Origin of the sequence: Cupriavidus gilardii, from assembly GCF_013314895.1 — a bacterium.
In the GTDB taxonomy this organism is placed as follows: Bacteria; Pseudomonadota; Gammaproteobacteria; order Burkholderiales; family Burkholderiaceae; genus Cupriavidus; species Cupriavidus gilardii_C.
This window is the reverse complement of the sequence record NZ_JABTYE010000002.1, coordinates 169,119-226,789: the sequence shown is the minus strand read 5'-3', so window position 1 is coordinate 226,789 and position 57,671 is coordinate 169,119. Positions and strand designations below refer to the sequence as shown.

The following is a 57,671-nucleotide window of genomic DNA, read 5'->3' as shown; positions in this document are numbered from 1 at the left end:
AGCACCGGATGGAACAGGTCCACCGTGGCGACGTTGTTGCGCGAATAGTTGACCAGATCCTTGTTCTGCTGGCCGACCTCGACGCCGTACAGCAGCTCGTGTTTCATGCCGAACAGCGTGGCCTTCTGCGTCAGGTCGGTCTGGTTGAACCAGCCATGCTCCTCGCGATAGACGTTGGAGCGGTTCAGCGACACCGTCCGCTGCGCTGCGTTGACGGTGCCCGGCAGCGTGTTGTTGCGGTCCAGCGAGTAGTGGTAGTAGCGCGTGGCGTTGCGGATCGACCATTGGTCGTTGAAGCGATGGGTCAGCGTGGCGGTGCCCGAGTAGACGCGCGACTGGCTGTAGTCGACGTCCCGCGCATTCGCGGCGCCGTAGTACGTCGACGCCGGCACCTCGACCGGGCGGCCGTTGAAGGCGGGAATGCCGAAGTCGGTCACGCGGCGGTCTTCCAGGTAGTCGGCCTGCAGCAGCAGCCTGGTGTCGGGCGCCAGCTTCAGATCGAGGGACGGCGCGATCGCGGTACGGTCCAGAAACTGCTGCGAGCGGTAGCTGTCGGCGCGCTGCACCGCGCCGGTGATGCGAAACGCCGCGGCGCCGTCGCCCAATACCCGGCCGACATCGACCTCGCCGCGCCGGTCGGCCCACGAGCCGTAGCTCAGGCTCAAATCCGTGACATCGAGGCCCGGCTTTTTCGTGACCCGATTGATCAGGCCGCCCGAGGAGCCGCGGCCATACAGCACGGCGGCCGGTCCCTTGATCACCTCGATCCGCTCGACGTTCGACAGGTCGCGGAAATACAGCGCGTCGTCCCGGATGCCGTCGACGAACTGATCGGCGATCGCGGTGAAGCCGCGGATCGTGACCTGATCGCGTTGCCCGTCCCCATGCGAGAAGCCCACCCCCGGCACATTCTTCAGCGTGTCCTGGATCGAGGTCGCGTGCTGGTCGCGCATGACCTCGGCGGTCACCACGTTCACGGTTTGCGGCACGTCGCGCAGCGGCACATCCATCTTGGTGGCACTGACGGTATCCGGCGGGTTGTAGCCCTCGCCCAGCTCGCGGCTGGCGCTCGCCTTGACCTTGACCTCGGGCAGGGTTTCGGCGCTTTGCGCCCGGACCGCGGCGGGGGAAAGAACGGACGCCGCCAGCAGGGCGGCAGTGATTGGGTGACGCTTGGCTCGCATTTTGTAATGAACTGTAATAATTTTTGGGAATGCGAATTATTATCATTACAGGATATGCGGTCAACTGCCTAATCACCCGTTCGTGGGGTGCGGCCAACACCGCGCTGAGGCTGTGTGACGTTCCAGCAGCATGAGGGGAGACGGGGCCTTGACGGGGCTCGCCGGGAGGCCGTTGAAGAATTCGAGGCAAGAACCGTCCGCCGCCGCGCGTCGGAGGTATCCTTGCACGGTAGTCAGCCGTCCCCCTTCCGATGCCGCCGCTCCGCTCTCGCCGTCAGTCTTCCGATTCCGACACCCCGCGCAGTTCCTCGCCGTTCCGCCACTTCCGCCGGTTTCTGCCCGATCCCGAACGGTTGCAGCAGCACCGGTGGCTGCGCTGGATGGGACCGATCCTGCAACACCCCCGTCTGTGGCATGTCAGCCGGCGCGGCATGGCCTTGGGCGTGGCGCTCGGCATGTTTTTCGGCCTGCTGCTGCCGATCGCGCAGATTCCGATGAGCGCCGCCGTGGCGGTGGCCTTGCGCGCCAATGTGCCGGCTGCGGTGGCCACTACCTTCGTCAGCAATCCGCTGACCTTCGGCCCGATCTATTACGCCGCGTGGCGGCTCGGCAGCGCCGTATTGGGAGAAGGCGGCCCGCCGCCGGCGCCGGAAGCGCTGGCGGCTGTCGCGCAACCGGGGGCGACCGTGAATCTCGTGCCGGGTGGCGCCGGCCCGGCCGCGCTGCCCGCCGAAGTGGAAGAGGAAAGCTGGTGGACCGAAACCCGTCGCCGCGTGCTGGGCGTGGGCAAGCCGCTGGTGCTCGGCCTGGCGCTGATGGCCAGCGTGACCAGCCTGCTGTTCTATTTCGGGGTGTCGTGGGTGTGGGCGCTGCGCACCCGGTTGATTCGGCGCCGCCGTGTCAGGGCGGCGCGAGCGGAAGACGGGCTCAGCGCCCGTGGGCCTCGCGCCAAGCCTTGAACTGCGCGCGCGTGGCTTCGTCGGTGGGCGGGTAGAGGCCCAGGATCGAACGGCCCTCCATCACCTTCTCCTGCACGAAATCCTCGAACACCGTCATCTCGGCGGCTTCGGCGGCGATCTCGTCGGCAAGGTGCGCAGGGATGACGACCACGCCCTCGGCATCCCCCACCACCACGTCGCCCGGAAACACCGGCACATCGCCGCAGCCGATCGGGCCATTGATCTCGATGGCTTCGTGCAATGTCAGGTTGGTAGGAGCGCTGGGACGGCTGTGATAGGCCGGCATCCGGTATTTGGCGATCTCCGGGCTGTCGCGAAAGCCGCCGTCCGTGACCACGCCCGCCACGCCCCGCTGCATCAGCCGCGCGACCAGGATGCCGCCAGCCGACGCGGCGCGCGCGTCCTTGCGGCTGTCGATCACCATCACCGCGCCCGGCGGGCACTCCTCGACCGCCTTGCGCTGCGGATGTTCGCGGTTCTGGAAGACTTCGATGCCGTTGCGATCCTCGCGTGCGGGAATGTAGCGCAGCGTATAGGCCTCGCCCACCATGTTCGGCAGGCCGGGGTTCAGTGGGCGGACGTCCTGGATGAACTGGTTGCGCAGTCCACGCTTGAACAGCGCGGTGCAAAGCGTGGCGGTGCTGACCTGGGCCAGACGTTGGCGGGTTTCGGCTTTCATTGGTTACTCGATCGGTGTACTGGGTCAGAAGATGTCCGGCTCGGGCACGGGCTTGCCAAAGCTGGTTTCCAGAAAGTCGAAGTCGCAGCCGTCGTTGGCCTGCAGGATGTGCCGGCCGAACATCCAGCCGTAGCCGCGCTCATAACGCACGGGCGGCGGCGTCCAGGCAGCGCGTCGGGCGGCCAGTTCCTCGTCGGTGACTTCCAGGTGGATGGTGCGAGCGGGCACGTCGATGGTGATCCGGTCGCCGGTGCGCACCAGCGCGAGCGGGCCGCCGATGGCCGCTTCCGGCGTGCAGTGGAGCAGGCAGCCGCCATAGCTGGTACCGCTCATCCGCGCGTCCGATAGCCGCAGCATGTCGGTGACGCCTTGCTTGAGCAGCTTGGTCGGGATCGGCAGCATGCCCCATTCGGGCATGCCCGCGCCGCGCGGGCCGGCGTTGCGCAGCACAAGCATGTCTTCGGCGGTCACATCGAGATCCGGATCGTCGACCGCCTGTTTCAACGACGGGTAGTCGTCGAACACCAGCGCGCGCGCCGTATGCCGCAGCAAGTGCGGCGCGCAGGCGCTCGGCTTGATCACCACGCCGTCGGGCGCGATATTGCCGCGCAGGACGGCGAGCGCGCCTTCCGCGTAGATCGGGTTGTCGAGCGGCCGGATCACGTCGTCGTGGTAGACCTGCGCGCCGGCGATGTTTTCGCCCAGCGTCCTGCCGTTCACCGTCAGCGCCTCGGTGTGCAGATACGCGCGGATGCGCTCGAGCATCGCCGGCAGGCCGCCGGCGTAGTAAAAGTCCTCCATCAGATAGGTGGTGCCGCTGGGACGGATGTTGGCGATCACCGGCACGTGGCGGCTGACCTTGTCGAAATCGTCCAGGCTGACGGGATGCCCCGCGCGGCGCGACATCGCGATCAGGTGAATGATGGCGTTGGTCGAACAGCCCATCGCCATCGCGCAGGCAATGCCGTTCTCGAAGTTCGCGCGCGTCAGCAGCCTGGCGGGCGTCAGGTCTTCCCACACCATCTCGACGATGCGGCGGCCACACTCGGCGCTCATGCGGATGTGATTGGCGTCCGCCGCCGGGATGCTGCTGGCACCCGGCAACGCCAGGCCAACGGCCTCTGCAATGCCCATCATCGTGGCGGCCGTGCCCATCGTCATGCAGGTGCCGTGACTGCGCGCGATACCGGCCTCCATCTCGCGCCAGGACTGGTCGGACAGACGGCCGGCGCGGCGCTCGTCCCAATACTTGAAGGCATCGGAGCCGGAACCGAGCACCTTGCCTTTCCAGTTGCCGCGCAGCATCGGGCCGGCGGGCAGATAAATGAATGGCAAGCCCATGCTCAACGCGCCCATGGTCAGGCCCGGCGTGGTCTTGTCGCAGCCGCCCATCAGCACCGCGCCGTCCACCGGGTGGCTGCGCAACAGCTCCTCGGTCTCCATCGCCAGGAAATTGCGGTACAGCATGGTGGTCGGCTTGACCATGCTCTCCGACAGCGAAATGGCCGGCAGCTCCAGCGGAAATCCGCCCGCCTGCAGAATGCCGCGTTTGACGTCGTCCACGCGCTGCTTGAAGTGGGCGTGGCACTGGTTCGCGTCGCTCCACGTATTGATGATGGCGATGACGGGCTTGCCCATCCAGTCGTCGTAGCCATAGCCCATCTGCAGCACGCGCGAGCGGTGGCCGAAGGAGCGGAAGTCGTCAGGCGCAAACCAGCGTGCGCTGCGCAGGGTCTCGTAAGTGCGTCGGGTCATCGGGACAGTCTTGTGTGAGCAGGGCCGTTGCCCCGCAATCTCAATAGCTGCTGGTCGTCGGCGACGTCGCGGTCGTCGGCGTTGGCGTACGAAAGCGGGCGGCGGTCGCATCGAGGCCGTCGCGCAGCAGCACCGTGTCGAGCGCGACGGCGACGAACAGGGCGCCCAGATCGAGGCATTGGCGCGCGCGCGGCTCGTCGACCATCAAGATGCCCGGCGCCTTGCCGCAGGCGCGAATCCGGCCGATGGCATCGTCGATCGCCTGGTTGACGGCGGGGTGGCGTGCCTGGCCGGGGTAGCCGAGGCTCGCAGACAGATCCGCCGGGCCGATAAAGATGCCGTCGATACCGTCGATCGCCGCAATCGCCTCGATCTGCTCGAGTGCCTCGGCGGTTTCCACCTGCACCAGCAGGCACAGCTCCTCCGCCGCGCGGGCCACATAGTCGGTCGTGCGGCCAAAGTTGGTGGCGCGCGTGGAGCCGCCCATGCCGCGAATGCCCTCGGGCGCATAGCGGATCGCGCGCACCGCGGCCTGCGCCTCCTTCGCGTTCTGGACGAAGGGCAGCAGCAGCGTCTGCGCACCGATGTCGAGGTAGCGCTTGATCAGTACCGGGTCGTTCCATGCAGGCCGTACGACCGCGTGCGTCGGCAGCGAGCCTGGCGCCGGCTGCGCCGCAGCGACCGCCTGCAACTGGTTGAGCATCAGCGGCACGTCGGTGGGCGTGTGCTCGGTGTCCAGCAGCACCCAGTCGTAGCCGGCGCCGCCGATCAGCTCGGAAACGAAGGGGGAGGGGATGGTGGACCAGAGGCCGATCTGGGCTTGGCCGGCGCGCAGGGCCTTCTTGAAGTGGTTGACGGGCAGCATGCTGTCTCCGGGAGGTGATGGTGCAATCATTTCACGCATGGGGCGGCAATCCCATTCGTGACTTCACTACAGTTCCGATGCCTTGGCGCGACGCCCTCGGGAGGGTGCAATGCTCGCTGGCTTGCCGGGGACCAGCGCACTCGCGGCCGCCCTCGGCGTGCCCTACGGTGCATTTAATAGAGTCGACTCGTCATCCTGTAGCGGCAGTGTCACTCACAAGGTTGCGAAATTTGCTTTAGATGTTGCTTTCCGGCATACGCATTTCTACCTAATGTTGCAATGCGGCAATCCTTTGCCTACAATTCGGGAAAACCCCATAAGGGTTATCCCTGTAAGGAAGGACGCCATGAACACCCAATCCGATATCAAGCTCACCGACCAACTCGAACGCGACCTGATCGAGCACGAACTCGACGCTCCGCGCCTGGGTTTTGCCTACGACATCAAGCGCGCGATCGCCGCCGTGCAAGGCGTGCTGGCTCGCCTGCAGTCGGACGCCCGCAAGGCCAAGATCGTCTTCGCGAACGGCTAAGCAGCCAAGCTCGACCCCTGCATCGCGGCGGTCCCCCGCCGTCGCGCGGCGGTGTCAGTCCGCGGTTGGCCCGCCGACGCTGGCCCCCAGCTGGCCCCAGTTAGCCCGCGGTTGGCCAGCAGGTAAGGTCAGCCAAGAGAAAACCGGCCCGGTATCGGCCTCGCAGCAACGTGCTGCGGGACCGATACCGGGCCGGTTTTTTGTTTGCGATGACTCCAGCTCGGCACTTCACTGGACTACGCCATGGCTCGATATAGTAGCTTATCAATCACTTTTCGACTTCAACATATGCCGGTGCTTTCCGAAACCTGACCCGGTTTGCGAACGGCTGTCGATGACTCGACCCCGAAGTTCGGGCGGGAGGCAGCCGCTCGAACTTGCAGCAGATGGATCCATGCTTAGGCGCGGTATGCGCTGGAAGGCCTGCCGTGCAGGTGATGGGAGCGAATTACCGGATGGTGCTGCCGGATGCCGAGGTGCTGCAAAAGGAACTGGAGAACATACGGCGCCTACTCGAATTTCGCGGGCAACACTTCCGAAAAGCGCAAGAGACAACCGAGGTTGCCAGTACGAGGCTGTTGAGTCGGCTAACGGAGCCTGCTTTACCTAGTCAAGGTAGCTCGATCGCAAGTGCGGGGAGATCATTGTTTGGCCCTCCACCGCGTACTCCCCTACCCAGTAGGGGCGATTGGCCATTCCAGCAGTTCCCAACACTGGCCTTGCATATCGGCTCGATGGATCAGCTCGCGGTTTCTGGCGGCCAATCTTCGGGAACTAGCGCGGGCGGCTTCGTCCACGGCTCTTCGACCAGCGCATCCTGGAACCACTGCTCGCGCAGGTTCGCATGCTCAGTGACGATCAGTTGGAAGCCAGGGACATCCTCTTGGGTGAACTTCAGCAACAACTCGAATAAGCGGCGCACCGCATCGAGGTCGGCGTCGGCTTCCGTTTTCTGAACCGAGCCATCGGCATCCCTGTAGACCTGCTCGGATGGGAAGTAGACCTGGGTTGGTTGATCGATCAGCAAGAAGCGCGGAATCGGACGGTTGTTCTGCGCCGCGAATAGATGTAGGGCGAGCAGTGCGGACAGATGGTAGGCCAGATGGTTCTCGCCGCCTCCCGTCCGGCCCATCGGCACAGGACGCTCGGGTCGATCGAAAATGATCGTCAACTGCGGCAGGTTGAGCCGTGCAGGGTAAGGACCGAATTCGGCGTTGAACTTCTGGATGTATCGCGACACCTGTGCGGAGATGTTGCTGAGGATCGAGGTCAGGCGTTCATTGCTGTCGTCGGCGCCGACCTGCTCCTCAAGCTGCTTGACTTTGTTGCTGAGACGGCGATTCTCTGCTTCCAGTTTGGCAAGATCCTCATTCGGGAGGAGCGTTTCCAGGAACAGGCTAATACGGCCGACCACACGTGCGGCTGCGTTGTTGCGGGTTCCCATCTGGGCGATGACTTCGTTGGCTGAAATCGCCGCGGACAACTCCGCTTCCTTCTGCCTGATATCGCCCGCGATCCCGTCCACCTTGCCCGTCAGTTCGGCCAGGTAGGCTTCGAGCTTGGGGCGCTGGCCGGTGGCGATGCGCAATTCTTTGTCGAGCGATTTCAATTCGTTGAGCAGGACGACGGCGACCGGGGACTCCAGCGCTAGGTTTCGTTCGCTGAACGGCCATTGCCATTCGCCGCTGTCGGGGTTCTTCGGCAGTGCCTTGATCGAGGCCAGCCGGTCTATCTGTTCGGCCGCCTCGTTTTCGTAGCCGCCCGCCCGCTTGGCGAACTGTCGTGCCGCGTCAATCCGCGTCTGAGTATCACGCCGATGCTGACGCAGCTGGGCCAGTTCATCCTCCAGAAGCGAAACCCGGCTGCCGTCGTCGTCTGGCACTGTTTCTGGCTTCCACGACAGCGCCGACCTCAATGCGTCGATGATCCTGTCGGCGCTCGGATTCTCGTCGGTGTTGCCGATGACCCCGACCGTCTTTGCTTCCGAATAGAGGCCGATCGCCTGTTCATGCGACGTGTCAACGGCGTCGCGCGCCTGCTCCAGTTTCTTGTTGCTGATCCTTAGATCGCGCTGCGCTAGGCGCAGCTTGGATTCCAGCTCGTAGCGATCGTGGGAGGAAACGCCGAGCAGGATTGGTAACGTGTCGCGGATCGTCTGCGGTTGGAACTGCTCGTTCTGACGATAGAAAAGTTGGTCCTTGTTGGCGACCAGCCCCTGTTTCTGGAACAGGTAGTAGAACGTGTGCTTGACGTTCGCGTCGTAGCTATCTCGGCTGTGCTCAAGGGCGACTTCGGTGCGGTTCTCGGGAATGCCAAGCAGGCGCGACAGCAGTTCGACGACGCTGTCGTCGTCGGTGTTGACCACCAGATCCTTGAACTCGGGCACCTGCAATTGGGCGCCCCTTCGCAGCATTGCCGTGCTGCAACTGGCGCCGCCGCCGGGCGGGGTCGGCTTGGCAATCAGCACCTGTTCTTTCTCGAACTGGTAGATCACGGCGAACCAAGCCACCTTGTCGCGGATGATGCCTTCGGGGACGTTGAACGAGGAGCGTCCCATGCAGTATTCGATGATCTCGGAGAGCGCAGACTTGCCGGTTGAGGAGCGACCGGTGATGACGTTGAGTCCGTCTACTTTGAACCGGAGGTCACGGCGCTGGCCGTCATGGCTGTAGATGTGGATGGATCTGATCTTCATGGGCGAATCCCGAAAGTCGTGTAAACGGTCGCCCGGTCGGCGATGCGTGCAAATTCCCTGCCGACAATGCGTGCCACTTTCTGGCAAGCGACGGTTTCAGCGGTTCCATCGACGGTCTTGCGTACCTTTTGGGCTACGGTCTGGATGCGACCGTCGTCCGCAACGGCGATGCAGCCCCTTTCCATCAGCAGACCGAACCCCTCGAAGGCATACGGCAGCATCTGCGTGACCCGGTCGGTAAAGCCCACCATGATTTGCTGGTTCTTCTCCGCAGTCTTGAGTAGGTAGCTGCGTGGACTGTTGGCGATAACGTCGCGTGAATCCTTATGCAGACACAGCGGCAGCACAAGCAGTGACAGCGAGAATGGCATGCCGCGAGCGTCTTCTTCCTCGTAGCCATGCAGGGCGCGGAACAGGACCAAGCCGCAGAATGCAGGGTTGAACAGGTTCCGAATTTCAAAGGGGCGCTGATCCCATCGTTTCACGAGGCCACCTCCAGCACCTCGCCAAGGCGGTCGAGGAATCTGGGATGCCAGTAGACCTTGGGCTCGGGCGTGGCATCCGCTAGGATGTGGAAGCTGCCGCGAAGGACATAGGGCTCCGTCACCCGTGCCCGAATGCGTAGGGATTCGATCTTCCCAGTCTCAAACTCCGCCCAGTTATAGAGAGCCGCGCCGGCTTCGCGCAGTGCTTCTTCCGCGCTGTCGTCCTTCAGCTTCTCGAAAGCGACATCCTTGTAGCGACGCCACTCATCGGTGAGGCGATCTTCGTACTCCTCTACCTCTCCCAACACAAGCAGGTTCTCGCGCGCCCAGGCCGATCGTTGCTCGAACGCTCGGTAATAATCCAGAATAGCGCTCCTGATCCGATTGGAGGAAATGCCGATCTCGCGCAGTTGCGCCACGAACAGGCGCGGGTCGGCATCAGTATCGATCTCGTCGGTGGGCGCTTTTCCACGGAAGGTGATAGGCAGGTTGTCCGCCTTGTATTCCTCCGCGAAGTTCGAGAGCTTGTCCGAGACTTCGTAGCCGAAGATCCCTTCCGACTTGGCTCCAGTCAACTGCTTGATCACCGCATCGGTCCACCAACCCTCCAGCCGCTCGAAGACAAACTCCCGGTGCTCGCGCCGGATGCTTCGCATGTGTTTGTCCTTTATGAGCGCCGGGATGTCGCCGATGCGCGGACTGCCATCGAGGATCAGGATGCGTTCGAGAAAATCCTGCTTCTCGGGATCACTCAGTTCGTTGAACGCCGTAGAGATCGGTGCGATGAGTTTTGATGTCGATTCGCTAAGCGCGGCATCGGCCAATTCGCTTAGCGTTGTCGCATCGCCGGAGGAGACGCGCTGATCTGGAAGAAGACGGGCAAGGAACGAGCTTGTCGATACCTTGCCGGTGGTGAACAGAAAGAACCTAAGGTTCGATGCAGCACGGCCATCCCGCTTGTAACGCGCCAGCCAGATGTTGACGGACTTCCAGAAATCCGTCGACAGGTCCGTCAACCTATCGCCGACAGCCTTGTGTTTGAGTGAGGCCAAGGACTTGCCACCGTCGCCGTCGATAAAGTCGAGGTCGTCGTCCTTTTCTAGGAAGAGAACAGTATCTTCCGGCAATTGAAGCAGTTGTAGCAGCGCGAGGCGTGCCTGGTAGATATATCCCAGACCCTGCTCGCCGGCTGAAAACTTATCGGTGGGCGCCTCGGCCATGTCAAAGTCCTTGTGCTTATTCTTGAGGGCGGGCACGACGATAAGGCGCGGGCGCATCGCACAGCTACCGATGCGCCATGTCTTAGGCTCCCAACCCCCCTGACTATGGCGCAACCTATCCATGCCAGTCGATTTTTGGCAATAGTAACAAATCGTCTTAGGTAGGGATCAATTGTGCATTTCGCCACTATGGCATCGCATGGGCACTTCCACGACTTTGAGCCTGACGCGATTCTGGAGATTGTTGTGCTCCTCGAAGTAGCGCGCGGTCGAATGCTTTTTGACGGCACCATTGAGCCGCAACTTCACCGACGAGAAACACCGCTCTAAATCAGGGACAACCAGATGGAAATGCAGTTGGCGACCTTGGTACTGTTTCGCAAGGTACGCGTCGGCCTTGTGCAGAATCCAGCGGACTTCATTGGCGCTGATGGGCTTTCCGAGCGTGTATTTGCACTGGACGTAGATGGTCTCGTCGTCGCGTTCGAGAACGAGGTCTACGCCGTTGTCCACGAAGCCAAATTGGAGTCCTCGATAGGTCACCGTATAGCCCTCGGCTTCAAACTGTAGGCCGACATGACGCTCATACACATAACCCCATTGCGAAGGTGAAAGCGAAGCGTAGGAAATGGTGTGAAGTGCTTTTCCATCGTGAACCACGTGCAGCACCTTCTCATCACTGTCAAAAACCAGGTGCCCGGATCTCAATGCACGTCCGAGTCGCAGTCGCTCTTTCGTTGCGGCTTCTTCCTTCGTGGTTTCAGTCATCATGATCCCTGCTGTTCGATGTCGATCCTTCTCTCCTCTGACAAACGATAGCCCAATTGGACGCCTCCCGCCCTTGCCGGGCCGCGCTCTCGTGCTACGCATCGAGCCTGCCGGCCTTCCATCGTTCCCTCGCTCCGCTCGGCTGACGCCTCCGTCCGGCTCCCTCATCCGCCGGGACGACCTCTAACGAATCGCCAAGACTCTCAGCAACAGGGATGACTACTTGATGGAGTCATAAATGAGTGCGCTGATGACGGGCTTCGTCGAGTGGACATTGCCCATATCGGAACGCAGCTTTTGCACCACGAACGCTGCTTGATTCAATGAGCCTTCGATGTTCGCGGCCAGTGGTTTGTAGGCAGATTCAGACCATCCGATCTCGGCCAGTTCCCGCATCAGGCTGTGCCGCGCTGGCAGGGCTGCCGGATTTCGGCGGGCGCATTGTCATCGATGCCAACAATCCATCGAAGCGCCGCTGTTCAAGCCCGTCGAACTGCACGGCCGCGCGTCGAGCGAGGTGTTCGCCGGGTTGGTGCCGGGTGCACGCGTGGTCAAGGCCTTCAACTACCTCAAGCCGGAGTGGCTGGCCGCAGATCCGGCCGAACACGGCGGGCGGCGGGTGCTGTTCTATGCGGGCGACGATGCGCGGGCCAAGGCCCAGTTGGGCGGCCTGATCGGTCGACTGGGCTTCGCCGGTATCGACCGGGGCACGCTCGTCTCGCGCGCTTCGCCTGAACCGCGACCGAAGCGAACCAGTCGATCAGCTCGAGGGGCTTCCCGATTTCTCCGCATCGTCAACGTCGGCACGAGCCGGACCGACGGCCGTGCGACCCGCCGAGGCAACCTGCCGCGGCTGCCAGGACACGCTGATGTCGCCGTTGACGAAGGTCTGGCAGGCCAGCCGGTGGCCGCTCGCCAGTTCCGCCTCGGTCAGCAGCTTCTTCTCCTTGGCCTTGACCTCGTCGGTGTGTTCCAGGCCGCTGTCGATGTGGCACTTGCACGTGCCGCAAAGGCCGCCGCCGCATTTGAAGGGAATGCCGCCCTGTTCGCGCAGCGAGACGCGCAGCAGGTTGCTGTTGGGCGGGGCGGTGGCGGTCTTGCCGTTGTTGCTGACAAAAGTGATCTGGATCATGGCAATGCGCTGCTATCAGGCGTGTTCAGGGTTCGAATGGCGACCGGCGATTCAAATGGCCACCAGCGTCAGTTCCATGCTGCCGAACGAGGCGAGCCGGCGCAGTTCCTCGCGCGCCGCGTCGACGGTGGCGTACTTGTCCAGGAACTTGGTCGGGACATGGTTGACGATGCCGGGCGGGGTTTCCTCGACCACGCGGACCTTGGTCTCGTGGTCGAGCTGGGCGATGACGAAGCGCACGGTGGGTTTGCCGTAGAAGCGGTACTCGTAGCGCTCCACCGGGGTGATGCCGTCGACCGGTTCCGTGCGGAACTGGCCGGGGCGGCTGGTCAGGATGATGTACATGGTGCCTGCCTTACGATGTGCGTTACGACGTGCGTTACGACGTGCGTTACGACGTGCGTTACGACGTGCCTCAGGACGAGCAGGCCTTGACGCCGGCCGGCGGCACCCGGCCCGCCGCGCCGGCGGCTTCCTCGGCCGGCGACAGTTCATCCTGCGCCAGTTCGATGTCGTGTTCGATCCAGAGCTGGCAGATCAGCCGGTATCCCTGATCGAGCCGCTCGCCCAGCTGCTTTTTCTCTTTCCAGTTGGGCGGCGGCAGGTGTTCCGCGCCGGCGAGCACGCGGCAGGCGCATTTCGAGCACTTGCCCATGCCGCACTCGTAGCGCAGGTTCGGGTAGGGAAACTGCCGGATCCCGGCGCGCACGACCAGATTGGTGCGGGGCGCGACCTCGTCGCTGTGGACCTGGCCGTGCCGGTGAAGAAGAACCTTGGGCATGATGTTGTCCTGCTTGTTGCTGTCTACGTGTCTATCGATGGCGCGGGGAAGGGGCCGATGGTCATGACCACAGCAGCATCGCCGCCACGGTCGAGCACGCCAGCCCGATCACCACCGGAATCAGCAGCGCCCGCACCGCGTCGAGCACCGGTACCCGCGCGAAGCCGGCCACCGCGATCAACGAGGACCACGCGATCAGCGTGCCGCCACCGGTCCAGACCGCGCCCATCTGGCCGACCGCCGCGAGCGTGGCCGGGTCGAAGCCCACTACCGGACCCAGCGCGCCGGCCAGCGTGCCGGTCAGCGGCAGGCCCGCGAAGCCGGAGCCGTCGATGCCGGTGATCATGCCGACCAGCAGCACGCCGAATGCGACCAGCATGTGATTGTCGGGAATCAGGTGCTGATACGACTGGATCAGCTCGAACAGCAGGCTGGGCGCCTTGCCCGGCGGCAGGCCGAGAATCTGCCCGGCGGTCTCGCCGGCGCCGACGAAGAAGAAGCCCGCGATCGGCAGCACCGACCCCATGGCCTTGAAGGCGAACACGAAGCCGTCGGTGATGTGCTCGGGGCAGACGTCCAGCATCTTGCGCGGGCCTTCGGCGGCGAGCGTGGCCAGCATCATCAGCACCGCGGCGACGCCGCCGACCAATGCCGCGGCTTCGCCTCCCTTCAGATCCTGCACACCGGCGCCCAGCTTGGGCAGCACCATCACGGTGACCACGGCGAGGAAGGCGATCGGCGTCACGATGGCGAAGCACTTCGACCATTTGATCCGCTTGCGCTCGACCATCGACAGGCTGGCCTCGATATTCGATTCCGTGGCGAGCGGCTCCTCGTGCGCGGTGCCGCGGGCGATCTCCGCCTTGTCGAAGGTGCCGCCGCCATCGACGCCGAGCGCCGTTCCGCTGGCGCGCTGTTGCCAGCGGTCCAGCAGTGTGCCGCTGGCCGGAACGATGTGCTTGCGCATCGATAGATAGGCCAGGCATAGCGCGATCAAACCGGTAATGATCGACAGCGTCAGCGCACGGTCCGCGACCACGGAGGCGCTGACCGCGGCGCCGGCCGCCTTGGCGCTGATGCCCGGGGCGACGCCGATCACGTAGTCCGAGGACAGCGCCATGCCCTGGCCGGCGATCGCGATCGCCATCGCGCCCGCCAGCGGCGGCAGGCCGGCGGCGATCGCGGCCGGCAGCAGAATGGCCGAGACCAGCGGCACCGCGGGCGTCGGCCAGAAGAACAGCGAGATCACATAGGTCACGCCGGCCAGGATGAAAAACGCGCTGTGCCCGTTCTTCATCACCACGCGAAACGGCTCGACCATCCGGATATCCGAGCGCAGCGTCTTCAGCGCGTTGAGCAGCGCGGTCATGAAGGCGATGACCAGGAAGATGTTGAACAGCTCCTTGGCGGCGACCAGGCTCGCCGAAAACACGCCCGCCAGCGCGGACACCGGGCTGCTGGTCAGCGCGAACACGACGAGCGCCGTGCCCACGATGGAGGGCACGACGACATTGGCGCGCAGGATCATCGTCAGCACGATGACCGCGACCCCCATGAGATAGATCCAGTGCGCGGCACCGATCACGACTTCGTGTTGCATGAAAGCTCCGTGGGGCGAGAGGGTGGTTTCGTGAAGCTCGACCGTCCTTCGGGCGGGGGGTCTAGACGGTATACTATATTCCGTATGGCAATGTCGCCAAGCGAAATCGTATCCGGATATACGCGAATACCGGACCGTGCGCGGAGGCTGGGAAGGCGCACCAGAACGGGGAAGGCGGCGATTGCGAAACCCCGTTCCGGTGCGTGGCGTAGAGGAATCGGTTGCGCTTTGGGAAGTGCCGTATGTAGACTGTATACCAACAAATACGGCCTTCACCATGACGACCACGCTGCCCGCACTGCTGACCAGCCTTTCGCCGACGCTGTCGCCTGCCGCGGCGATGCTGCCCGCCGTGCCGCTATCCGATTACGGACTGATGGGCGCGATGATCTTTGCGGGCGCCTGTCTGCAGGGCGTCGGCGGCATCGGCTTTGCGATGCTGGCGGCGCCGCTGGCCGCGATGTTCTTCCCGCAACTGGTGCCGGGGCCGCTGTTGACGATGGGCGGTTGCGTCTCGCTGCTGGCGGCGCTGCGCGAGCGCCATGCGATCGCATGGCGGTTGACCGGCACCGCATTGATCGGCCGCACCATCGGCGGGCTGATAGGCGTGCTGGCCATTGCCTGGCTGCGGCCGCAGTGGCTGGCGGTGGTGTTCTCGCTGTCGATCCTGCTTGCCGTCGCACTCAGCGCCCTCGGCTGGCGCGTGCGGCCCTCGGCCGGCAATCTCGCTATCGCCGGTACCGCCTCGGGGTTCATGGCCACGCTGACATCGGCCGGCGCGCCGCCGTTTGCCATCGTGATGCAGCACATGTCGCCCGCGGCGATGCGCGCCACGGTCGGCTGCATCCTCGGCGGCGGCGCGGCGTTGTCGCTGGCGATGCTGGCCGGGGCGGGGCGCTTCGGCATCGCCGACCTGACGCTGAGCGCGCTGCTCGCGCCGTTTCTGCTCGCTGGCTTCGCCATTTCGAGCCGGCTCAGGAGCCGTGTTTCCGCCGCGGCAGTGCGCCGGCTGCTGCTCGCCTTGTGCGCCGCGGGCGCCATCGGTGTGCTGGTGCGCATGGCGCTGCCGGCTTGAGCCGGATGACCCGAATCACCCGAATGAGCCGAATCGCCCGAATGACGCGAATGACCGAGGCATTCGATTCCATCCCAACCACCCATGCAGGGGACCAGATGCAGCACATCACCGATGACATGGTCGATCGCCATGTCGGCGCCGAAGACGCGCAACGCATCCTGCTCGAAGCGTTTCACAGCTTCGGCGAGGGCCGTGCCGCCATGCAGCAGCGCATTCGCACCGAAGCCGGCGGCATCAAGCTGTCGACGCTGGGCGCAGTGATACCGGAGCAGGGCGTCGCCGGCGCCAAGGTCTACACGACCATCGACGGGCAGTTCTCCTTCGTGATCCTGTTGTTCTCCACGGAGGACGGACGGCCGCTGGCGTCGTTCGATGCGGGCGCAATCACGCGGCTGCGCACCGCTGCCTGCACCGTGATTGCGGCGCGCCATCTGGCGCGCTCCGATGCCCGCACGCTGGCGCTATTCGGCGCCGGCACGCAAGGCGCGGCGCACGCCAGGCAGTTGAGCGCAGCGCTGCCGCTCGAACGGATTCTGCTGTGCGATCCCTACGCGCCGGCCGACCTGCCGGAGCGCCTCGGCCAGGCGTGCGGCATACCGGTGATCCCCACGCAGGCCGAGGCGGCCGTGAAAGATGCCGATATCGTCGTGACGGCCTCGCGCTCGACCACGCCGCTGTTTTCCGGCGAGGCGATCCAGCCGGGCACGTTTGTCGCGGCGATCGGCTCGAGCCTGCCGCATACGCGCGAGCTGGACGACGTCGCGCTGTCGCGCGCATCCGCCGTGGTCGTCGAATGGAAGCCGCAGTCCACCCGCGAAGCCGGCGACATCGTGATGGCGGGGGCGGGCGTGCTTCCCGACTCGAAGCTGATCGAATTGGCCGACGTCGTGCTGGGCCGGGTCCAGCCGCGGCGCCATGACGGCGACATCGTCATCTACAAGTCGGTAGGCGTCGGTCTGGAGGATGTGGCATTGGCAGGGCTGGCGTGGCAGCGGCTGCAGGCTTCCCGGTGAACTTCCGGCGCGCCCGGCCACACCATTCGACGCCAACACCAAGGTAAACCCCGACGAATAAAACCCCGCCGGCCCTTGTCCGTCGAGCTTATATGTATATAGTATACAAACATCGAGCGAACGATCCGCCCGACCCAACCCATTCCGAACCGTCAGCCAACAAGGAGCCCCACATGGCCGAACTGATGAACCGAGAAGAATTCCGTGCCGCGCTGGAACAAGCGATCAAGGGCAAAAGCGCCAACCAGGCGCCTTTCAGCAAGGCCTGGGCGAGCGGCAAGCTCAGCCGCGCCCATCTGGCTCGCTGGGCCGAGAACCACTATCACTACGTCGGGCCGTTCGCCGACTACCTGGGCTATATCTACGCCCGCATGCCGGATCGGTATACCGAGGCCAAGGATTTCCTGCTGGCCAATATGTACGAAGAGGAGATCGGCGGCGATCGCCACACCGATCTGCTGATCCGCTTCGCCGAGGCCTGCGGCACCACGCGCGAGCGCGTGATCGATCCCGACAACATGTCGCCCACCACGCGCGGGCTGCAGGCCTGGTGTTATTCGGTGGCGATGCGCGAGGACCCGATCGTCGCGGTGGCCGGCCTGGTGGTCGGGCTGGAGTCGCAGGTGCCGTCGATCTACCGCAAGCAGACGCCCACGCTGCGTGAGAAGTACCAGTTCACCGACGAGGAAGTCGAATTCTTCGACCTGCATATCGTCTCGGACGAGATCCACGGCGAGCGCGGCTACCAGATCGTGCTCGAGCATGCCGATACGCCGGAGCTGCAGCAGCGCTGTCTGAAGATCTGCGAGATCGGCGCGCAGATGCGGCTGCTCTATACGACCGCGCTGTACTACGACTATGTCGCGCACGAGCTGCCGCTGCCCGAGCTCGAACTGGCTGCTTGAATCCGGCCGCTTCAATCGCGCCTGCGCGTGGCGCTTCCCTGCGCCGCGCGCCTTCCCCTAACCGCCTGATGAGCGCCGCACAGATGGAAACGTTCTTCAACTACATCGATGGCGAGTGGACCGCGTGCCAGTCCGGTCGGACCTTCGACAACATCAACCCCGCCGACACCAATGACGTGGTGGGCCGCTTCCAGGCCTCGGCCGCCGCGGAAGGCGAGGCCGCGGTGGCCGCTGCCGCCGCCGCATTCGAGGGCTGGAAGAACACGCCCATCGGCCGCCGCGCGGCGATCCTGAACCGCGCCGCGCAGCAGCTCGAAGCCAATGCCGACAGCATCGCGAGCGAGCTGACGCGCGAAGAAGGCAAGGCACTGAGCCTGGCCCGCGACGAGGTCCTGCGCTCGGCGCAGACGCTGCGCTTCTATGCCGTCGAGGGCCAGACCTTCACCGGCGAATCGTTTCCCAACGACGATGGCGACATGCTGGTCTACACACAGCGCGAGCCGCTGGGCGTGGCGACGGTGATCTCGCCATGGAATTTCCCGATCTCGATCCCGGCCCGCAAGATTGCGCCGGCGCTGATCACCGGCAATACCGTGGTGTTCAAGCCGTCGTCCGATGCACCGTTGAGCGGCTATCGGCTGGCCGAGGCGCTGATCGATGCCGGCCTGCCCAAGGGTGTGCTGAACTTCATCACCGGCAGCGCCGCCGACGTGGGCGCCGCCATCACGCAGGCGAGCGCGGTGCGAGCGATCTCGTTCACCGGTTCGACCCGCGCCGGCGAACAGATCCACCGCTCGGTGCCGCTGACCACGCGCACGCAGATGGAACTGGGCGGCAAGAATCCGCTGCTGGTGATGGAAGACGCCGACCTGGACCAGGCGGTCGAACTGACGATCAAGGGCGGCTTCTCGCTGAGCGGCCAGGCTTGCACCGGCACCAGCCGCGTGCTGGTCGCCGAGTCGGTGCGCGAGGCCTACACCGAGAAGCTGCTGGCCCGCGTCAAGACGCTGAAGATCGGCAGCGGCATGACGCCCGGCATGGATCTCGGTCCGCTCGCCACGCGCAACCAGCTCGACAACGTGCTGCGCTATATCGACATCGGCAAGTCCGAGGCCACGCTGCTGTGCGGCGGCGAGCGGCTCAGCGGTCCCGAGTTCGACAACGGCTTCTACGTGTCGCCCGCGGTCTTCACCGATGTCACGCAGGACATGCGCATCGCGAGAGAGGAGATCTTCGGGCCGGTGATCGCGATCATCGCGTTCAGCGACTACGCCGATGCCATCGCCAAGGCCAACGACACCGAATACGGTCTGGCCGCGGCGATCGTCACGCGCAATCCGCGCTACATGCATCGCTTCGCCGCCGATATCGAGGCCGGTACCGTGAAGATCAACCGCACCACGACCGGCAACCTCGTCAACGCGCCGTTCGGTGGACTCAAGCGTTCGAGCACGTCGACCTTCCGCGAATCCGGCCGCACCGGCCTCGAGTTCTATACCCAGATCAAGACCGTCTACCGCGGCCTGTAAGCACTGCAGCAATGCAGCATCGCTACGCCGCATCGACCAGGAGAACATCGCATGAAACAAGCCATCAAGCTCGAACTGCGCGAAGCGCGCCATATGGTGGCCGCGGCCATCGCCAAGTCCGAGGAGATCGGCGTGCTCGAATCCATCTGCGTGGTGGACGAGGGCGGCTATCCGCTGGTGCTGGAGCGGATGGACGGGGCCCGCATCACCGGCCCGCAGATCGCCTGGAACAAGGCGTTTACCGCGGCCGGCCACAAGCGTTCGACCCATCTGTTCACCACGCCGCCGAACGGGCCTGCGCTGCCGGGCAACGAAGCCTTCGGCATCCAGTGGAGCTTCGAAGGCAAGTTCGCTGCGTTCGTCGGCGGCTTTCCGATCGTCGTCAACGAGCAGGTGATCGGCGGCATCGGCCTGAGCGGCGGTAACGGCGAGCAGGACACGCAGGCGGGCCTCGCCGCCTTGCAGGCGCTGCAGGAACTGCTCGCGCCGCAGGACCTGAAGGTGGTGGTGCAGGCCGACATCAAACGCTGACGCTGACGCTGACACTGGCATTGACTCCGGCATTCGCCGCATCCGTCCATCGGCTACTTGGAACGCATCATGTCTCACCGCATCCAGATCCTTGAAACGCAGCAGGCCTTTTTCGTCGAGCGTGGCGAAACGCTGCTGCAGGCGGCACTGAAGGCCGGCATTGCGCTGCCGCACGATTGCCAGCTGGGCGGCTGCGGTACCTGTCGGCTGAAGCTGGTCGAAGGCGAGGTCCGCTACGAGGAGGAGCCGATGGGGCTGGCGCCCGACGAGGCGGCTGCGGGCTACGCACTGGCCTGTCAGGCGCAGCCGGTCGGCGACCTGTTGATCAGCGCCGCACGCGAGGACGAGGTCTGCGTCGAGCCGATGCGGCATCGCGCCCAGATCGAGGCGGTGCGCGCGCTGACTCCGACCGTGCTGCAGGTCCGGCTGCAGGTGCCCGATCTCGATGCGGCGCTCGACTATCGGCCCGGCCAGTATCTGAAACTCTTGACCGAAGACGGCCACGCGCGCAGCTTCTCGATGGCCTCGGTGCCGCAGGGCGGCAGCATTGAACTGCATGTACGCCGCATTCCGGGCGGCGCCGTCACCGACCGCATCCTGCCGGGACTCGCGCCGGGCGATGCGGTCGAGGTGGAGCTGCCGCACGGCACCTTCTTCTATCGCGCCCGCGACTACCGTCCGCTGCTGATGGTGGCCACCGGTACCGGCATCGCGCCGATCAAGGCGATTCTCGAATCGCTGATGGACGATCCCGACTGCCCGCCCGTCTCGCTGTACTGGGGCATGCGGGAGGAGAGCGATCTCTACCTGCACGAGCAGATCGAAGGCTGGGCCGAGCGGCTTTACGACTTCCGCTACGTGCCGGTGCTGTCGCGCGGCGGGGTCGGCTGGCAGGGCCGGCGCGGCCATGTTCACCACGCGGCGGTCGACGATCTCGGCGATCTGTCCGAGCATGCGATCTATCTGTGCGGCTCGCCGGACATGATTCGCGATGCGCGCCAGGCGTTCCTGGATCGCGGCGCCAGCACCGAGCATATCTACGCCGACAGTTTCACGTTCCAGCGGGACTGAGCAGCGGGAACGAGGCAGGGCGGCCGCGTCGCTGCGGCCGGTAGCTGGTATACAATGGCGCCAGCCTTTGGTGCGGGTCGTGCACCGGCCTGTCCACCAAGGTTGCCGCCAGCATCCCGTCAATCCGCGCGCTTTCCAAACCGATCGCCTCGCCATCCGCCATGTCCCTCCGCCCGTCCGTTTCCGCCGCGCCCGATCAGGAAGTCGTGAGCCTGGGCGCCAGCCACTCGCCGTTGTTCGCGCTGGTCACCGACAAGCTGCGCGAGCGCATCCTGAAGGGTGCCTACGCCCCCGGTGAGCGGCTGGTCGAGAACAAGCTGTCCGCGGAATTGGGTGTGTCCCGCATCCCGGTGCGCGAGGCACTGCGGGCGCTGGCCAGCGAAGGGCTGGTGCTGATCGAACCCCGGCGCGGCGCCTCGGTGGCCAAACTGTCGCCCGACATCGTGCGCGAGATGGTCGAAGTGCGCGCCACGCTGGAAGGGCTGAACGCCAAGCTGGCCGCGCAGCGGCGCGATCCGGCGCTGGTCGCGGAACTGCAGGCGGTATTGCAGCAAGGCATGGAAGCGGCAGCGCAGGGCAGGGCGGACGAGCTGCTGACGCTGAACTCGCGTTTTCACGAGGTGCTCGGCAACATCGCCGCCAACAGCGTGCTGCAGGAAATGATGCGCTCGCTGCGGGAACGCACCGCGGTGCTGTTCGGGCCGGCCAACGTGGTCCGGGCCCGGCAGAACTGGGACGAGCATGCGCAGATCCTGCAGGCGGTGATCGCGGGCGATGCCGACCTGGCGGCCTTGCTGGCCGCGCGGCATGTCTACAGCGCCGCCAAGGCGGCCGAGCTGCCGGTAGGCGAGCAGCACGCTGCCTGACGCCTGGGCGCCCCTTCCTCTCTTCTTTTCCCTTTTCCCTTTTCCGTCTTCTCTGTCGCGCCGCATCACGGTGACGGTGCGGCCTTCGCGCGTCTCCCATGGCGGCCAGGCCCCTTGCGCCCGTGGCCGGCGCAAGGGCGACGCGCACGGCTTCGGGGCACCCCGTTGCACCGTCATGGCGCAATGCACAAAATCTGTGTATACTGTCAACCGTTGTAAACGCAATAGAGAAAGACCATGACTTACCGCGACACCAATGCCCGGGCGTCGTACCTGGACACCCCGGTCGGCCAGCAACTGCTGCGCCACTACGCCTGCCGCGACGCTGTCCGTCATGCCACGCCGCTGATTCCGCTGCGGGCCGCCGACGTGCTGCGCTTCGTGCAGTGCCTGTTCGGCCGCGCCGAGTGCGGACACCGCGCGGCTTGACGGCTGGACCGGCCGCCAGGCGCGGCTGGTAGCGCCAGAACCGCCCTTCGGGGCGGTTTTTCTTTTCTCCCTTCCGTCCTTCCGTCCTTACCTCCTTCCGTCCGGCATTCGCCCGCGACGGTCTCCCGTCACTCCCTTCCTGTTCCCAGCGCAATGCGGTTCCCCGCATGGTTCGGCAGCCACACCGGACCGATTCTTGCGTAAAGCGCCCACACGCATCGGTGCCTCGTCTCTCGGTGCGAGGGTTTCTGCCAATGCCAGCAGATCCTGGTGCCGCCTAAACTATTGCATATAGTATACCGACACAGCACTTGCCGAGGCCTCCGACAGAGAGGCTGGCGCGCTGCCGTCAGGGTCGCGGCATAACAACAGGCAACAACAAGAACAGGAGCCGACGTGAGCCTGCCAACGTCCCCGTCCATCGACGACCGCGCCAGCGTTCCCGCGCGCGCCGAAACCCCTGCGGCCGAACGTCCGTGCGACCCTGCCGCGCGCTATCGCCCGCTATGGCAAGCCGTCGACGATCTGACGGCTGGCCGCACCACCGCCGAGCAACTGCTCGATATCTGTCAGGCCGCGTGGGCGGAGCGCAATCCCGAACTTAACGCCATCGTGCTGGCCGATTTCGCTGCCGCACGCGAACAGGCGCGCGCCAGCGATGCGCGTCGCCGCCAGAGCAGGGCGCTCGGGCCGCTCGATGGCGTGCCGTTCTCGATCAAGGAATCGTTCGACGTGGCCGGCTGGCCGACCACCTGCGGCAGTCCGGCGCTGCGCGACCACGTCGCCCGGCGCGACGCCACGGTGGTCCAGCGGCTGCGCGAGTCCGGCGCGGTGCTGATCGGCAAGACCAACGTGCCGCTCGGCCTGCGCGACTGGCAAAGCTATAACGCGGTCTACGGCACCACGCGCAATCCGCACGATCCGAGCCGCACGCCGGGCGGATCGTCGGGCGGCAGCGCGGCCGCCGTCTGCGCCGGCATGAGCCTGTTCGACATCGGCTCGGATATCGGCTCGTCGTTGCGCAACCCGGCGCACTACTGCGGCGTGTTCTCGCACAAGAGCAGCCACGGCATCGTGCCGTTGAGCGGGCATGGTACCGGCGCGCCATCGTTCGGCATGCAGGACATCAACGTGGCAGGCCCGATCGCCCGCAGCGCGCGCGATCTCGAGTTGGTGCTGCAGGCCATCGCCGGTCCGGAAGGAGCCGATGCGCTGGCCTATCGCTTCGCCTTGCCGCCGTGTCCGCTGAACACGCTCCATCAATTCCGTGTGGCCGTGCTGCCCACGCACCCGCAGGCCGAGACCGACCGCGAGGTCAGCGACTGCATCGAAGGACTGGGACGCTGGCTCGAAGGGCAGGGCACCAGCGTCGCCTGGCATGTCCGTCCATCCTTCGAAGCCGAGGAACTGTGGCGGGTCTATGTGCTGCTGCTGCGCGCGACCACCTCGGTCCATATGCCCGACGCTGCGTTCGCCGACTCGCTCGACGAGGCCGCCGCCGCGGACCCGGCCGATGCGCGCTACGCAGTGCTCCAGCATGTTGGCGCCACGCTGCACCATCGCGACTGGCTGCGGCTGCAGCACGCGCGCGCGCGCTTCACCCAGGCCTGGCAACGCTTCTTCGACGACTACGACGTGCTGCTGTGCCCGGCGGCTGCGACCACCGCCTTCGAACTGAACGAAGCCGGCGAGCCCTGGCAACGCCATCTGCTTGTCAACGGCCGGCCGCAGCCGATGACGACCCAGCTGTTCTGGGCCGGCCATTCCGGGCTGTGCGGGCTGCCGTCGACCGTCGCGCCGATCGGCCCGGGCCGCAGCGGCTTGCCCGTCGGCGTGCAGATCGTCGCCGGACGCTACCGCGATCTGACCTCGCTGCGCTTTGCCAGCCTGCTCGAGGCGGCGGGCTTTGCCTTCCGACCTCCGCCGCGCTGAGCACGCCGCCGGCAGACATCAAGCACGCACCCCACCGAATTCGCACGCCACGCGGCTGCCGATGCCGCCACGGTGCCCACACTGACAAGGAGCGATCATGCTGGACTGGTTCAAAGAGTTATCGCGGATGGAGCGCAAGGGTTTCTACGGCGCCTTCCTCGGTCATGCGGTCGACGTCTTCGACTTCATGATCTATTCCTTCCTGATCTCGACGCTGCTGACGCAGTGGCAGATGAGCAAATCGACCGCCGGCGCGATCGTCACGTGGACGCTGGTGTCGTCGCTGATCGGCGCGATCGGGGCCGGCATGCTGGCCGACCGCTATGGCCGCGTGCGCGTGCTGCGCTGGACCATCGTGGTCTTCACCGTCGCATGTTTTCTGTGCGGGCTGGCCAATACGCCCGAGCAGCTGATGCTGTTCCGCATGATCCAGGGCATCGGCTTCGGTGGCGAATCGTCGCTGTGCATGGTGCTGGTGACCGAGATGATTCGCAATCCGGCGCATCGCGGCAAATACTCGGGCTTCACGGCGAGCAGCTACTCGTTCGGCTGGGGCGCGGCGGCGCTGGCCTATGGCCTGACCTTCAGTCTGTTCCCGGCCGAGACGGCCTGGCGCGTCTGCTTCTTCCTGGGCATCGTGCCGGCACTGGTGGTGTTCTACTTGCGCCGCAACCTCGACGAACCGGAGGTCTTCATCAAGACGCGCGCCGAGCGGGCCGCCTCGCGGGGATCCGCCTGGCAGGAACTGGGCCGTCTGGTGCGACGCCCGCTGCTGCGCAAGACCGTGCTGTGCAGCCTGCTGTCCGGCGGCATGCTCGGCGCCTATTACGCGATCGCGACCTGGCTGCCGACCTTCCTGAAGACCGAGCGGGGCCTGTCGGTCTTCGGCACCAGTTCCTACCTGGCGGTCACGATCCTCGGTTCGCTGGTCGGCTATGTGGCGGGCGCCTATGCGACCGACCGGCTGGGACGGCGCCCGACCTATGTCCTGTTCGCCGCCGGCGCGTTCGCGATGGCGCTGATCTACATGGTGATTCCGGTCTCGAACCTGTCGATGCTGTTTCTCGGCTTCCCGCTCGGTGTGCTGATGCAAGGGGTGTTTTCCGGCATCGGCGCGACGATCTCGGAGTCGTATCCCAACGATATCCGCGCGACCGGCTACGGCGTCTCTTACAACCTCGGGCGGGTGATCGGCTCCTTTTTCCCGCTGACGGTGGGCTGGCTCAGTTCCGGCCGGACCTCGCTGCCGCTGGCGATCGCCATCGTCGCCGGGGCGGGCTACGCGCTGGTCGTCTTCGCCGCGCTGATGCTGCCGGAAACGACCGGCATGGACCTGGACAAGGCGGGCGGCGACGAAGCCGATCGGGACGACACCGCGCCCGGCAAGGTCGGTCTGGCGCCCACGCCGGGCGTCGGCGGAACGGTGGCCTGATCGGGCCGAACCGGCGCCGAACCGGCACCGAGCTCGTACCAATCCGGCCGGATCGGGCAGGGCGACAAGCCCTGCCCGATACCGAAATCGTCACGTTCTCGGGAACAACCTAGGGCTAACCCTGTCCATGCGATTGCATTCGGTTACAATGCCGCACTTGCGTCTCGTTACGCAGCGCACTATCCGCCATATTCCTGGCGTCGTGCCCTTGCCTGCATACCGACGCCAATTTCCCCTTCATGCGAGCCTTACTACCGTTTCTGATCGCGTCCTGCCTGTTTCTGCTCTCCTTTGGAGCGCAGGCGAGCACGCGTCTGGACGCGGCGGCGGGGCTCGGACCCGGACAGATTCGGGTCGGACCGCTGGTCTGCAGCATGGCGGCAGTTGCCGCCGTCGCCGCGCGTGCGGTTTCCAGCGATGACGGCGGCAGCCGCATCGTCGCCCCCGGCGACGACGGCGTCCATGCCGACGACGACGTCGTAGAAGCGGCTTCCCATCCCGGCTACTGCAATATCTGGTCGGCCGACCTGCTCGATCCGCCCGACGTACTGGATGAAATCGAGGAATCGAGCGCGCTGTTCGCCTTGCCGACGGCGCCGCTCGAACTGCCTTCCGGCGATGTCTCTCCGCCTCGCCACGGCCGCGCGCCGCCCCTGCCCGCGGCGCTGTTCAAGCCCCCCATCGTTCTCGCCTGATTGCTGACGCGCCAGTCCGACCCCGTGTCGGAGTGGCCGCGCCTCCTATCTGCATGTCTTGCTCGCGGCCCTCGCTGCCGTGGGCCGTGTGCTTGTCGCGGTAACGCCGTCCGCGCGAAGCCGGCATGCAGTGGTCCGGCTTTTTCTTGTTGCCATGAAGATCTCTACGCTTACCCTGATAGCGTCGCTGTCGCTTGGGGTGTCGTCGGCCTTTGCCGCCGATGCCTTCTCGCTGGAGCAACTGCTGTCCCTGTCCCAGACCTCGAACAAGGGCGTGGTCGCCGCGCAGGCCGGCGTCGATGCCGCCAGCGCCGCCATCACCAGTGCGGGCGCCTATCCGAATCCCCAGGTCGAAATGATGTACGGCCGCCTGCGCGGCCGGCAGGCCGGCGTGGCGGAGGGCAATACGCCCAGCTTCGCCATCACGCAGCGCTTCGACTACCCCCAGCAACGCAGCCTGCGCCGCTCGATCGCCGAGCGCAATCTCGACGCGACGGAGGCGGGCTTCCAGGCGTTCCACGCCGACCTGGCCGCGCGCGTCAAGACCGCCTACTTCGGCGTGCTGCGTCGGGAGAGCGAACTGGCCGCGGCGCGCGAAGACCTGTCGATGATGAAGCAGGTCCATTCGCGCGCCCGTCTGCGGGTCGAGGTCGGCGAAGCGCCCCGCTATGAGCTGATCCGCGCCGAGACCGAGCTGCTGGCCGCGCAGAAATCGCTGCAGAGTGCCGAGTACCGCGTCGACCAGGCCAAGGCCGCGCTGCGACAGCAGGTCGGCGGCGCGCTGCCGCCGAAATTCGCGCTGAGCGGAAGCCTCGGCCAGACTCCGCACGTGCCGGACCTGATGGCGATGCGCTCGCGCCTGAGCACCGCCAACGCCGAACTGGTCCAGCGCCGCATGGAGCTCGAGCGCGCGAATCTGGCGGTCGACTACCAGCGCTCGCTGCGGCTGCCCGATGTCGCGCTGCGCGCGAGCACGACGCGCGAGCCGGACAACAACGTCTCGCAGATCGGCGTGGTGCTGACCATTCCGCTGTGGGACCGGCGCAAGGGCCCGGTGGGCGAGGCCGTCGCACAAGCCGCGCAGGCGCGCAACGCCTATGAGCTGCGCGAGTTCGAACTGGGCCAGGAGCTCGAGTCGGCGTACCGTCAGCTCGAAATCACGCAGGCCCAGGTGACCGCGCTGGAATCCGGCATCGTGCGCGAGGCGGAGAACGCGCTGCAGATCGCACAGGCGGCCTATCGCTACGGCGAGCGCGGCATTCTCGAAGTCATCGATGCCCAGCGCACGCTGCGCAATGCGCGCAATGAGCTGATTGCCGCGCAGTACGACCAGCAGATGGCGGCGATCCAGATCGAACGCCTGCTGTCGATGGCCCCCGGGATGTCGATGCCGGCGATGGCGCCGACCGCTTCGATCGCGCCGTCGGCCGCGCCGGCCGCCGTGCCAGGAACGGCGAGCGCCACCGCAGGCGCCACGGCCACCGCAAGCCCGACCTCGAACGCCACCGCCGCGCCGTCGGCTACGGGCGTGCCGACCCTGAACACGACACCGGCCGCGCCCGCCGCGCCCGCTCCGGCGATCTCGCCGAGCCCGGCGACGCCCGCCGCCCCGTCCACCGAATCGAAACAAGACTGACCATGCGCCCCTATTCCCTCCGTACCCTGGCGGTGGCTGCCGCCATGATGTTGACGCTCGCGGCCTGTTCCGAGGAGCCGCCGCCCGCAGCCGAGGCGCCCAAGCTGCCCCCAGGCGTGGTCAAGCCCGAGCCATCGCTGCAGCAGCAGCTGAAGGTCGCGCCGGTGACCACCAGCCCGTTCAGCGAGATGCTGCACGTGGCCGGCCGCATCGATTTCGACGAGCAGCGCGTCGCGCGCATCGGGGCGTCGGTGACCGGACGTGTCACCGATCTCTACGCGATGCCCGGCCAGGAAGTGAAGGCCGGCCAGGTGCTGGCGCGTCTGCACAGCAGCGAGCTGGGCGCCGCACAGATGTCGTATCTGAAGGCATTGGCGCAGTCGCAGCTGCAGGCGCAGAACGCCGAGCGCGCGCGCCAGCTGTTCGCCGCCGACGTGATCGGCCGCGGCGAACTGCAGCGCCGCGAGAGCGAATATGCGATCGCCAACGCCGAGATGCACGCCTATCGCGACCAGCTGCGCGTGCTTGGCATGTCCAAGGCCGCGATTGCCGAGTTGTCCAAGGGCGGCAGCATCAACTCGTATTCGCCGGTGTATTCGAGCATCAGCGGCACCGTGGTCGAGCGCAAGGTCGCGCAAGGCCAGGTCGTGCAGCCGGCCGACTCGCTGTACACGGTGGCCGATCTGTCGCGCGTCTGGGTCGTGGCCGAGGTGCCCGAACAGCAGGCCGCGCTGGTGGCCGAAGGGCAGACCGTCGAGATCGACGTGCCGTCGCTGGGTGCAGGCACGGGCCGCAGCCGGATCAGCGGCAAGCTGATCTACGTTGGCCGCACGGTGAATCCCGAATCGCGCACCGTGCTGGTTCGCACCGAACTCGACAACCGCGAAGGACGCCTGAAGCCCGCCATGCTGGCCAGCATGGTGATCGCCAGCCGGCCGACCGAGCGGCTGGTGGTGCCCGGCTCGGCCGTCGTTCGCGATGGCAACGAGGAGCAGGTCTACGTCGAGCAGGGCGACGGGCTGTATCGCGCGGTGCCGGTCAAGCTGGGCGCCGAGAGCGACGGCATGCGGGTGGTGCAGAGCGGCGTCAAGGCGGGCGACCGCATCGTGGTCAATGGCGCGTTCCACCTCGATAACGAGCGCAAACGCCTCGAGCAAGGATAATCGCCATGATCCAATCCTTGGTCCAAGCCGCCATCAAACAGCGGCTCGTGGTCTGCGTGATCGCGGTCGTGCTGTTCTTCTTCGGGCTGCGCGCCGCCAGCAAGCTGTCGGTCGACGCGTTCCCCGATGTCACCAACGTCCAGGTGCAGATCGCCACCGAAGCGGCCGGCCGCTCGCCCGAAGAGGTCGAGCGCTTCGTCACCGTGCCGATCGAGATCGCCATGACCGGCCTGCCCGGGCTGGTCGAGATGCGCTCGCTGAACAAGGCGGGCCTGTCGCTGATCACGCTGGTGTTCACTGATGCGACCGACGTCTATTTCGCGCGGCAGCTCGTGATGGAGCGGCTGATCGAAGTCGGCGGCCGCATGCCGGAAGGCGTCTCTCCCGTGCTCGGTCCGGTATCGACCGGTCTGGGCGAGGTCTACCAGTACACGCTCGACCGCGCCGACGATGGCGATCGCGAGCTGACGCAAGAGGAGCTGTCCGAACGCCGCATCGTGCAGGACTGGGTCGTGCGTCCGCTGCTGCGTTCGATTCCGGGCGTCGCCGAAATCAACTCGCAGGGCGGCTACGTCAAGCAGTACCAGGCGCTGATCAATCCAGACCGGATGCGCCACTACGGCATCTCGGTGCAGCAGGTCTACCAGGCGCTGGCCAACAACAACGCCAACTCGGGCGGCGGCGTGCTGCCGCACTATGCCGAGCAGTACCTGATCCGCGGCGTGGGTCTGGCCCGGGGCGTCGAGGACCTGCAGAGCATCGTGCTCAAGGAGGTCAACGGCACGCCGGTTTATCTGCGCGACGTGGCGGAGGTCACCATCGGCCACGAGGTCCGGCAGGGTGCGCTGATCAAGAACGGCCAGACCGAGGCGGTCGGCGGCATCGTGATGATGATGCGCGGCGGCAACGCCAAGGAGGTCGTCAGCCGCGTCAAGCAGCGCGTCGCCGAGATCAACGAGCGCGGCATGCTGCCGGGCAAGCTGCAGATCGTGCCGTACTACGACCGCAGCGAACTGGTCGACGCCGCGTTGTGGACGGTCACCAAAGTGCTGCTCGAAGGCGTGGTGCTGGTCGTGATCGTGCTGTTCCTGTTCCTGGGGGACCTGCGCTCGTCGGTGATCGTGCTCGCGACGCTGGTGCTGACGCCGCTGCTGACCTTCATGGTGATGAACCAGGTAGGACTGTCGGCCAACCTGATGTCGCTAGGCGGATTGGCGATCGCCATCGGCCTGATGGTCGATGGCTCCGTGGTGGTGGTCGAGAACGCGTTCGAGCGATTGGGGCGCAAGGATGAACTGAGGCTGACCAAGACCGAGGTGCTGGTCAAGGCGGTGCAGGAAGTGGCGACGCCCGTGATCGTCGGCGTCGGCATCATCATCCTGGTGTTCCTGCCGCTGATGACGCTGACCGGCACCGAGGGCAAGATGTTCGCCCCGCTGGCCTTTACCATCGCGATCGCGCTGGCGATCTCGCTGGTGCTGTCGCTGACGCTGTCGCCGGTGCTGTCGTCCTACATCCTGAAGGGCGGGGCCGAGCACGATACCCGTGTGATCGCCTTCCTGAAGCGCCACTATCTGCGGATGCTGAAGGTGGCGATGTCGAACAGCCGCAAGACCGTGGTCGCTGCTGTCGTCGCGTTCCTCGGCACGCTGGCGATCGTGCCGCTGCTCGGTTCGTCGTTCATGCCGGAGATGAAGGAAGGCTCGATCGTTCCCGCGATCGACCGCGTGCCCAACATCTCGCTGGAGGAATCGATCAAGCTCGAGAAGGAGGCCAACAAGCTGGTGCTCAGCGTGCCGGGCGTCAAGTCGGTGGTCTCCGGCGTTGGCCGCGGCGAGAGCCCGGCGGACCCGCAGAGCCAGAACGAGTCGACCCCGATCGCCAGCCTGAAGGACCGCGACGAGTGGCCCGACGGCTGGACGCAGGACGACATCGCCGAGCAGATCCGCCAGAAGCTGCGCGCCATTCCGGGCGTGCAGATCGTGATGGCGCAGCCGATCTCCGACCGGATCGACGAGATGGTCAGCGGCGTGCGTTCGGATATTGCGGTCAAGATCTTCGGCGACGACCTCGGCAAGCTGCGCGAGCTGGCCGGCGAGGTCGCGCGCGTGGCCGGCGGCATCCAGGGCTCGCAGGACATCCGCATCGAGCGCATCACCGGTCAGCAGTACCTGTCGATCGACATCGACCGCCAGGCGATCGCGCGCTACGGGCTCAATGTCTCGGACATCCACGACATCATCGAGATTTCGATCGGCGGCAAGCGCGCCACCGACATCTTCGAGGGCGAGCGCCGCTTCAGCGCCGCGGTCCGTCTGCCCGAGCGCTTCCGCCACGATGTCCAGTCGATCCGCCAGCTGCTGGTGACTACGCCCGACGGCATCCAGGTGCCGCTGCAAAGCGTGGCCAAGATCGAGGTCAGCGACGGCCCGGCGCAGATCAGCCGCGAAATGGCCAAGCGCCGCGTCGTGGTGATGATCAACGTCAAGGACCGCGACCTCGGCGGCTTCGTCGCCGAGCTGCAGCAGGCGGCCGACAGCAAGGTCAAGCTGCCCGAAGGCTACTACTTCGAGTGGGGCGGCCAGTTCCAGAACATGGAACGTGCGATGGGCCACCTGAAGATCATCGTGCCGATCACGATCGCCGCGATCTTCTTCCTGCTGTTCCTGCTGTTCAACTCGCTGCGCTTCGCCACGCTGATCATCACGGTGCTGCCGTTCGCATCGATCGGCGGCATCATCGGCCTGTTCGTTACTGGCGAGTATCTGTCGGTGCCGGCGTCGGTGGGCTTTATCGCGCTGTGGGGTATCGCGGTGCTGAACGGCGTGGTGCTGGTGTCGTACATCCGCAATCTGCGCAACAACGGCATGGAGCTCGACGAGGCGGTGATCCACGGCGCCACCATGCGGTTCCGGCCGGTGATGATGACGGCCACCATCGCGCTGCTGGGCCTGGTGCCGTTCCTGTTCTCGACGGGACCTGGCTCCGAGGTGCAGCGCCCGCTGGCGGTGGTGGTGATCGGCGGCCTGATCACGTCGACGCTGCTGACGCTGGTGATGGTGCCGACGCTGTATCGCTGGTTCGACGACCGCAAGCCGAATCCGGCGACGGACGAGCCGGTGTAAGCAAGCCGCACCTGCAGCAAGACCACTGGGTCCCCGCGTTCGCGGGGGCGACGGAATGGGGAGCACGAGGCTTCCACCGTCGTCCTCGCGGAGGCGGGGACCCAGTGTCTTTCCAGCGTCTCAACCATCGTGTCGAGTTTCGCCAGTTCCGGGCAGCGATTACCATCACTGCACTTCGGTGGCTGAAACCTGACCATGACTGCGGCTCAAGACAAAGGCACGACTTCCATCAGCCTGGTGCGCGAAGCGATTCTGGTCGCGACGCAGCGCAATCTCGACGTGCATGCTGCCTTGCAGCACGCCGGCATCGCGGCGGAACTGCTCAATGCTCCGCGGGCCCGTGTGCCGGCACTGGCATTCTCCCGGCTGTGGGCCGCTCTGGCCGACTTGATGGACGACGAGTTCTTCGGCCTGGACAGCCATCCGATGCGCCGGGGCAGCTATGCGCTGATGTGCCACGCGGTACTCCATGCCGACAACCTCGAACACGCGCTGCGCCGCATGCTGCGATTCCTGCGCGCGATTCTGGACGATCTCCATGGCGAGCTGCGCTGCGAAGGCGAGCATGCCGTGATCGTGCTGCACGATCGCGGCGTCACGCGCCGGCTGTTCGCCTACGGCACGTGGTTCATTCTCGTGCATGGCTTGGCCTGCTGGCTCGCACGCAGGCGCATCCCCGTGATCGCCATGACGTTCCGCGCGCCGGCCCCGGTCGATGACAGCGATTACCGGATGCGGTTCTGCGAGGAGGTAACCTTCTCCGCCACCGAGACGCTGATCCGCTTCGATCGCAGCTTCCTGGAGCTGAAGCTGATGGAAACGGAAAGCACGCTGCGTGCATTCCTGGAGGCGGCGCCGGCCAACATCCTGGTGAAGTACCGCAATCAGGCCAGCACGACTGCCTTGATCCGCCGCCGCTTGCGAAACCAGTTGCCGGACGAATGGCCGGATCTGGATACGCTGGCCCAATTGCTCAATATGTCGTCCGCCACGCTGCAGCGCCGGCTGCTGGCGGAAGGCGCGAACTACCGGCAATTGAAGGACGAGTTGCGCCGCGACATCGCCATCGAGCTGTTTTCCAGCACCGACCTGACCGTCGCCGAAGTGGCGGCGCGGACCGGGTTCCAGGAAACCAGCGCCTTTCACCGCGCCTTCCGCAAGTGGACCGGCGCGAGCCCGGGACTCTACCGGCAGGGCAAGGGCGCCGCAGCGCGATCGGCCTGAAGGCCAAATCGTCGTGCGTGTCCAAATACCTCATCGAGGCTGAAGTCGGCGGGCATGGCCCGCGAGGCTGCACAGGCTGACACTGCGAACCGCGACGGTACCAGGCCCGGTGTTCCGCACCAAGTTCCACACCAAGGGCCGAGGCTACCGCTGCGCAGAACGCCAAACAAGATGCGTCACGCAGGAGACAACATGGCCTTCATCACCAGCAGGTTCACTCGCCCCGCATGCGCGGCGCAGAAGAGGCGGAATGGCGCGGGCGGCACGGCCCGAACGGCACGCTCGGCTCTGGCTCGCTCCGGTCCCTTGGCGGTCGCGGTTTCCGGTTTGCTCGCGGCCTGTGGCGGCGGTGACTCCCCGTCGCCGCCGCCCCCGTTGAGCGCCGAAGCTGCCTGCACGGCGCTCCTGAACCAAACCTTCGAGGAAGCCAGGATCACGGCCGCAACGCTGGTTCCCGCCGGCGGCTCCGCGCCGGAAACCTGCGTGGTCCGCGGCGAAATGCCTAAGGAGCTGGCCTTCGAAGTCAGAATGCCGACGACCTGGAACAACCGCGTGCTGTTCATGGGCGGAGGCGGTTTCGATGGCGAGATCACCGAGGCGGCCTACAGCCCCGGCGTCGCCGCTAACGGCTACGCGACCATCGCGACGAATCATGGACACGATGCAGCCAGACACCCTCAAGGGTCCTTCGCGCTCGACGCGCAGATGCTGGAGGACTATGCGTACGCCGCCGTGCCGAAAGTCTTCGCGGCCGCCAAGGCGATTCTGCGCAAGCGTTACGGGGAAGCCATCGACCGATCACGGTTCGTCTACGAAGGATGTTCGGGCGGTGGCCGTCAGGCCCTGATACAAGCGCAACGCCATCCCGATCTGTTCGACGGCATCATCGTCAGGGCTCCGGCAAACGCATACACGGGCCAGTTCCTGTGGTACCAGAAGATCCTCAGGCAGTTCGCCAAGCCTGGTGCGGGCCTGAGCGCCGGCAAGGTGCAGACGATCGCCGGGTTCATGCAGTCCCAGTGCGATGCGCTCGATGGGCTGAAGGACAACATCATCGGCAGGCCCGATGCCTGCAAGGTCGATCTGGCGGCGCTACGGTGCAATGGCGCCGAATCCGACGCCTGTCTGACGGATGCGCAACTGGAGTCGGCCAGGACGTTGTACGAGCCGACCAACGTCGCCGGCGGGCGATACACCTGGCCGGCGTTTCCGCACGTCGGCGGCGAAACGGCGGACGATGCCTCATGGCAGGCACTGGGCGGGTCTACCTTCCGGACGCTCGGCGGCGACTACATGCGGTACTTCGTCGCGCAGGATCCGTCGGCGGACCCGTTGGCGGTCGATCCACAGGCATACACCGGGCGACTGGACTATCTCGCCAAGCTGATCGACGCGGTCGATCCGGACCTCGGCAGGTTCAGGGCCCGCAACGGCAAGGTGATTCTCTTTCATGGCACGACCGACTGGCTGATCACGCTGAACAACACCACCGACTACTACAACAAGGTGGTGGCCGCGGCCGGCGGACAGACTGCCGCCGACCAGTTCGTCGAGTACTTCGTGCTTCCCGGACACGATCATTGCGCCGCCACGCCACAGGGTGGCCGTGGTCCGGACACGGTCGACCTCGTCACACCGATGTTCGAATGGATCGAGAACGGTGCAAAGCCATCGAGCCGCAGGATCATCGCGACGCGCAGCGTGGATCCCGGCAAGGGGATGCAGCGGCCGCTCTGCCGATATCCGCAGTACCCGGCATACGCCGGCAGCGGCGATCCGAATGCGGAGTCCAGCTTTACCTGCGTGTCTCCACAGTAGCGGTCATTCGATCGATGCTTCCGGGACCGTCGGCGGAGCCGACGACAAAGACAAGACACAAGGAGACAGAACATGAATCAACTAGACGTGCAGGCGCTGGCCGGCAATGCCAGGTTCAATGGCTTTCATGGCCTGGTGTTGTTCTGGTGTGTGCTGATCCTGATCGTCGACGGCTATGACCTGGCCGTGGTCGGCGCCGCGCTGCCCTCGATCATGAAGGACATGGGAGTCGATGCCACCAGTGCCGGCATCATGGCCGGATCGGCGCTCTTCGGCACGATGCTTGGAGCGATGTTCCTCGGGACGCTGGCTGACCGTATCGGCCGCCCGATGATGATCTCCGTCTGCGTGGCACTGTTCAGCCTGTTTACCGCCGCCGCCGGCCTGACGAACGATCCGATCGCCTTCAGCGCCGTGCGCTTTATCGCGGGCCTCGGTATCGGCGGCGTTCTGCCAATCGTCACCGCGCAGATGGGCGAGTTTTCGCCGCGGGCATTGCGCGCCAGGCTCGTGACGCTGGTCTTTGCGGGCTACTCGGTCGGCGGGATTCTGGTCGCGCTGACTGCCAAGCAACTGATCGAAAGCCATGGCTGGCAATCGGTGTTCTTTGTCGCGGGTCTGCCGGTGCTGCTGATTCCGTTCATCCTCAGGACCATGCCGGAATCGATCGCCTTCCTGACCAGGAAGGGCCGCCACGAGGAACTGCGCGCCATGGTCAAGCGCATGCTGCCCGACCTGCCGTTCGATGACCGGGAGCCCCTGGTGTTCTCTTCGTCGGAGGCGCGCCACGATGCTTCGGTGCGACGCCTGTTCGAGGAAGGGCGGGGCTTGAGTACCGTCATGATCTGGGCCGCCTTCATGACCGGATTGTTCATGGTCTACGCGCTGAACTCGTGGCTGACCAAATTGATGGCGATGGCCGGATACAGCCTGGGATCCGCGTTGAATTTCGTCATCGTCTTCAATGTCGGGGCGATCGTCGGCGCCATCGGCGGCGGGTGGCTCAGCGACAAGCTGAACATCAAGCACGTGCTGGTCGCCTTCTATGCGATTGGCGCGGTCGCGCTGACGCTGCTGGCCTACACCCGGTCGACCGCATTGCTGTTTGTTGTCGTATTCGTGGTCGGCGCATCGACCCTCGGCACGCAGCTGATCGCGTACGCCTATGCGGGCGACTTCTATCCTGCGGCCATCCGGTCGACCGGCGTCGGCTTTGCCTCCGGTATCGGGCGGATCGGGGCCATCGTGGCGCCGGTGCTGATCGGCTGGCTCGTGTCGCTGGAGCTGCCGCTGGAGCAGAACTTCATTGCGATCGGCGTGGCCGGCGTCATCGGCGCGCTGGCGGTGACGCTGATCAACCAGTCGCGAGCCGATTCCGCAAGAGCCAGTCAAGCCACGATGCTCGCGGTAGACCGCGGCAGCGTCGGTAGCTGATCCCGGCCGTCATACCGGTGCCGCCGCGTTCCACGTCCATCCCATCGAGGCCATGAACCGACTTTCTCCTCCTCCCTTCAGATCGCTCACGGATGTGCGGCAGGCCGTCGACTGGGCGCTGATCACGCGCCGCAGCGTGCGGGCCTTCCTGGACACGCCGGTTTCCCGGAAGGAGATCGAGTCCATCCTCGATGTCGCACGCTTCAGCGCGTCCGGCGTCAACATGCAGCCGTGGCATGTGCATGTGGTGACGGATGCCACGAAGGCGCGGCTGTCGGCGGCCATTCAGCAAGTCAATGACGCGGATGCCGCCGGTTCAAATCTGGACGAGCCCTATCACTACTACCCGCGCGAGTGGATCGCGCCGTATCTCGACCGCCGGCGCGAAGTGGGTTGGCGCCTCTATGGTTTGCTTGGCATCGAGAAGGGCGACAAGGCGCGCATGCACGTCCAGCATGGACGCAACTACAGCTTCTTCGATGCCCCGGTGGGATTGTTCTTCACGGTCGATCGCGTGATGCGCGAGGGCAGCCTGCTGGATATCGGCATGTTCCTGCAGAGCATCATGGTTGCCGCGCGGGCCCGGGGTCTGGACACCTGCGCGCAGGCGGCCTTCAACAAGTTCCATCGCGTGATTGCGGACGAACTGTCCATTCCGGACAACCAGATGCTGGTCTGCGGCATGAGCCTGGGCTACGCCGATCCGGATTGCGTCGAGAACTCGCTGGTCACGGATCGCACCTCGGTCAAGGATTTCACCACCTTCCACCAGGAATAACAGGAGACAGGATCATGAGCGCAACGGCGTACGCCCAGGGGCTGGGCAAGAATGCGGCCAATCATCTTCCATTGACGCCATTGGGCTTCCTTGACCGCGCCGCCGACGTCTATCCGAACCGCACGGCCATCGTTCATGGCGCTTTGCGCCAGACGTGGCGGGAAACCCGGGAACGGTGTTATCGCCTCGCTTCGGCCCTCGTCCGATGCGGCATCGGGGCGGGCGATACGGTGGCGATCATTGCGCCCAACACCCCAGCCATGCTGGAAGCCCATTTCGGCGTGCCGCTGTCCGGCGCCGTGCTCAACGCCATCAACTGCCGCCTCGACGCCGATGGCGTTGCCTTCATCCTGCGCCATGGCGAGTGCAAGTTGCTGCTGGTGGATCGGGAATTCGCACCACTGGTCGCCCAAGCCCTGCAGTGCGTTCCCAATCCGCCGCGCGTGGTCGACATCAACGATCATCAGGCGCCGGACGCTGCCGCCATTGGCGACACCGACTACGAGTCTCTGCTGTCCACTGGCGATCCGCGCCTTGCCGGTCACTGGCCGGCCGACGAGTGGACGCCGATCGCGCTGAACTACACCTCCGGTACCACGGGCGATCCGAAGGGCGTGGTCGCCAGCCATCGCGGAACGTATCTGATGAGCCTGCTGCAGATGACCAACTGGCCGTTGCCGCGCGCGCCGATCTACCTGTGGACGCTGCCGATGTTCCACGCCAACGGCTGGTGCTTCACCTGGGCCATCACCGCGGCGGCGGGAACGCATGTCTGCCTGCGCAGGGTCAATGCGGCCAACATTCTGTCGGCTGTGTTCGAGCATGGCGTCGATCATTTCTGCGCCGCGCCGATCGTGCTGTCGGGCATCGCCAGCATGCCGGAGGCGGAACGGCGGCCGTTGCCGCGCCGGGTGCGCGTGCTGACAGCTGGTTCACCCCCGCCTGCCGCCGTGCTCGAAGCCGTTGGCGCCATGGGCTTCGAGGTGGACCATGTCTTCGGGATTACCGAGATCTGCGGGACACCGATCAGCTGCGCCTGGCATGACGAGTGGGATGCGCTGCCGCCGGAGCAGCAGGGACGATTGAAGGCGAGGCAGGGCGTGCGAGCGGCGGCCTTCGAGGCGATGTCCATCGCCGATCCCGTCACGCTGGAGCCGGTACCGGCCGACAAGGCGGCGTGTGGAGAGGTGCTGGTTCGCGGCAATACCGTGATGATGGGATACCTCAAGAATCCCGAGGCGACGGCGAAAGCGTTCGCCGGCGGCTGGTTCCATACCGGTGACCTCGCCGTTGTCCATCCGGATGGCTATATGCAGATCACGGACCGTTCCAAGGACGTGATCATCTCCGGGGGAGAGAACATTTCCTCGGTGGAGGTGGAGGAGGTCATCTACCGCATGCCCGGCGTGCTGTATGCCGCCGTGGTGGCTCAGCCCGACGACAAATGGGGCGAGACACCCTGTGCGTTCATTGAACTGAAGCCCGATGCGGAGGCCCTGACGGAGGCCGACGTGATCGCGTTCTGCCGGGACCGGCTGGCGCACTTCAAATGCCCGCGCCGTGTGATCTTCGGCGAGGTGCCGCGAACGGCCACCGGGAAGATCCAGAAATACCGGCTGCGGGAGCAAGCGGGCAGCCGTGCGGCCATCACCCGATTGGCGGGCTGAGCGCGACCGGCGCGGTCGGACGCCTACTCGTCCCGCGCCAGCCGATGCACCGGCTCGGGCAGCGCATCGAGCAGCGGCTTGCCGAAATACTGCCGATCGCTGACGGCCAATTGCCGCAACCCCTCGCGCAGCGAACGCAGCGCGCGGGCTGCCGGTTCCAGTTGCCCGGCATGGGCCGAATACCAGGCCAGTTCGAACCACAGGCTGCTCTGCTGCAGCAGCGGATACTTGCGCTCGCCGCGCTGCGATTCCGCCAGGCGCCACGCGGCGACCTCGTGCCACTTGTCCGGCCAGGCAGGGCCGGTGAAGGCGTCGGCGAACGGGCCCGCCAGCTGGCGCAGCGCTGCCACGCCGATCGGCGCTGTGGCCTGGAATTCGGCCAGTGTGGGACGCGGCGGGGTATGGCAGGCGCCGCGTGCAATGCGCATCAGATAGATTGCGTTCCATGCCGACGGATGGCGATTGCCCGCGCCGCGGCCCAGCCATTCCGACAGGCCGATCCACTGGATCGCACGCTCGGCCTCGCGCTCGGACGAGACGCTGGCCAAGGCGCCGCTCCAGGCGATGCCGGCCTCGCCGAACAGCCATAGCGCCATGCCGATATTGGCCGCGACGTGCTGCGCGGCATCGGAGACGTTCGACTCGAAGGCCGCCGCCAGCGCCTGCTCGAAATGCGTGACCGCCTGTTCGGCCAGCGTACCGGCCGCTGCCGTGTCGTTCACGGCGGCCGCCGACAGCGCATGCGAACGCTGGATCAGCGCGGAGAGGTTGTGCCATTCGAAGCGAACGTGCGGATGCACCTGCACCAGCGTCGCGCCGGGCGCGTTCTGCGCCAGCGCCTGCAGCAGCGCCAGCGCTCCGCGCAGATCGCGCTCGTCGTAGGCGCACCAGGCCGCGACGATGCCTTCCATCGCATCGAGATAGTCGTTGCCGGCAATGGCATGCCCGCGCCGGCGCCGCTTCAGCGCGCGCAGCATCTTGCGGGTTTGCGCGCGATCGCCCAAGCGGCGCCACAGCAGCGCCTCGTTCAGCGCGACGAAGGCGTGCTCGAATTCGCTGACGGCGAGCTTCCGTGCGGCGCGAAAGGCGGTCAGCGCAGCGGGCGCGCCATGGCTGCCGACGCCGCCTGCCTCGTCGCGCGCCAGCGGCGTCAACAGCCGCCCCTCGCGCAGCGCCTGTTTGCCGTCGACGAAATGCCGCCAGAACGACAGGTCGGTCTGCGTCACCATTCGCTGGGGCGTCGCCGCCTTGCCTTGTTCGCGCCCGTCGCGGTCCAGGCCGAGAAAGGCCGCAATCTCGTCGGCGCTGGCCGGAACGCCTTCGACCTGGCAGACGATGCGCTTGCGCTCGTGCGCGGCCAGCCAGAACGGCCCCTGGCTGCGTCCCTCCAGATTCAGGAAGCGGGGATCGCGGCTCGCGTCCTCGCCCCATCCGACCTGCAGCTGCCAGCGTCCGAAGTCCTGGAAGGCGCGGCCAATGGCCATCCGCAGCGTGCGCGCATTGCTCATGCGCTCGCGCAGATCGTCCGCATAGACCAGCGGCCGTTGCGGAGATTCGAGCGTGGCGTGGTGCAGCCGCACCAGCAGCCAGACCGACTGGTAGGCGGCGCGCGTGCCGTTGACCGATTGTGGGGCGGACAGTTCGACGACGACGGGTTCGGGCATGGAGCGGGGGAACGATAGGGGCGAAGAGGGGCGAAGAGGGGGCGAAGAAGGACCGTGGGTGTGACAGCCGTGACAGGCGTGCCGGATTGTCGCATAGGCCGCATTGGACCGGAACCCCGCGGTGGCTACGATGCGCACTGTCCAGTCGGCGATGCGCCGCGCCAACCGGACGGGCGCGCACACCTGCCGCCGCCAGCGGCAAGCCGCCGCCGGCGGCGGTTCCCAACGAACAAGGAGAGACCCATGAAGTCCCATACGAAAGCGCAGTCCCTGCAAGCGCACGGCCTGTATCGCCGCCGCCTGCTGCAACTGGCCGGCGGCGCCGCGCTGCTGCCGGCCGCCCGCCTGGCGCTGGCCGATGCCGCGCCGGCAAGCGCCGCTGCCGCACCGACCGAAGTCGTCCGCGACGACCTGATGTCGCACTTTCGCGCGCTGGATGTCGACGGCTGCTTTGCGCTGTTCGACGTCAAGGCGAACCGGATCACGCTGGTCAACGCGCAACGTGCGCGGACGCGGATGGTGCCGGCCTCGACCTACAAGATTCCGAACAGCCTGATCGCGTTTGAAACCGGCGTGGTCGCCGATCCCGACCAGATCCAGCCGTACGGCGGCGGCAAGACGCGCTTTCCGCAGTGGCAGCGCGACATGAATCTGCGCGAGGCGATCGCGATGTCGAATGTGCCGGTCTACCAGGGTGTCGCGCGCCGGATCGGCATGCAGCGGATGCAGACGTGGGTCGACCGGCTGGACTATGGCAACCGGCAACTCGGGAAGGAGGTCGATCAGTTCTGGCTGCGCGGACCGCTGGCGATTTCCGCGGCGGAGCAGACGCGCTTCCTCGCGCGGCTGGCGCAGAGCCAGCTACCGGCGTCGCGGCTGAGCCAGCAATGGGTGCGCGAGATACTGCGCGTCGAAGCCAATGGCGACCATGCGATCTACGCCAAGACTGGCTGGGCGATGGATGCCGGACTGAACCACGGCTGGTGGGTGGGTTGGGTGGAACGAAACGGCGGCGTCTATCCCTTCGCGCTGAACATGGATCTGCAGCGCGAGGAATTGGCGCCAAAGCGGATGACCATCGCACGCGCGATGATGGCCGAACTGGGCGTTCTGCCTCCGCAGAACGGGCAAGCGCGCAAGACCAGCTGACGCGGGCGCCGAACCTGGCGTGCCGGGCGCGTCAGACGTCAGACGATTAGGTCAGACGATCAACTCAGACGGTCAGGTCAACCGGCCAGGTCAAACGGTCACGTCAGACCAGCGCATCCAGCGCCGGCACCTGAGTCTTCGCGGCGGCCGCCTTGCGCTTGCCCTTGGTGAAGCTGGAGAGGCCGTCGATCACATCGCGGCCGTAAGCGACGGCCGCTTCGATTGCCTCGCGCGGGCTGCCCGCACGATGCGAGCGCATCGGCGGCAGACCGGTCGACGGCTCCCCGCCCAGTGCAACGATATTGACCGTTGCTTCGAAGCTGTCGCGCGCGGTGCCCGACTTGCCGGCTTGTTCCGCGGCGTGATGGACGTGGGCCGAAAGCCGATAGCCCTTGTAGACGGCGTGATTGGCGTACATGGTGGACTCCTTTGAAATGCGCGCGCTCAATGGCGGCGCAAGCGCGTAATCGCGCGTTCGCCCGCTTGCCGGGCGACCTGCTTTGCCTGCGCTTCCGTGCGATGCAGCGTGTCGCGTACCGCGACGTTCTCGAGCACCCGCTCGCGTCCGCTTTCATAGCGGCTGACGATGTAAGTGGCGAACCACTGGCCGGGGCTTTGCTGGATCGGATGGACGGCGACGGTGTATTGGTTTTGGTTTTGGTTGTGTTGGTGATTCATATTGTTGGAATGGGGCGGTCCCTTGCCCTGTCCGGTGGATCCGCGCGAATGCGTCGGCGTGAGAAACGACGCGTGCAGGCGGATTTCGGGCGCCGTGGCGCGTGGTGACACGCGCGACTTGCGACTTACCGAAAACGGCGATGGTCACTGCGCGTGATGCCTGCTCCGAGTGAGCGGGAACATCCGCGGTGCAACGACTGAATGGGAACGCTTGGGTGGTGAATGCCGGACGTCAGGTCGGGCGGCGGGGCCCTTGGGGCCAGCCGGACAGTGTCTTGTCTTAATAATCTGTCCGGGTTCTCGCCTCTTGGGGCGAAGGCTCAGACTATAGCACGGTTACCTCTTCAGCGCTGGTTGCGGCGCTGCTTGCCGCGACGACGGCCAAGCTGCGCAGGCAGGACGCCCTCTCCCGCTTGCGGGAGAGGGCGGGGGAGAGGGCAACCGGCGGCCGTTATGAGATCGCGCCCGCAACGGCCACCCGCCGGGCCCGCGCCGTAGCGCCTTACATATGCAGCACGCCGCGAATCGTCTCCGCCAGATCCTTCGCCAGGAACTTCGACACATAGGCATCGGCGCCGACCTTGCGCACATGGTCCTCGCTGGCATTGCCCGACAGCGACGAATGGATGACCACCGGGATGCCCTGGAAGCGCTTGTCCGCCTTGATCTTGCGGGTCAGCGTGAAACCATCCATCTCCGGCATTTCCAGATCGGTCAGCACGCAAGCGATCTCGTCGCGCACCGCGCGCCCGGCTTTCGCTGCGCTTGCCGCAATGTCGTTGAGCTCGTCCCACGCTTCCTGGCCGGTCTTGGTCATCACCACGGACACGCCCATCGCGTCGAGACCTTGCTCGATCAGGCTGCGGGCGAGGGCGGAATCGTCGGCCGCCAGGATCTTGGTGCCGGGACGCAGCGACAGCTTCGGCCCCACGGTCGACGGATCGACATCGGGCTGGCTGGTCGGCAGCACATCGCGCAGGATCTGCTCGACGTCGAGCACCTGTACCAGGCGAGCGTCCGGCGTATCGGCATTGAGCTTGGCGATGCTCGTCACCAGTCCACCCTTGGTGCTGGCCTCGGCCGACACCACCTCATTCCACTCCAGCCGCACGATCTCTTCGACACCCTCCACGGCGAAGCCCTGCGTCGAGCGCGCGTACTCGGTCACCAGCAGGATGCCGCAGCTGCCGCCCTGTGGCGTGCAACCAACGATCTTGGCCAGATCGATCACTGGAATCACCTGTCCGCGGATGTCCGCCATGCCCAGCATGGCCGGCGCACCCCCGACGACGGTGGTGATTTTCGGCATTACCAGAATTTCGCGAACTTTGAATACATTGATCCCGAAAATTTCGTTCTGGCCCGAGCGCTCCGCATTCCCCAACCGAAACAGCAATAGTTCGAACTGATTATTGTTGGTCAGGTTGGTCCGCTCGTCGATTTCCTTCATCAAGCCGCTCATGACTTCCTTTGCTCCTCGCGACGCGCGCGTTGCCGGCGGCGCTATGTATCGTTCAGGACACACGAGTAGGAGGGCGGTTCGGTGGCCTCTGCCGCTCGCGGTACGGACCTTTAACGGACGTCGGCAGGCAATCTTGAGCGTGAACTGGGCTGCACCAAGTTGGGGAGAGATGTAAACAGATATTTACTTAAGAGAGATATAAAAAACTCTGAAGTCTGTTTCCAACATTCGCCGCTATGATCCCGTGTGCGTTGATGTAACACCATTGATACATCAATTACAAATAGACATCGTTCCAGGTTTGCGCTACGGCTCGCGCTGCCGGAACGAGGCAAGGCAGCACCCGCGCGGTTTTCGGGATGAGGCCTGCTACGGGTAGAGAAGAAGGGGCGGTTTAGACCGGGTCAACCGGCAAATCGGGTAGGAGTAGTAGCTATGCACGAGCCGAATAGTGCGCCATGGGCCCTCTCCATGCGCGTGCCACCGGTCATTGCGTTTCCGCGTCGCGGCGGAGGCGTTATGACAAGTTGCGCCCATTCCACTTCGCATCCCAAGGGACCGCGCGGACGAAGCGTTCGTCCGTACTTCAGCGCGACCCACTTCCGCCGCTTCCTCGCCCGTTCCGCCACCGGCGCCTTGCCGTGACGGCGGCCTGCCGGTACGACCCGTTTGATTCGTACGACAGATTTTCACAAGTTCACATTCGTTTTAATTCCTGTCCAAAGCGGAACGCTATCATCGCCATAGGTCCCGCATTGTATTTACTTTAATACATTAAAGACATTAACCGAACAAACAGTCCTGCTGAAGGGTTCGGTGCAAGGGGAAAAATGTGGGCGATTCCCGCCCGCAGCTGGCTCCGAAGCGCCTTTTCTGCAGCAGGCAAGCGGTAGCGAGACCGGGACAGGACCCGGCAAACAGGTAAGGAGAAGTTCAGATGTACGAGCCGAAGAAGGCGCATCCGCAGCGACGCGCAAGCGTTCGCCTGTCCACCATCACGCTGTCGTTCGCCGCGCTGGCCGGTCTGGCCGGCGCCATGACCGACGCCGCCGCGCAAGCCGCACCGGCAAACGCGCAGCAGAATGCGGCCGCATCGTTCCAGAAGCAGGCCGCCGATCTCGGCATCAAGTCGTGCGCGAATCTGTTCGCCGCACTGGGCGACAGCCTGACCCGCGGCACGACCTACGCGTCCAACGCAGCGACGCAGAAGGACGCACCGAACGATCACGCGGCACAGGCCGTCGTCGGCATGCGCTATGACACGCCCAACTACAAGGGCCAGTCCGCCGGCGTCGTGTTTACTTCGCCGACCAAGTCGGGTTGCGAAGGTGGACTGGTGCGCGTTGCACCGTTCCCGCAATCCTGTCCGGATGTCGTCAAGCAGCTGCCCCAAGGCAGCACCTTGGCAACCACGCTTTCTGGTACGCCGCTGTACAACCTCGGCGGCAACCAGGGGCAAGCGCTGCTGGTTCCCAGCGGCAATAGCTGTGTCGTCGTAACGGTAGCGAGCGCCATGGAACGTCGATGAAGCGAGCCAGGTAGCTCAGCACCGCATCACATCGCACCGGCCACGTCAGGCCGGGCGAATTCAACTTTCGATTTGGGGATCGGAACCCCGGTTTACACCGGGGCTAGGGGGGCTTTTGTCTTCGCGACAAGGCCATTCAGTTTGTTGGCGAACTTTCTGGGGGTAGTCGCCATGCATCAAACCAATACGGTATCGCTGGCCGGTCTTCGGTCCAGCCAGGGTGAAAGCGCAAGTCATCGGAGGGCTTCGGCATGAACAAGTCCTATCGCACGATCTGGAACGAGTCTCTCGGCGCGTGGGTTGCAGCCTCGGAGCTGACCAAGGCGCGAGGCAAGCCCAACAAGAGCGCAGTCGCTCTAGCCGTTGGCGCGATGCTGATTGGCGGCATGTCGCAGGCGCTCGCGGGCCCGCAAGGCGGGGACAGCGGCGTCAACACTGGCATTGGCGGCGCCATCGCGGTGTCGTCCGGCGCTGCTGGATTTAACCCTGCCCGCGCTTGGGCGGGCTCGATCGCCATTGGTGCTGGGGCCTTCGCCGATTCCACCACCGATGTCACGGCGGCCGACGCCGCGGCGAACGGCGGTATTGCCATTGGCAATGGCGCAACGACGGGTACCAATACTGGAAACCGGCAGGTCGCACTGGGAGCGCGAGCAGCGGCTTACGGTACCGACACCATTGCCATTGGCACGGAGGCGACGACCGCCACCGGAACCATTGACGCCATGGCGTTGGGCAACCGGGCCTCGGTGTCGGCCAGCAGCGGACTTGCGTTGGGCAGCGGGGCTTCCGTGACGGCGAGCAACGGAATTGCCGCGGGTACGAACACCACCGCGACCGCCTCCGGCGCTGCGGCCTATGGTTGGGAAGCCCAAGCCACCGGCGTCAACTCCACCGCACTCGGTCGACTTGCAGCTGCAGGCGCGCAGAACGCGGTAGCGATCGGCGGCGCAAGCGGCGCTACCAACTTGAACTCGATCGCTGTGGGCTTTACGAGTCGAGCGATTGCAGACAACACCGTCGCGATAGGCACAGGTGCCGTCGCTAACGCTGCGGAAGCTGTAGCCATCGGCAACGGATCGCAAGCCACCAACGGCAAGGCGGTCTCGATCGGCTCGGGCAACGTCGCCAGCGGCAACGGCGCGGTCGCCATCGGCGACCCGAACACCGCGACCGGCGACGGCGCTGTCGCACAAGGTATGGACAACACCGCGACCGGCGCCGGCTCGGTCGCGATGGGTAACACCAACATGGTTGGCGGCGGCGGACAAGCCGTCAGCACGGCCGGCACCGCCGCGCAGGGCGCGGTCGGTATCGGCTATCAGAACACGGTGGTGGGCCAGGGTGCGGTGGCGCTTGGCAATGCCAATTCCGCCAATGGCCCGGGCGCCGTGGCGATCAGCAATGCCAGCAGCGCGACCGGCACCAATGCGATCGCAATTGGCGGAAGCTCCGTTGCGAATGGCGATCACTCGATCGCCTTGGGATCTTCGGCCGTCGCGAATGGAGTCCAGGCCACCACTGCCATCGGCCTTAACGCGAGTGCGACGGGACCTAGCTCGATCGCATTCGGACGCGTGAGTTCCAGTAACGGCATCAATGCCACGGCGATTGGTGTCGGAGCCACTGCAACTGGTAACAACACGCTCGCGTTGGGAACCGACGCCGATGCCGTGGTGAGCAACGCCACGGCGCTCGGCTTTGGCGCGGTTGCCAACAACGCTGGCGATGTGGCGCTGGGCTCCGGCTCGGTCACTGCAGCTCCCGTTCAGACCGGCAGCACGGTCATCCGCGGCACCACCTACAACTTCGCCGGCGCCACGCCGACCAGTGTGGTTTCGGTGGGCGCACCGGGCGCAGAACGGCAGATCCAGAACGTTGCCGCCGGCCAGATCACCAACACCTCGACCGATGCCATCAACGGCTCGCAGCTGTACGCCGTGCAGCAGTCGCTGCAATCGGCGGTCGCCGGGGCGGCACCGCATTACTTCAGCGTCAACGATCTCGGCGCCATTGGCGCGAACTACAACAATGACGGCGCAACGGCCCTGAACTCGCTGGCTGCGGGTGTTGGGGCGAGCGCCACAGGTGGCGGTGCCACCGCCGTCGGCTACAACGCTACTGCCGTCGGCGAGATATCGCTTGCCGCAGGCTACGATACCCATGCGTAGGCAAGCAATTCCGCCGCCATCGGCGTCGGCACCACGGCCTCTGCCGCAGGGGCGCTGGCGTTCGGTAACAACTCGACGGCGTCGGGCGTCAATTCGGTGGTATTCGGCACCAGCGCCGTCGCGGACAACCTCAACGCCATCGCCATCGGCACTATGGCCGATTCTTCCGGTAACGCGTCTACCGCGGTAGGCCCCGTGGCCCAAGCTGCGGGACTGGCCTCCACCGCGCTCGGTGCGGGGGCGGTAGCCGCAGGGGCCAGCACGGTCTCGATCGGTGAGGGTGCTGGCAGCGCATCAACCATTGGCAATGCCGGGTCCGTCGCACTCGGGGTGGCCGCCGGCGCAATTGTGAGCGGAGCGCAGAACACCGCCATTGGCGGCGGCATTACCTCCGTTATGCGAGGCGCCGGATCTGGTGTCTCGGGAACGCGCAACCTCGCGATGGGATCCGGCGACGGCACCGTCACGTATGACGGTACGCTCCAGGCTTCCGCAGGCAGCTTGGTGTCCGGCGACGACAATATCGCCATCGGCACCAATGCCGGTATCGGCGTCACTGCGAACGCGACGACGTCGATCGGCTATAACGCGAACGCAACGGCCGACAGCGCCCTGGCGCTGGGTACCAGCTCGACGGCGTCGGGCGTCGATTCGCTGGCCTTCGGCACCAGCGCCGTCGCGGATGAGCTCAACGCCATCGCCATCGGCAAAGATTCCAATTCTTCGGGTAACTCGTCCATCGCGATGGGCGCCGCGGCTTCCGCCACCGATACGATGGGTACGGCGCTCGGATACAGCTCCAGCGCGACAGCTCAGGGCGCCACGGCTCTAGGCGCCGCCACCCGTGCGGAAGGCATCAACTCGCTTGCGGCGGGTCCTGCGTCCGCCGCGCTGGGGCTATCGTCTACGGCGGTGGGTTACCTGTCGAATGCATCGGGGGAAAATGCAACGGCTGTCGGCACGAATACGCAGGCCACAGCCGATAGCGCCACAGCCGTGGGTCGCCTCGCGGAGGCGACGAACGCCGCTGCCTCGGCATTGGGCAACAATGCCCGAGCCCAGGGGAACAGCTCGCTGGCGCTAGGCGCGCAGGCGCTGGCGATCGGCAATAGCACGGTCGCCGTTGGCCAAGGTGCCGGCGCGGGCTCGACCGTGGCCAATACCAGCTCTGTTGCAATGGGTGTCGCAGCCGGCACGCTGGTGAGCGGCGCGCAGAATACGGCCATTGGCGGGGGCGGGCCCAGCGCCATGCGAGGCGCAGGTTCGGGCGTCACTGGTGCCCGCAACGTTGCAATGGGCACTGGCGACGGCACCGTCGACTACGACGCTACGCTGGACGCTTCCGCGGGTAACCTGGTGTCCGGCAACGACAACGTCGCGATCGGCACGAACGCCGGTATCGGCGTCAGCGCCAACGCGACGACGTCGATCGGCCTCAACGCGAAAGCGAACGGCCTCAACGCCATCGCAATGGGTACGGGTGCGCAGGCCACCGGCGCCAACAGCATCAGCATCGGTACGGGCAACGTCGTCAGCGGCGCGAATTCCGGTGCTTTCGGTGACCCGAGCACCATTACCGGTACGGGCTCCTACTCGCTAGGTAACAACAACACCATCAATGCCAACAATGCGTTTGTGGTTGGCAATGGGGTGACGATCCCGACGGGCCGCGATGGTTCGGTGGTGTTGGGCAATGCGTCGACGGTTGCGGCCCCGGCGCCGACCGCCAGCACGATCATCCGCGGCACGACGTACAACTTCGCCGGTACGAATCCGCAGAGCGTCGTCTCCGTGGGTGCCGCCGGTGCGGAACGCCAGATCCAGAACGTCGCGGCTGGCCGCATCGCGCAGACCTCGACCGATGCGATCAACGGTTCGCAGCTCTACGCCGTACAGCAGTCGCTGCAATCGGCGGTGACCGGCTCGGCAGTGCATTACTACAGCGTCAATGACAACGGCACGGTCAGCGCCAACTACAACAATGATGGCGCCACTGGACTGTACTCGGTCGCAGCAGGGGTCGGAGCCTCAGCCAGCGGGATTCAGGGCACTAGCGTGGGCTACCAAAGTAGTGTGCAGGCTGCTCGCGGAGTCGCAGTCGGCTCGGGTGCGACCGTTGTGGGCAGTGACGCGGTAGCCATCGGCAACGGTTCTGGCATCGGATCGACCGCTGCTTCGGCGAACTCCGTTGCTCTCGGCGTAGGAGCCGGCCAGTTCGTCACCGGCGCACAGAACATCGCTGTCGGGGGCGGCATCGCCCAGGTGATGAAGGGCGCTGGCACCCGGGTGTCTGGAACAAGAAACATTGCCATGGGTTCGGGCGATGGCACCGTGCTGGACAGCGTGAACGTCCAGGCGGCTGCCGGCGTTGAGGTAACCGGCAATGACAACATCGCGCTTGGCACGAACGCCGGTATCGGCGTCACCGCCAATGCGACGACGTCGATCGGCTACAACGCGAAAGCATCGAATCTCAATGCGATCGCGATGGGCACGTCGGCCGCCGCATCGGGCGAAGGCTCGACCGCAATCGGCAACCTGGCGAATTCCTCGGGGTACTACGGCACGGCGGTCGGTGTGTCGAGCCGCGCGGCTGGCCAGAATTCCGCGGCGCTGGGCTACGATGCCAACGCCGCAGGCGGCTGGTCCGTTGCTGCTGGCTCGGGCGCGGATGCCGTCGGCGGCTTCTCTGTCGCGGTTGGTCAGGGCGCCAACGCGACGGCCGCGCAGGGTATTGCGATCGGTAATGGCTCGGCGGCGACCGGATCGAACGGCAGCATTGCTGTCGGCGGATCGTCACGAGCCACGGCGTTGAATGCCTCGGCGTTGGGCACGAGCGCGTCGGCCGGCGGCATTGCATCGGTTGCCATTGGCCCCGGTGCGACCACAGTTTCCACCACCGGAACGACGAACGCCGCGCAGGTGGCGATCGGTGAAAACGCAGCGGCCTACGGCCAGACCTCGCTCGCGTTGGGCAGCGGTGCCGTCACCGGTACGGCGGCCAACCCGGTCAATACCGGCGACAACATTGCCATCGGCCGTGGTTCCAGGGCAGATACGACCGGCAGCAACAACAGCGTGGCGGTCGGTACCACGTCGAATGCGCAGATCGCCTCGGTCGCGGTCGGCCGCGATGCGGCTGCGCTGTATCGTGGCGTTGCCGTGGGCCGTGCGTCGAATGCCGCTGGCCAGTACGCGGTGGCGTTGGGCGATGGAGCGAATGCCGCTCAAACCGGTGCTGTTGCGCTGGGCTACAACTCCGTGACGGCTGCCCCCGTTGGCACGCCGACCGGCATCGTCGCCGGTACCACGTACAACTTTGCTGGCGGCTCGCCGACCAGCACGGTCAGCGTCGGTGCGCCTGGTGCGGAGCGGACCATCACGAACGTCGCGGCGGGGCGGATTACCCAGTCGTCGACCGACGCGATCAACGGTTCGCAGCTGTACGCCAGCAATCAAGCCATTCAGTCCGCGATCGCAGGCGCGTCAGCGCACTACTACAGCGTCAACGATGGTGGCACTGTCGGCGGCAACTACAACAACAACGGCGCCACTGGCGCGAACTCCCTCGCTGCTGGTGTAGGTGCTACGGCCAGCGCGTCGGATGGCACGGCGGTTGGGCACAACGCCACCTCGGCGGCAGTCAACTCGATCGCCATTGGTCTGAACTCCAACGTGACTGGCGAGGCCTCGATGGCCATCGGCTACAACTCGAGGGCGACCAATATCAACTCGGTCTCCATCGGCAATAACGCCAATTCGTCGGGTAATGCCGCTGTTGCCATTGGTCTGAGCGCAACCGCAACCGGCTCGCTGGGTTCGACGGCGGTCGGCCGCTCGGCGATCGCCAGCGCCGATCAAGCGACCGCCATTGGCTTTATGGCGAATGCCTCGAACACTGGCGCTGCAGCATTCGGCTCCGGTGCACGGGCGGGCAACGTCCAAACTGTGGCTGTTGGCCAGAACGCGAGCGCCATGGGTCCGGAGTCGTCTGCCTTTGGCTACAACGCCTCCGCCGCGGGGTCCAACTCGGTCGCGCTCGGCTCCGGCAGCAGTGCCGCCGACAACACGACCATGGCCATTGGCCAGAATGCCAATGCGTCGAACTACGCGACGATTGCGATGGGTCTGAACTCGGTGTCCGACGGCAACAGCACGCTGGCGATGGGTGCCGGCGCGCAGTCGCACGGGTATCAGAGCATCGCGATGGGCGGCGACAGCCAGGCGGACAACGGCGGCACGGCGTTGGGTGGTGTCAGTGCTGCGACGGGCTTGAACTCCGTCGCGCTGGGCCGCTCGACTAGCGCCACGGGTGCCGGCGCAATCGCCGCTGGCGTGCTGTCGAATGCCTCGGCTGACGGCGCCGTTGCTGTGGGCAGCAATTCCGCAGCAAGCGGGCTCAATGCCATCGCAGTCGGCAGCGGTGCGGTAGCCGACGCCGAAGACTCCGTTGCCATGGGCACGAACGCGGTGGCCACTGGCGGCAAGGCGGTCTCGATCGGCTCCAACAACGTCGCCTTTGGCGATGGCGCGGTGGCGATCGGCGATCCGAGCTATGCCAGCGGTACCGGCGCGTTCGTTGGCGGCGCCAACAACATCGCGAACGCGGACGGCACGACGACGGCAACCGCGGCCAATGCGGCCAACGGTGCGGTGGCCATCGGTAATGCCAATACGGCGATTGGCCAAGGCTCCGTCGCGCTGGGCAATGCCTCGCGTGCGGGTGCGGCCGGTGCGCTCGCCTTCGGTGACACGGCGACGGCGACCAATGCCGGCGACGTGGCGCTGGGTTCCGGTTCGGTGACGGCTGCCGCGGTTGGCACGCCGGGCGAGACGATCGGCGGAACGGCCTACACCTTCGCGGGTGGCACGCCGTCCTCGACCGTCAGCGTGGGTGCCGCCGGTGCGGAACGCACGATCACCAACGTCGCGGCAGGCCGCCTGAACTCGGGTTCCACCGACGCGGTGAACGGCTCGCAGCTGTTCGCGACCAACTCGAAGGTGAACCAGAACACCGCCGATATCACCAATCTGAACAACACGATCGGCGATATCAACAACGGTGCTGGCATCAAGTACTTCCACGCCAATTCGACGCTGCCGGACAGCCAGGCCATCGGCACCGATTCGGTGGCGATTGGTCCTAACGCGGTGGCGAACAATGCGGGCGCCATCGCGCTGGGCGCGGGCTCGGTGACGGCCGCGGCTGTGGGCACCGCCGGCGAAACGATCGGCGGAACGGCCTACACCTTCGCGGGTGCGACGCCGTCCTCGACTGTCAGCGTGGGTGCGGTGGGTGCGGAACGCACGATCACCAATGTCGCCGCGGGCCGCCTCAGCGGTACGTCGACCGACGCGGTGAACGGCTCGCAACTGTTCGCGACCAACTCGAAGGTCAACCAGAACACCACCGATATCACCAATCTGAACAACACGATCGGTGACATCAACAACGGTGGCGGCATCAAGTACTTCCACGCCAACTCGACGCTGCCGGATAGCCAGGCGATCGGTACGGACTCGGTGGCAATCGGTCCGAACGCGGTGGCCAACAACGCTGGCGACATCGCGCTGGGCGCCGGTTCGGTGACGGCAGCGGCGATGCAAACGGGCGGTGCGACGATCGGTGGCAATGCCTACACCTTCGCGGGTGCGACGCCGACCTCGACGGTCAGCGTGGGCGCGCCGGGCGCGGAGCGGACCATCACCAACGTCGCGGCGGGTCGTCTGGCTTCCGACTCGACCGACGCGGTGAACGGCTCGCAGCTGTACGCGACCAACCAGCAGGTGGATCTGAACACCACCGACATCGCCACCAACACGACCAATATCGCCAACCTGAACAACATCATCGGCGATATCAACAACGGCGCGGGCATCAAGTATTTCCATGCCAACTCGACGTTGCCGGACAGCCAGGCGCTCGGCACCGACTCGGTCGCGATCGGTCCGAACGCGGTGGCCAACAACGCAGGCGACATCGCGCTGGGCGCTGGCTCGACCACGGCTGCGGCGGTGGGCACGGGCGGTGCGACGATCGGTGGCAATGCCTACACCTTCGCCGGTGCGACGCCGTCCTCGACGGTCAGCGTTGGCGCGGTGGGCGCGGAGCGGACCATCACCAACGTCGCCGCCGGCCGCCTGAGCAACACGTCGACCGACGCGGTGAATGGCTCGCAGCTGTACGCGACCAACCAGCAGGTGGACTTGAACACCGCCGATATCACCAATCTGAACAACACGATCGACAACATCAACAACGGTGGTGGCATCAAGTATTTCCACGCCAACTCGACGCTGCCGGACAGCCAGGCGATCGGTACGGACTCGGTCGCGATCGGTCCGAACGCCGTCGCCAACAACGCCGGCGATATCGCGTTGGGCGCGGGTTCGGTCACCGCGGCCGCGGTCGGTACGGGCGGCGCGACCATCGGTGGCAACGCCTACACCTTCGCCGGTGCCACGCCGACCTCGACGGTCAGCGTGGGTGCGGTGGGCGCGGAGCGGACCATCACCAACGTCGCCGCGGGCCGTCTGAGCGGCACCTCGACCGACGCGGTGAACGGTTCGCAGCTGTACGCGACCAACACGCAGGTGGACCTGAATACCACCAACATCGCCACCAACACGACCAATATCGCCAACCTGAACAACATCATCGGCGATATCAACAACGGCGCAGGCATCAAGTACTTCCACGCCAATTCGACGCTGGCCGACAGCCAGGCGCTCGGTACCGACAGCATCGCCGTCGGTCCGCAGGCGGTCGCCAACAACACGAACAGCATCGCGATGGGTAACGGCGCGGTCTCGAGTGTCGATGGCGGCGTGGCGCTGGGTTCGGGTTCGGTGTCCGATCGCGCGCTGGCCCCGGTCAGCGGCACCATCACGGCCGGTACCGCGATCGTTCCGTACAACACCACCGATGTGACCCTGGCCGGTGCGGTGTCGGTCGGCAATGCCGCGACCAACACGCTGCGCCAGATCACCAACGTGGCTGACGGTACCAGCGCGCATGACGCCGTGACGATCCGCCAGCTGCAAGGCGCGATCGGCTCGGTGACGGCCACCGGTACCAAGTACTTCCACGCGAACTCGACGCTGGCCGATTCGCTGGCCGTGGGTGTCGATTCGATTGCGGTGGGTCCGGAGACGATCGTCAACGGCGACAACGGCATCGGCATGGGCAAGAACGCCCGCGTCGAACAGACCGCGCCTGGCGGTACGGCGATCGGCCAGAACTCGCTGGTGTCGCAAGCCGACGGCGTCGCGCTGGGTACCAACGCGCAGTCGCAGGGCATTCAGTCCCTGGCGCTGGGTGCAGGTTCGCAGGCGGTGTTCGCCAACAGCGTGGCACTGGGCGCAGGCTCGGTGACGACGGTGGGCGCGCGTACCGGCTACATCGGCTACGGCGTCGGCAGCCAGAACTCGGTCGGTGAAGTGTCGGTCGGCAATGCAGGCGCCGAACGGCAGATCACCAACGTGGCTGCCGGCTCGGCCCCGACCGATGCGGTCAACGTCAGCCAGCTGAACCAGGTCGCACAGAACACCGCCAGCTCGCTGGGTGGCGGCGCCTCGTACGACTCGACCACGGGTTCCTATACCGCACCGAGCTACTCGGTCGGCGGCGGCACCTACAACAACGTGGGCGACGCGCTGGGCGCGCAGGACACCATCGTCAAGAACCAGGGCAGCAGCCTGGCCAACCATCTTGGCGGCGGTACGACCTATGACCCGTCCACCGGCAACATCGGCGGCGGCTTCACGGTCAACGGCAAGACCTACGCGAACGTGGCGGATGCGATCGGCGAGGCGGCAGGTCAGGCGTCGAACTCGATCCAGTACGACAACTCGGATCGCTCGCAGATCACGCTCGGCGGCACCAACGGGACGAAGATCACCAACGTCGCCGCGGGCAATATCAGCGAGAACTCGACCGACGCGGTCAACGGCTCGCAGCTGCACCAGACCAACACCACGGTGAACAACCTGGTCGAGGGCAAGGTCGGTATCGTCAAGCAGGAGACCAGCAACGGTCCGATCTCGGTCGGTGGCGACACCGGCGGCACCACGGTCAGCGTGGCGGGCAAGGATGGCGATCGTCGTGTCACCGGCGTGGCCGAAGGCACGGCGCCGACCGATGCGGTCAACGTCAACCAGCTGAACCGCATCAGCCAGGGCATCGACCAGAAGTTCGCGGGCATGGACAGCCGTATCCGCGCGGTCGAGAACCGGTCGAACGCGGGTATCGCGTCGGCGATGGCGATGGCCGGTCTGCCGCAGGCCTACCTGCCGAACAAGAGCATGCTGGCCATCGGTGCCGCCACGTTCAATGGCGAAACCGGTTATGCGCTGGGCCTGTCGCGCGTGTCGGACAACGGCTCGTGGGTGTACAAGGCGTCCGGTGCCGCTTCGTCGCGTGGCGACTACGGTGGCGCGGTGGGCGTCGGCTATCAGTGGTAAGCCGCACGGAATTGTCCGTGTAGCACGGGCGTGCGCCAGTCCCCCAGCTGGCGCACGTCCGACCACTACCCGATCATCAACGTCCCGTCGGCGCGATGACGCGATGCCGGGACAAGGAGTTCGAAACCATGTTTGATTCGATGAAACGCCATGCCGCACCCTGCGCCGCCGTGCTGGCGGCCGTGCTGCTGGCCGGCTGCGGCAACCTCAGCAAGATCGACGATCGCGGCCACACCGCGGCGCCGGTCTGGCCGAAGATGGACGTAGAGAACATGACGCTGCTCGAGGGCATCCATCCGGATCCCAACAAGCTGGCGCTGGTCAAGGCCGGCATGACGAAGGACCAGTTGTATCACCTGCTGGGCCGCCCGCATTTCCTCGAGGGCTTCTTCTTCGTGCGCGAATGGGACTACCTGTTCCATCTGCAGACGCCGTCCGGCGACAAGGCCTGCCAGTACAAGATCCTGTTCGACCGCGACACGCGTGCGCAGGAATTCCTGTGGCGCGAGAAGGAGTGCGAGGAAGCGGCGAAGGCGTTGACCGAGAAGGCCAAGGCCTGACGCGCGGCGTTGGAAGCCGCTGGGCCGCCGCATTCGCGGTAGTCCAGCGACTTGAGGTAGCATTGCCGGGCCCGCTTTTTTGAGCGGGCCACGGAAAATCTTGATCGGGCCGGTAACGGCCCTTGTTTTTTTGGAGTTGCCATGTATCGCGCCGCATCGGTTGCCGCTTCCGTTCTTGCCGTCATCGCCCTCGGCGCCTGCCAGCAGATGCCTGCCCAACAGGGTTCGCAGCCCGCAGCGATGGCGCCTGCCGCCGCGGCGCCCGCACCGGCGCCCTCGCAAGCACCGCGTGCCGCCGCAGCCCAACAGGCCCCTCAACAGGCCCCTCAACAGCCGTCCGTCGAATTCCGCCTGGCGCAGCCCGAGCGCGCGCCAAATCTGAACGAACTGCGCATGGCCAATGCGACGTTGTGGGTCGCACCGCAGCCCGTGCTGGTGCGCAGCGACCTGAGCGCGGTGATGGCCGTCAAGGCCAAGGATGGCAAGTCGTATGTCCGCTTCAACTTCACGCAGCCCGGCGCGCAGAAGCTCGCTTCGCTGACGCAGCGGTTCTCCGGCAAGAACTTCGTGCTGACGGTCGGCGGCAATCTGGTGGCAACGCCGCGCATCGGCCGCCCAGTGAACAACGGGGTGTTGTTCGTGCCGATGGCCAGCGAGCAGCAGGCGTTGAACGTGGCGGCCGTGATCGGTGGCGCAGGCGCGCCCGCAGCGCGGTAAGGCGATCGCCGCCTATTCGCCGATATACCCAGGCAGGCCCCGCGCCTTCGGGCTCCTGGCCGCTTTCACTGCCAGCGCCAGCGCATAGGCGAAGCACTCCGGGTTGTCCATCGGTCCACGAATCTCGCGACGGAAGAAGTCCGCCCATTTGAAGTCCGGAAACGCTTGCTTGACCCTGCGGTAGCCGCCCGCGATGCGGACGAAGGCTTCGAGGCTGCGATACGGGTCATCGCGCATGCCCGCCACCGAGCGCGGCAGCGCCGACAGCGGCTGGCGCTGGCCGTGCTCGTCGTAGGGG

At 65.6% G+C, this 57,671-nt stretch carries 45 protein-coding genes (2 of these 45 cut by a window edge); 27 read left to right on the top strand and 18 right to left on the bottom strand.

The window, feature by feature from the left end:
* Window positions 1–1,184, bottom strand: the 5' portion of a protein-coding gene (locus tag HTY53_RS02850; protein ID WP_174104924.1) for a TonB-dependent receptor. The gene continues 910 nt to the left of window position 1, outside the view; the window shows 1,184 of its 2,094 coding nt (coding positions 1–1,184); it begins with the start codon at window positions 1,182–1,184; its stop codon lies beyond the left edge, outside the window.
* A 380-nt stretch (window positions 1,185–1,564) separates the two neighbouring features.
* On the opposite strand from HTY53_RS02850, the gene HTY53_RS02845 reads away from it, so the two are divergent.
* Window positions 1,565–2,143, top strand: coding sequence for a DUF2062 domain-containing protein (locus HTY53_RS02845; RefSeq protein ID WP_174104922.1), 579 nt, complete (start codon window positions 1,565–1,567; stop codon window positions 2,141–2,143).
* On the opposite strand, the gene HTY53_RS02840 is transcribed toward HTY53_RS02845, so the two are convergent.
* Genes HTY53_RS02840 through HTY53_RS02830 form a run of 3 tightly spaced genes read right to left on the bottom strand, consistent with a single transcriptional unit; the run spans window position 2,112 to window position 5,442 of the window.
* Complete coding sequence (locus tag HTY53_RS02840; protein ID WP_174104920.1) at window positions 2,112–2,822, bottom strand: ribonuclease activity regulator RraA; 711 nt, start codon at window positions 2,820–2,822, stop codon at window positions 2,112–2,114. The genes HTY53_RS02845 and HTY53_RS02840 overlap by 32 nt on opposite strands.
* Window positions 2,823–2,846: 24 nt before the next feature.
* Window positions 2,847–4,577 (bottom strand): L-arabinonate dehydratase, encoded by a 1,731-nt coding sequence (gene araD / locus HTY53_RS02835; protein WP_174104918.1) that lies wholly within the window; start codon window positions 4,575–4,577, stop codon window positions 2,847–2,849.
* A 40-nt stretch (window positions 4,578–4,617) separates the two neighbouring features.
* Window positions 4,618–5,442, bottom strand: a complete 825-nt coding sequence (locus tag HTY53_RS02830; RefSeq protein WP_174104916.1) for an aldolase/citrate lyase family protein — start codon at window positions 5,440–5,442, stop codon at window positions 4,618–4,620.
* Between the two features lie 346 nt (window positions 5,443–5,788).
* Between HTY53_RS02830 and HTY53_RS02825 the strand changes: the two genes are divergently transcribed.
* The gene (locus HTY53_RS02825) at window positions 5,789–5,974 is read left to right on the top strand and encodes a hypothetical protein (protein WP_174104914.1); all 186 of its coding nucleotides are present in this window, start codon (window positions 5,789–5,791) and stop codon (window positions 5,972–5,974) included.
* Between the two features lie 739 nt (window positions 5,975–6,713).
* Here the strand turns inward: HTY53_RS02825 and HTY53_RS02820 are convergent.
* The 9 genes from HTY53_RS02820 to HTY53_RS02780 form a co-directional block, all read right to left on the bottom strand.
* The gene (locus HTY53_RS02820; RefSeq protein ID WP_174104912.1) at window positions 6,714–8,669 is read right to left on the bottom strand and encodes a DUF3732 domain-containing protein; all 1,956 of its coding nucleotides are present in this window, start codon (window positions 8,667–8,669) and stop codon (window positions 6,714–6,716) included.
* Window positions 8,666–9,154 carry a three component ABC system middle component gene (locus HTY53_RS02815; protein WP_174104910.1) on the bottom strand — a complete coding sequence of 163 codons (489 nt, stop codon included), beginning with the start codon at window positions 9,152–9,154 and terminating at the stop codon, window positions 8,666–8,668. Before HTY53_RS02815 ends, HTY53_RS02820 begins: the two co-directional genes overlap by 4 nt.
* The gene (locus HTY53_RS02810) at window positions 9,151–10,374 is read right to left on the bottom strand and encodes an ABC-three component system protein (RefSeq protein ID WP_174104908.1); all 1,224 of its coding nucleotides are present in this window, start codon (window positions 10,372–10,374) and stop codon (window positions 9,151–9,153) included. The genes HTY53_RS02815 and HTY53_RS02810 overlap by 4 nt, the downstream gene beginning before the upstream one ends.
* Window positions 10,375–10,542: 168 nt before the next feature.
* Window positions 10,543–11,145 (bottom strand): restriction endonuclease, encoded by a 603-nt coding sequence (locus tag HTY53_RS02805; protein WP_174104906.1) that lies wholly within the window; start codon window positions 11,143–11,145, stop codon window positions 10,543–10,545.
* 216 nt (window positions 11,146–11,361) lie between these two features.
* Window positions 11,362–11,538 (bottom strand): hypothetical protein, encoded by a 177-nt coding sequence (locus HTY53_RS02800; RefSeq protein ID WP_174104904.1) that lies wholly within the window; start codon window positions 11,536–11,538, stop codon window positions 11,362–11,364.
* A gap of 364 nt (window positions 11,539–11,902) precedes the next feature.
* Entirely contained in the window at window positions 11,903–12,274 is a 372-nt protein-coding gene (locus tag HTY53_RS02795; RefSeq protein WP_254599759.1) for a 2Fe-2S iron-sulfur cluster-binding protein, read from the bottom strand.
* A gap of 51 nt (window positions 12,275–12,325) precedes the next feature.
* The gene (locus HTY53_RS02790; protein ID WP_174104902.1) at window positions 12,326–12,619 is read right to left on the bottom strand and encodes a ferredoxin; all 294 of its coding nucleotides are present in this window, start codon (window positions 12,617–12,619) and stop codon (window positions 12,326–12,328) included.
* 70 nt (window positions 12,620–12,689) lie between these two features.
* A complete protein-coding gene (locus tag HTY53_RS02785; protein ID WP_174104900.1) occupies window positions 12,690–13,055 on the bottom strand; it encodes a 2Fe-2S iron-sulfur cluster-binding protein in 366 nt (121 codons plus the stop codon).
* A 61-nt stretch (window positions 13,056–13,116) separates the two neighbouring features.
* Entirely contained in the window at window positions 13,117–14,655 is a 1,539-nt protein-coding gene (locus tag HTY53_RS02780; RefSeq protein ID WP_174104899.1) for a hypothetical protein, read from the bottom strand.
* A 277-nt stretch (window positions 14,656–14,932) separates the two neighbouring features.
* On the opposite strand from HTY53_RS02780, the gene HTY53_RS02775 reads away from it, so the two are divergent.
* The 19 genes from HTY53_RS02775 to HTY53_RS02685 all read left to right on the top strand — a co-directional run bounded on the left by HTY53_RS02775 (window position 14,933) and on the right by HTY53_RS02685 (window position 38,981).
* The gene (locus HTY53_RS02775; RefSeq protein WP_254599758.1) at window positions 14,933–15,730 is read left to right on the top strand and encodes a sulfite exporter TauE/SafE family protein; all 798 of its coding nucleotides are present in this window, start codon (window positions 14,933–14,935) and stop codon (window positions 15,728–15,730) included.
* 98 nt (window positions 15,731–15,828) lie between these two features.
* Window positions 15,829–16,746 (top strand): ornithine cyclodeaminase family protein, encoded by a 918-nt coding sequence (locus HTY53_RS02770; RefSeq protein WP_174104897.1) that lies wholly within the window; start codon window positions 15,829–15,831, stop codon window positions 16,744–16,746.
* A gap of 173 nt (window positions 16,747–16,919) precedes the next feature.
* A complete protein-coding gene (locus tag HTY53_RS02765; protein WP_174104896.1) occupies window positions 16,920–17,651 on the top strand; it encodes a TenA family transcriptional regulator in 732 nt (243 codons plus the stop codon).
* Between the two features lie 83 nt (window positions 17,652–17,734).
* Entirely contained in the window at window positions 17,735–19,180 is a 1,446-nt protein-coding gene (locus tag HTY53_RS02760; RefSeq protein WP_174104894.1) for an aldehyde dehydrogenase family protein, read from the top strand.
* 51 nt (window positions 19,181–19,231) lie between these two features.
* Window positions 19,232–19,711 (top strand): GlcG/HbpS family heme-binding protein, encoded by a 480-nt coding sequence (locus HTY53_RS02755; RefSeq protein ID WP_006575728.1) that lies wholly within the window; start codon window positions 19,232–19,234, stop codon window positions 19,709–19,711.
* 69 nt (window positions 19,712–19,780) lie between these two features.
* Window positions 19,781–20,782, top strand: a complete 1,002-nt coding sequence (locus HTY53_RS02750; RefSeq protein ID WP_174104893.1) for a 2Fe-2S iron-sulfur cluster-binding protein — start codon at window positions 19,781–19,783, stop codon at window positions 20,780–20,782.
* Between the two features lie 161 nt (window positions 20,783–20,943).
* A complete protein-coding gene (locus HTY53_RS02745) occupies window positions 20,944–21,648 on the top strand; it encodes a GntR family transcriptional regulator (protein ID WP_174104891.1) in 705 nt (234 codons plus the stop codon).
* A gap of 237 nt (window positions 21,649–21,885) precedes the next feature.
* Window positions 21,886–22,077 (top strand): hypothetical protein, encoded by a 192-nt coding sequence (locus HTY53_RS02740; RefSeq protein WP_174104889.1) that lies wholly within the window; start codon window positions 21,886–21,888, stop codon window positions 22,075–22,077.
* 525 nt (window positions 22,078–22,602) lie between these two features.
* Window positions 22,603–24,009: an amidase gene (locus HTY53_RS02735; RefSeq protein ID WP_254599780.1), complete on the top strand. Its 1,407-nt coding sequence runs from the start codon at window positions 22,603–22,605 to the stop codon at window positions 24,007–24,009.
* A gap of 97 nt (window positions 24,010–24,106) precedes the next feature.
* On the top strand, window positions 24,107–25,441 hold the full coding sequence (locus HTY53_RS02730; RefSeq protein ID WP_174104887.1) for an MFS transporter: 1,335 nt from the start codon (window positions 24,107–24,109) through the stop codon (window positions 25,439–25,441).
* Window positions 25,442–25,815: 374 nt separating this feature from the next.
* Window positions 25,816–26,136, top strand: a complete 321-nt coding sequence (locus HTY53_RS02725) for a cobalt-zinc-cadmium resistance protein (protein ID WP_238512835.1) — start codon at window positions 25,816–25,818, stop codon at window positions 26,134–26,136.
* Between the two features lie 154 nt (window positions 26,137–26,290).
* Window positions 26,291–27,772, top strand: a complete 1,482-nt coding sequence (locus HTY53_RS02720; protein WP_217435463.1) for a TolC family protein — start codon at window positions 26,291–26,293, stop codon at window positions 27,770–27,772.
* 2 nt (window positions 27,773–27,774) lie between these two features.
* Complete coding sequence (locus HTY53_RS02715; protein WP_174104884.1) at window positions 27,775–28,935, top strand: efflux RND transporter periplasmic adaptor subunit; 1,161 nt, start codon at window positions 27,775–27,777, stop codon at window positions 28,933–28,935.
* A gap of 5 nt (window positions 28,936–28,940) precedes the next feature.
* Complete coding sequence (locus tag HTY53_RS02710; protein WP_174104882.1) at window positions 28,941–32,060, top strand: efflux RND transporter permease subunit; 3,120 nt, start codon at window positions 28,941–28,943, stop codon at window positions 32,058–32,060.
* Window positions 32,061–32,255: 195 nt separating this feature from the next.
* Window positions 32,256–33,284, top strand: a complete 1,029-nt coding sequence (locus tag HTY53_RS02705) for an AraC family transcriptional regulator (RefSeq protein ID WP_174104880.1) — start codon at window positions 32,256–32,258, stop codon at window positions 33,282–33,284.
* 192 nt (window positions 33,285–33,476) lie between these two features.
* Window positions 33,477–35,102 carry a DUF6351 family protein gene (locus HTY53_RS02700; protein ID WP_174104878.1) on the top strand — a complete coding sequence of 542 codons (1,626 nt, stop codon included), beginning with the start codon at window positions 33,477–33,479 and terminating at the stop codon, window positions 35,100–35,102.
* A gap of 72 nt (window positions 35,103–35,174) precedes the next feature.
* Window positions 35,175–36,536, top strand: a complete 1,362-nt coding sequence (locus HTY53_RS02695) for an MFS transporter (RefSeq protein WP_174104876.1) — start codon at window positions 35,175–35,177, stop codon at window positions 36,534–36,536.
* Between the two features lie 52 nt (window positions 36,537–36,588).
* A complete protein-coding gene (locus tag HTY53_RS02690) occupies window positions 36,589–37,314 on the top strand; it encodes a nitroreductase (protein WP_174104874.1) in 726 nt (241 codons plus the stop codon).
* A gap of 14 nt (window positions 37,315–37,328) precedes the next feature.
* A complete protein-coding gene (locus HTY53_RS02685) occupies window positions 37,329–38,981 on the top strand; it encodes an AMP-binding protein (RefSeq protein ID WP_174104873.1) in 1,653 nt (550 codons plus the stop codon).
* A 23-nt stretch (window positions 38,982–39,004) separates the two neighbouring features.
* Here the strand turns inward: HTY53_RS02685 and HTY53_RS02680 are convergent, their stop codons facing one another.
* The gene (locus tag HTY53_RS02680) at window positions 39,005–40,645 is read right to left on the bottom strand and encodes a hypothetical protein (RefSeq protein WP_174104871.1); all 1,641 of its coding nucleotides are present in this window, start codon (window positions 40,643–40,645) and stop codon (window positions 39,005–39,007) included.
* Between the two features lie 243 nt (window positions 40,646–40,888).
* On the opposite strand from HTY53_RS02680, the gene blaOXA reads away from it, so the two are divergent.
* Window positions 40,889–41,794: an OXA-837 family class D beta-lactamase gene (blaOXA, locus tag HTY53_RS02675; protein ID WP_174104869.1), complete on the top strand. Its 906-nt coding sequence runs from the start codon at window positions 40,889–40,891 to the stop codon at window positions 41,792–41,794.
* 103 nt (window positions 41,795–41,897) lie between these two features.
* On the opposite strand, the gene HTY53_RS02670 is transcribed toward blaOXA, so the two are convergent.
* The 3 genes from HTY53_RS02670 to HTY53_RS02660 all read right to left on the bottom strand — a co-directional run bounded on the left by HTY53_RS02670 (window position 41,898) and on the right by HTY53_RS02660 (window position 43,934).
* Window positions 41,898–42,212: a GTP cyclohydrolase gene (locus tag HTY53_RS02670; protein ID WP_174104867.1), complete on the bottom strand. Its 315-nt coding sequence runs from the start codon at window positions 42,210–42,212 to the stop codon at window positions 41,898–41,900.
* 26 nt (window positions 42,213–42,238) lie between these two features.
* The gene (locus tag HTY53_RS02665) at window positions 42,239–42,583 is read right to left on the bottom strand and encodes a hypothetical protein (RefSeq protein ID WP_338019014.1); all 345 of its coding nucleotides are present in this window, start codon (window positions 42,581–42,583) and stop codon (window positions 42,239–42,241) included.
* A gap of 391 nt (window positions 42,584–42,974) precedes the next feature.
* The gene (locus HTY53_RS02660) at window positions 42,975–43,934 is read right to left on the bottom strand and encodes a chemotaxis protein (RefSeq protein ID WP_174104865.1); all 960 of its coding nucleotides are present in this window, start codon (window positions 43,932–43,934) and stop codon (window positions 42,975–42,977) included.
* A 937-nt stretch (window positions 43,935–44,871) separates the two neighbouring features.
* Here HTY53_RS02660 and HTY53_RS02655 point away from each other — a divergent pair.
* The 5 genes from HTY53_RS02655 (at window position 44,872) to HTY53_RS02630 (ending at window position 57,373) form a co-directional block, all read left to right on the top strand.
* Window positions 44,872–45,462, top strand: coding sequence for a hypothetical protein (locus tag HTY53_RS02655; RefSeq protein WP_174104863.1), 591 nt, complete (start codon window positions 44,872–44,874; stop codon window positions 45,460–45,462).
* Window positions 45,463–45,713: 251 nt separating this feature from the next.
* The gene (locus HTY53_RS02650; protein ID WP_174104862.1) at window positions 45,714–47,633 is read left to right on the top strand and encodes a YadA family autotransporter adhesin; all 1,920 of its coding nucleotides are present in this window, start codon (window positions 45,714–45,716) and stop codon (window positions 47,631–47,633) included.
* An 18-nt stretch (window positions 47,634–47,651) separates the two neighbouring features.
* Window positions 47,652–56,096 (top strand): hypothetical protein, encoded by an 8,445-nt coding sequence (locus tag HTY53_RS02640; RefSeq protein WP_438820920.1) that lies wholly within the window; start codon window positions 47,652–47,654, stop codon window positions 56,094–56,096.
* Window positions 56,097–56,224: 128 nt separating this feature from the next.
* On the top strand, window positions 56,225–56,656 hold the full coding sequence (locus tag HTY53_RS02635; protein WP_174104858.1) for an outer membrane protein assembly factor BamE: 432 nt from the start codon (window positions 56,225–56,227) through the stop codon (window positions 56,654–56,656).
* A gap of 141 nt (window positions 56,657–56,797) precedes the next feature.
* Window positions 56,798–57,373 carry a SecDF P1 head subdomain-containing protein gene (locus tag HTY53_RS02630; RefSeq protein ID WP_174104856.1) on the top strand — a complete coding sequence of 192 codons (576 nt, stop codon included), beginning with the start codon at window positions 56,798–56,800 and terminating at the stop codon, window positions 57,371–57,373.
* Window positions 57,374–57,385: 12 nt separating this feature from the next.
* On the opposite strand, the gene HTY53_RS02625 is transcribed toward HTY53_RS02630, so the two are convergent.
* On the bottom strand, window positions 57,386–57,671 hold the 3' portion of the coding sequence (locus HTY53_RS02625) for a ParB-like protein (RefSeq protein ID WP_174104855.1). The gene runs 335 nt beyond the window's last position; the window shows 286 of its 621 coding nt (coding positions 336–621); its start codon lies off the right edge, out of view — the gene reads right to left on this strand; its stop codon occupies window positions 57,386–57,388.

What these genes read in the sequence shown, in the direction of transcription:
- HTY53_RS02845 (WP_174104922.1), top strand. Translation starts at nt 1,565, where the DNA reads ATGGGACCGATCCTGCAACACCCCCGTCTGTGGCATGTCAGCCGGCGC.
- HTY53_RS02840 (WP_174104920.1), bottom strand. Translation starts at nt 2,822, where the DNA reads ATGAAAGCCGAAACCCGCCAACGTCTGGCCCAGGTCAGCACCGCCACG.
- araD (WP_174104918.1), bottom strand. Translation starts at nt 4,577, where the DNA reads ATGACCCGACGCACTTACGAGACCCTGCGCAGCGCACGCTGGTTTGCG.
- HTY53_RS02830 (WP_174104916.1), bottom strand. Translation starts at nt 5,442, where the DNA reads ATGCTGCCCGTCAACCACTTCAAGAAGGCCCTGCGCGCCGGCCAAGCC.
- HTY53_RS02825 (WP_174104914.1), top strand. Translation starts at nt 5,789, where the DNA reads ATGAACACCCAATCCGATATCAAGCTCACCGACCAACTCGAACGCGAC.
- HTY53_RS02820 (WP_174104912.1), bottom strand. Translation starts at nt 8,669, where the DNA reads ATGAAGATCAGATCCATCCACATCTACAGCCATGACGGCCAGCGCCGT.
- HTY53_RS02810 (WP_174104908.1), bottom strand. Translation starts at nt 10,374, where the DNA reads ATGGCCGAGGCGCCCACCGATAAGTTTTCAGCCGGCGAGCAGGGTCTG.
- HTY53_RS02805 (WP_174104906.1), bottom strand. Translation starts at nt 11,145, where the DNA reads ATGATGACTGAAACCACGAAGGAAGAAGCCGCAACGAAAGAGCGACTG.
- HTY53_RS02800 (WP_174104904.1), bottom strand. Translation starts at nt 11,538, where the DNA reads ATGCGGGAACTGGCCGAGATCGGATGGTCTGAATCTGCCTACAAACCA.
- HTY53_RS02795 (WP_254599759.1), bottom strand. Translation starts at nt 12,274, where the DNA reads ATGATCCAGATCACTTTTGTCAGCAACAACGGCAAGACCGCCACCGCC.
- HTY53_RS02790 (WP_174104902.1), bottom strand. Translation starts at nt 12,619, where the DNA reads ATGTACATCATCCTGACCAGCCGCCCCGGCCAGTTCCGCACGGAACCG.
- HTY53_RS02785 (WP_174104900.1), bottom strand. Translation starts at nt 13,055, where the DNA reads ATGCCCAAGGTTCTTCTTCACCGGCACGGCCAGGTCCACAGCGACGAG.
- HTY53_RS02780 (WP_174104899.1), bottom strand. Translation starts at nt 14,655, where the DNA reads ATGCAACACGAAGTCGTGATCGGTGCCGCGCACTGGATCTATCTCATG.
- HTY53_RS02775 (WP_254599758.1), top strand. Translation starts at nt 14,933, where the DNA reads ATGACGACCACGCTGCCCGCACTGCTGACCAGCCTTTCGCCGACGCTG.
- HTY53_RS02770 (WP_174104897.1), top strand. Translation starts at nt 15,829, where the DNA reads ATGCAGCACATCACCGATGACATGGTCGATCGCCATGTCGGCGCCGAA.
- HTY53_RS02765 (WP_174104896.1), top strand. Translation starts at nt 16,920, where the DNA reads ATGGCCGAACTGATGAACCGAGAAGAATTCCGTGCCGCGCTGGAACAA.
- HTY53_RS02760 (WP_174104894.1), top strand. Translation starts at nt 17,735, where the DNA reads ATGGAAACGTTCTTCAACTACATCGATGGCGAGTGGACCGCGTGCCAG.
- HTY53_RS02755 (WP_006575728.1), top strand. Translation starts at nt 19,232, where the DNA reads ATGAAACAAGCCATCAAGCTCGAACTGCGCGAAGCGCGCCATATGGTG.
- HTY53_RS02750 (WP_174104893.1), top strand. Translation starts at nt 19,781, where the DNA reads ATGTCTCACCGCATCCAGATCCTTGAAACGCAGCAGGCCTTTTTCGTC.
- HTY53_RS02745 (WP_174104891.1), top strand. Translation starts at nt 20,944, where the DNA reads ATGTCCCTCCGCCCGTCCGTTTCCGCCGCGCCCGATCAGGAAGTCGTG.
- HTY53_RS02740 (WP_174104889.1), top strand. Translation starts at nt 21,886, where the DNA reads ATGACTTACCGCGACACCAATGCCCGGGCGTCGTACCTGGACACCCCG.
- HTY53_RS02730 (WP_174104887.1), top strand. Translation starts at nt 24,107, where the DNA reads ATGCTGGACTGGTTCAAAGAGTTATCGCGGATGGAGCGCAAGGGTTTC.
- HTY53_RS02725 (WP_238512835.1), top strand. Translation starts at nt 25,816, where the DNA reads ATGGCGGCAGTTGCCGCCGTCGCCGCGCGTGCGGTTTCCAGCGATGAC.
- HTY53_RS02720 (WP_217435463.1), top strand. Translation starts at nt 26,291, where the DNA reads ATGAAGATCTCTACGCTTACCCTGATAGCGTCGCTGTCGCTTGGGGTG.
- HTY53_RS02715 (WP_174104884.1), top strand. Translation starts at nt 27,775, where the DNA reads ATGCGCCCCTATTCCCTCCGTACCCTGGCGGTGGCTGCCGCCATGATG.
- HTY53_RS02710 (WP_174104882.1), top strand. Translation starts at nt 28,941, where the DNA reads ATGATCCAATCCTTGGTCCAAGCCGCCATCAAACAGCGGCTCGTGGTC.
- HTY53_RS02705 (WP_174104880.1), top strand. Translation starts at nt 32,256, where the DNA reads ATGACTGCGGCTCAAGACAAAGGCACGACTTCCATCAGCCTGGTGCGC.
- HTY53_RS02700 (WP_174104878.1), top strand. Translation starts at nt 33,477, where the DNA reads ATGGCCTTCATCACCAGCAGGTTCACTCGCCCCGCATGCGCGGCGCAG.
- HTY53_RS02695 (WP_174104876.1), top strand. Translation starts at nt 35,175, where the DNA reads ATGAATCAACTAGACGTGCAGGCGCTGGCCGGCAATGCCAGGTTCAAT.
- HTY53_RS02690 (WP_174104874.1), top strand. Translation starts at nt 36,589, where the DNA reads ATGAACCGACTTTCTCCTCCTCCCTTCAGATCGCTCACGGATGTGCGG.
- HTY53_RS02685 (WP_174104873.1), top strand. Translation starts at nt 37,329, where the DNA reads ATGAGCGCAACGGCGTACGCCCAGGGGCTGGGCAAGAATGCGGCCAAT.
- HTY53_RS02680 (WP_174104871.1), bottom strand. Translation starts at nt 40,645, where the DNA reads ATGCCCGAACCCGTCGTCGTCGAACTGTCCGCCCCACAATCGGTCAAC.
- blaOXA (WP_174104869.1), top strand. Translation starts at nt 40,889, where the DNA reads ATGAAGTCCCATACGAAAGCGCAGTCCCTGCAAGCGCACGGCCTGTAT.
- HTY53_RS02670 (WP_174104867.1), bottom strand. Translation starts at nt 42,212, where the DNA reads ATGTACGCCAATCACGCCGTCTACAAGGGCTATCGGCTTTCGGCCCAC.
- HTY53_RS02660 (WP_174104865.1), bottom strand. Translation starts at nt 43,934, where the DNA reads ATGAGCGGCTTGATGAAGGAAATCGACGAGCGGACCAACCTGACCAAC.
- HTY53_RS02655 (WP_174104863.1), top strand. Translation starts at nt 44,872, where the DNA reads ATGTACGAGCCGAAGAAGGCGCATCCGCAGCGACGCGCAAGCGTTCGC.
- HTY53_RS02650 (WP_174104862.1), top strand. Translation starts at nt 45,714, where the DNA reads ATGAACAAGTCCTATCGCACGATCTGGAACGAGTCTCTCGGCGCGTGG.
- HTY53_RS02635 (WP_174104858.1), top strand. Translation starts at nt 56,225, where the DNA reads ATGTTTGATTCGATGAAACGCCATGCCGCACCCTGCGCCGCCGTGCTG.
- HTY53_RS02630 (WP_174104856.1), top strand. Translation starts at nt 56,798, where the DNA reads ATGTATCGCGCCGCATCGGTTGCCGCTTCCGTTCTTGCCGTCATCGCC.